The organism is Streptomyces sp. NPDC025806, from assembly GCF_055558275.1.
This window is the reverse complement of the sequence record NZ_JBVHMU010000017.1, coordinates 42,237-99,907: the sequence shown is the minus strand read 5'-3', so window position 1 is coordinate 99,907 and position 57,671 is coordinate 42,237. Positions and strand designations below refer to the sequence as shown.

Sequence of the window (57,671 nt, the reverse complement as noted above, 5' to 3'; positions counted from 1 at the left end):
AGCCGCAGGCGGTGCAGGAGCCGGCTGCGCGCCGCGTCGGTGTCGCCCCGCAGGTCGAGGTCGAGCTCCTTCTCCAGCGCGGCCGGCTTGAGGCGCAGGCTGCGCTGCTGCCGGGTGAGGTCGCGCTGAAGGGGCACGGCGGGCGCGCTCTCCGGCACCTCGCCGAGCACGTCTCCGACGACGAGCCGGTCGTGGATGAGGGACAGCGGCACGTCGGAGCCCTCGCACAGCACGGCGCGCGCGGCGTCGAGGGTCTCGGTGAGTCCGGCGAGCGGCCGGCCGCGCAGCACGGCGAGCGTCTCGGCGAGCCGCACCGCCTCGATGACGTGCGCGGAGGACACGACGCGGTCCTCCGCGCGCAGCAGTCCGGCGATCCTGGTCAGCCAGCGCTCGACCGGCCGGTCGGGGGCGCTGAACAGGTGCCCGTACCAGCCGGGCGACTCGATGCCCGCCCCGTAGCCGCTGGCGCGGGCGAGCCGGCGGTGCGTCCACGGGACCCAGGTCATGTCCACCTTGGCCTTCGGGAGGCCCTTGAGGAGGGCGCGGTCGGCGGTGACCGTCGTCCTCGTGCGCAGCGCGGGCACGTGCCAGGCCCCGCAGACCACGGCGACCTTGTCCGCCCCGAACTCCTTGACCGCCGCCCGCACTTGGAGTCGCATGTACGCCTCGCGCGCCGCGTCCCGGCGGTCCTCGCCCGCCTCGCCGCAGGCCGCGCGCAGCTCCTCCATCGCCTCGCCGAGCGCGGCGAAGGCGTCGCCCCGCCGGTGCTCGACTACGTCCTCCCACCAGCGCTCCGCGTCGTCGTACCCGGCGGCCTCGGCGAGCACCCCCAGCGGATCGATCCGGACCTGCTCCCCCCTCTCCGCGTCCTCCTCCTCCCCGGCTTCGCGCAGGGCCAGGCTGTGCGCGGCGGGCAGGTCGATGAAGCGGACGGGCACGTCATGGTCGAGGGCCCAGCGCAGGGCGGCCCACTCCGGCGAGAACGCGGCGAACGGCCAGAACGCCGACTTCCCCGGCTCGTCCACGATGTGCGCGAGCAGCGCGACCGGGGGCCGCATGTCAGGGTCGGCGGCGAGCGGCACCAGCGCGTCGGCCTCCGGCGGGCCTTCGATCAGGACGACGCCGGGTGCGGCGGCGTCCAGCGCGTGCGCGACGGCTCGGGCGGAGCCGGGCCCGTGATGGCGGATGCCCAGGAGCAGCGGCGCCGCGGATGCGCCGGAGGACGTCGTGCGCTCGCTTCCCGTCATGCGCTCACCTCGCGGCAGGCGCGGTAGAAGTCCTTCCAGCCGTCCCGCTCGCGCACCACGGCCTCCAGGTACTCCTGCCAGACCACGCGGTCCGCCGCCGGGTCGCGGACGACGGCGCCGAGGATGCCGGCGGCCACGTCCGAGGGGCGCAGCACGCCGTCGCCGAAGTGGGCGGACAGGGCGAGGCCGCTGGTCACGACGGAGATGGCCTCGGCCGTGGAGAGCGTGCCGCTGGGCGACTTGATCTTCGTACGGCCGTCGGCGGTCACCCCGTCGCGCAGCTCGCGGAAGACGGTGACGACCCGGCGGATCTCGTCGACGCCGTCCGGCGCCGTGGGCAGCTCCAGGGACCGGCCGACCTGTTCGACCCGGCGCGCGACGATGTCGACCTCGGCCTCGACGGTGGCGGGCAGCGGCAGCACCACCGTGTTGAACCGGCGGCGCAGGGCGCTCGACAGGTCGTTGACCCCCCGGTCTCTGTCGTTGGCCGTCGCGATGACGTTGAAGCCGCGGACGGCCTGCACCTCCTGGCCCAGCTCCGGGATCGGCAGCGTCTTCTCGGACAGGATCGTGATGAGCGTGTCCTGCACGTCGGCCGGGATGCGGGTCAGCTCCTCGATGCGGGCCGTCGTGCCGTCCGCCATCGCGCGCATGACGGGGCTCGGCACGAGGGCGTCCCGGCTGGGGCCGTGCGCGAGCAGTTGCGCGTAGTTCCACCCGTAGCGGATGGCCTCCTCCGGTGTGCCGGCCGTGCCCTGCACGAGCAGCGTCGAGTCGCCGCTGACCGCGGCCGCGAGGTGCTCGGACACCCAGGTCTTGGCGGTGCCGGGCACACCGAGCAGGAGCAGGGCGCGGTCGGTCGCCAGCGTCGTCACCGCGACCTCGACGATGCGCCGCGGGCCGACGTACTTCGGTGAGATGACGGTGCCGTCGGGCAGGGTGCCGCCGAGCAGGTAAGTCGCGACGGCCCAGGGCGACAGCCGCCAGCGGTCCGGCCGCTGCCGGTCGTCCTGCGCGGCGAGCGCCGCGAGTTCGTGCGCGAACGCGTTCTCGGCGTGGGGCCGCAGCACCTGCGTCCCGGCCTGTTCCCCGACGCGCCCCTCAGTGTGTCCCTCGGTGTGTCCCTCGACAGAAACGGACATGCCTCTCCCCCTCCAGATCAGCCCGGTCAAGCCATGTTTCGAAGGTAGGTCCCGCCACTGACAATCGACCTCGCACCGAACGTCGGCGCAGGTCAGGGCAGTTCCGGGGTGGATTGTCAGTGGCGGGACCTACCGTCGGAGACATGACTCAGCAGGGGGTGCGCTGGACGACGGACCAGGTGCTGGCACTGGCACCTGACGTCGCGTCACGCAAGGCGGGAAGCAAGCTCGGGACGGCGGGGCCGTGGTCGGGGACGGGGAGTACGGACGAGGAGGCGGTGTGGGGGCAGTGCAAGGGGAGCGGCAGCCGGCCGTACCTGACGGTCGTGGACATCGGCGGGGCGCAGGGCGCGGCGTACAAGTGCAGTTGCCCGAGTCGTAAGTTCCCGTGCAAGCACGCGTTGGGGCTGCTGCTGCTCTGGGCGGGCGGGGCGGCGCAGGTGCCGGGCGGGGCGGTCGCGCCGGACTGGGCGGAGGAGTGGCTGGCGGGGCGGCGCGAGCGGGCCGAGCGGCAGCGGGCGGAGCCGCGGGGCGCGTCGGCGGCCCCGGCCGATCCGGAGGCGGCGCGGCGCAGGGCGGAGCGGCGCGCGCAGCGGATCTCGGCGGGGGCCACGGAGCTGGAGCAGCGGCTGGCCGATCTGCTGCGCGGGGGCCTGGCGCAGGCGGAGCAGGCCGGGTACGGGCTGTGGGAGGAGACGGCGGCGCGCATGGTCGACGCGCAGGCGCCCGGACTGGCGGCGCGCGTCCGGGAGTTGGGGGCGATACCGGGGTCCGGGCCCGGCTGGCCGGCGCGGCTGCTGGAGGAGTGCGCGCTGCTCCACCTTCTGGACCGGGGGTGGCTGCGGCGGGCGGAGCTGCCGGAGGCGCTGGCGGCGACGGTGCGTACCCGTGTCGGCCTGCCCGCTTCGGCGAGCGATGAACCGCTGCGCGACCGGTGGCTGATCCTGTCTCAGTACGACACATCGGACGGCCATCTGACGACGCGCCGGATCTGGCTGTACGGCACGGAGTCGGACCGCACCGTACTGCTCCTCTCCTACGGTGCGGCGGGCCGGGCCCCGGCGCTGGTGCTGCCGCCCGGGCTGGTCCTGGACGCGTCGGTCGCCGGGCGTCCGGGTTCCCTGCGGGCGGAGCTGGTCGAGCAGTTCGGGGCGCCGGAGCCCGGGGGTGCGAGACCGGCCGGGGCCGATGTCGACGCGGCGCCGGCCCTCTACGGTGCGGCGTTGCGGGCCGATCCGTGGCTGGAGTCCTGGCCGGTGACGCTGACGGAGGTCGTCCCGGCCCGCGCCCCGGACGGCTCCGGCGGATGGCAACTGGCGGACGCCGACGGCAAGTCCGCTCTGCCGCTCACCCCGGCCGCGGCGGCGTCCCCCGGCCTGTGGCGCCTGGTCGCCCTGTCGGGAGGGTCCCCGGTGACGGTCTTCGGCACCTGCGGCCACGCGGGCTTCCGCCCCCTGTCCGCCTGGGTCCCCCGGACCCCGGACGCACCACTGATCCCCCTGACCGACTGACCCCCACGACGCACCTTCGTACGGACGCAACTGACGCACCGGGAGGCCCACTTCATGATCGCTTCGTCCGATGTCGGCTCGTCCTGGGACGAGCTGGTCAGCACCGCTCTGCTCGGGACCGCGCGGCGCTCGTCCACCACTCCGGAGGCGTTGCTCGACGCGGCCGCCCTGGAGACGGTGCGGCGGCGGGCGGGGCTGCGGCCGGTGGCCGCGGCGGCTGCGCCCGAGCCCGCGCTCGACGACCCCCGGCCGGCGCTGCCGGCCGCGGCGCGGCAGCGGCTCGCCGTGCTGCTGACGGACCGCGCCAGTTCAGGCGGGGCGCGCCGCGGCTCGGCGCCCGACCTGCTGGAACTGCTGCCGCAGTGGCTCGCCACGGCCAACGGATACGGGTACGCGCCGCCGCCCGAGCTCCTTCCGGCGCTGCTGGACGCGGCGCGCGGGCGCACGGATCTGCGCCCTCAGGCGCTGGCGTTCGCGGGGCCGCGCGCGTTGTGGCTGGCGCGGCTGAACGGGGACTGGAAGTTCGCGCTCCGGGCCACTCCGGGTGCGGGGGCCGCCCTGCCCGCGCCGGACGACGCGGAGGGGGTCGGACGGCTGTGGGGCGAGGGGCTGTTCGCGGAGCGGGTCGCGTTGCTCGCGGCGGTGCGTGCCCATGATCCGGCGGCGGCGCGGGAGCTGCTCGCGGGGACGTGGCGCACGGAGCGGGCCGAGGACCGGCTGATGTTCCTCGACTCGCTGCGCGCGGGGCTCGGTGACGCGGACGAGGAGTTCCTGGAGCGAGCGCTCGGCGACCGCAGCAGGAACGTGCGGGCGACGGCGGCCGAACTGCTGTCGGCGCTGCCGCGTTCGGCGCTGGCCGCGCGGATGGCGGACCGGGCGCTGTCGTGCGTGGCGCTCGACCGGGCGGCGGGGGTCGTCGTGGTGGAGGCGCCGCACGAGTGCGACGCCGGCATGGAGCGGGACGGGGTCGTGGCCGTGCCGCCGACGGGGCGGGGCGAACGGTCGTGGTGGTTCGGACAGTTGGTGGAGTCGGCGCCGCTGGACCGGTGGGCGGCGCGGTTCGGTGGGCGTACGCCCGAGGAGATCGTGGCACTGGAGGTCGCGGACGACTGGCAGGGCGAGTTGCACGGTGCGTGGTGCCGGGCGGCGGTGCGGCAGCGGGACACGGCGTGGTCGCGGGCGCTGCTCGGGCCGCCGACGGCGCCGGGGGCGGCGGGGCCCGGGGCGGTGTCGCTCGCCGAGCGGGCCAAGTTGCTGGCGGCGTTGCCGGGGGCGGAGCGGGCGGCCTGGGTGGCGGCGTTCATCGCGGCGCACGGGTTGTCGGAGGCGTTCCAGCTGCTCGGGGTGTGCGGGACGCCGTGGGCGCCGGAGCTCGGGCGGGCCGTGGTGGACGCGCTGAACATCGCGCGGGACGCGGGGAGTTATCCGTGGAGCTTCAGCGGGGTGATGGGGCTGGCCGAGCGGTGCCTGGACCCGGAGGAGGCGGTGCGGCTGGAAGGTCTGACCGCGGCGGTCGACGAGCCGGAGGGGGCGGCGCCCGGGGCCGGGGGGTACTGGGCGGAGGCGTTCCAGCGCCTGGTAGGAACGTTGCGCCTGCGGCGGGCCATGCGGGACGAATTGGCTCCGCCGGGTGCGGGGTAGCCCGGCTTCCCGCCGTGGGGGTTTGGCGTCATGGCCGGGTGCGGGTCCGGTGGGGGCTGGTCGCGCAGTTCCCCGCGCCCCTGAGATGCGCACTTCGTGCGCCCCAGGGGCCCGGTGGTCGCGACCCGCGGCGGAGCCGCTGATCGGGTACAGCCCCGCGCCCCTGGAGATGCGCACTTCGTGCGCCACCTCCATCGGGGCGGCGCCCCATCGGGGAAATGCGGCGCGAAGCGCCATGCATTTCAGGGGCGCGGGGAACTGCGCGACCAGCCCCCACCGGACCCGCACTCGGCGACGGCGCTCCAGCCCTACGGCGCCGGCGCCGCAGCCGAGGCCGACCGAAGAATGCCACCCGCCCCCGGCCGGCTAGGCCAGTTCGCGGACGTTGCCCCGGACCCACTCCACGATGGACGCCGTGGTCGCCCCGGGCGTGAAGATCTCCGCGACACCCTTCTCCTTGAGCGGAGCGATGTCCGCCTCGGGGATGATCCCGCCCCCGAAGACCTTGATGTCCGCCGCGTCCCGCTCGACAAGCAGTTCGATGACCCGGGCGAACAGCGTGTTGTGCGCGCCGGAGAGGATCGAGAGGCCGATCGCGTCGGCGTCCTCCTGGATCGCCGTGTCCACGATCTGCTCAGGCGTCTGGTGCAGGCCCGTGTAGATGACCTCCATACCGGCGTCACGCAGCGCCCGCGCGATCACCTTGGCCCCGCGATCGTGGCCGTCGAGTCCCGGCTTCGCGACGACCACGCGGATCGGACCGGCTGCCACACCCATCACTGCCTCCATGAAGTGACTGATCCCCGGGGCCCTGGACCGTCCCGGGTTCCGGGCGCCCGCTTCGGACACCCGCTTGCGGATACCCGATTCCGGACGCCCGAAGTGAACGAACGTTATCGACAGCATCCCGCAACCGGCCGTTTCGCGGTGCGGAGCGAGGGGGAAATCACACGGTGGGACACGTTCACTGCGCATCGCGACCGTTCCGGGCGGCCCGTCCGCCCGTTCCGGACCCGAAGCGCGAGGAGCCGGAACAGAGACACGGACCAGCGGGGAAAGACGTCGCCACAGGTGACCGCGCGTGTCCGCGGAGACGCGGGCAGCGACTGCGGTGGCGGACCTGATCACGGTGCAGCACCGTGAGAGGTGAGTCAGGGTGCCGACGCCACGACAGGGGCGACGCCGAGCAACGAGAAACAAGCAACGAGCAGCGCAGCGCATCCCTCCACCGACCGCACGACCACCACCCACACCACCGCACCACCCCTCATCACCAGCCAGCACCAGCACCACCGGCAGCACCACCGCCACCGCCTCGTCCTCGTCCGGCTCCCACGAGTGCACGCGGGGGACGCAGATGTCCTCCCTGTGCCGACGGGAGGTCGACCGATGAAGTCCACGGACACCGCCACCACGGACACCGCCACCGACACCGCCGTGACCGGCAAGGCCACCGGCGCCGCGAACCCGGCAACCACAGCGACATCCGCACCCCACGCCACACCCGCCGGCCCGGTGAGCACCGCCTCCAGAACTCTCTCCACGGCCCTCACCACGCTCGGCGCCCTCGCGGCCCTCGCCGACCTCCCGCCCTTTCGGGCCCTCCCCCGCCGCCTCCTGCCGGACCGGCTCGCCGGGCTGTCGACCGTCCTGGTGAAGGCGACCGCGCTGGAGCTCGCGATCCTCGCCGGGCATCTGGTGCTGTATCCCTCGGGCCTCACCCCGGAGCGCCGCGCCCCGCGCGTCCCCGCCCCCGCCGACGTCCCCTCGGCCGCCCCGGAGCGCCCGCCGGTCCTGCTCCTGCACGGGTTCATCGACAACCGCTCGGTCTTCGTGCTGCTGCGCCGCGCCCTGGCCCAGCACGACACCCGGCACCTGGAGTCCCTCAACTACTCGCCGCTGACCTGTGACATCAGGGCGGCCGCGACGCTGCTCGGCCGGCACATCGAGGATCTGTGCGAACGGACCGGCCAGGACCGGATCGACATCGTGGGCCACAGCCTGGGCGGCCTCATCGCCCGTTACTACGTGCAGCGGCTGGGCGGCGACCGCCGCGTCCGCACCGTGGTCACGCTCGGCACCCCGCACAGCGGCACCCGCGTCGCGCCGCTCGCGGACGCGCATCCGATCGTGCGGCAGATGCGGCCGGGCTCGTCGGTGATCGAGGAGTTGAAGGAACCGGCACCGGGCTGCGCCACCCGCTTCGTGAGTTTCTGGAGCGACCTCGATCCGCTGATGGTCCCGCTGGAGACGGCCTGCGTCGACCACCCGGATCTGATCGCGCAGAACGTGCGGGTCACCGGCATCGGGCACCTGGCCCTGCCGGTGCATCCGGCGGTCGCGGCGGCCATCCGCGAGGCACTCGCCGCCGACCCGGCGGCGGGGGCGGACAGCGCCGCCGACACGCGCGGCGGTCTCACCGTCGCCTGACGACCACCTTTCCCAGGGGCTGTGTTCGAACCCGCGGCCCCTGCGGACCCTCAACGCGCACAGAGCGGTACGTACCCGCACGTCCCGGGCTCCGGCCTTCTCGAACTCGTCTCGAACTCAGCGCCAAGCGCATGCCCGCAGTTCACCGAAACAACGCCGATTGCCCCTTTCCTGGAGCGGGGAAACCTGCCGAAGATTGTCGTGCGCTCGTACCGCCGGGTACAGTCGCCGCACTGCTCTGGCAGCCCCTGTCGTCGAGGCGAAAGAGAAGTTGGTGAACGACCGTCATCCGTCGGGGAGCGCGCACGACGCGACCTACGACGGTTACTCCACGACCAGCTTCGCCACTGACCCGCTCTTCGGCGACCTGGCGGACTCAGACCCCTACGGCACCGGCTCCTACGGCCATGTCCAGGACTCCGGGCAGTGGTACGGGTCGGACGGGCAGCACCAGCACCAGCAGTACGCGGCGGCAGCGGACCCGTACGCCACGTCCTCGTACGAGACGCACGGGACCGGCGGCTACGACACCTCGGGCCTGTGGACCGACCCCGGGTACGGGCAGCAGCACACCGGGCAGTGGGACACGCAGTCCGCCACCGGGCACGCGGGTTTTGACGGCACGTCAGAGTTCGGGACGCAGGCCTTCGACGCCACCGGGTTCCAGCACCCGGGCTACGACTCCACCTCGGCCGGCTTCCCGGCCGCGTCGGCGGACTACACGGGCTACACGGATCACACGGCGACGACGTCCCCGTTCGAGGCCTCCGCCTTCGAGACGTCCACGTTCGAGACGCCCTCGTTCGAGACGTCGGCCTTCGATGCGCCGGCCTTCGAGACCGGGAGCTTCCAGGGCGTCGGCTACGAGACCCCGGCGCACGGGACCGCCACGTTCGACACCACGGGCTTCGAGACCGCCGGCTTCGACCACTCGGCCCTCCTCGGCTCCACGTCCTACGACACCGGCGCCTACGACGCCACTGCCTGGAACTCGGCCGGCACCGAAACCCAGACTGCCCAGCCGGCCCAGACCGCGCAGGACACGCTCCACGCCCACGTACCGGACCAGTACGTGCCCGAGGATGCCTACGACGAAGCGGATGCCCCCACTCCGGCCGACGCGGAGCAGGACGACGCGGCGGATGCCCTGGACGCCGAGGAGCAACCGAACCCCTGGGAGCCGGAGTTGGCCCGGGCCGCGGCGCCGCGGAGCGCCCCGCGCGGTCGCGCGGCGGCCCGTCGCCGGACGCCCGCCAAGCGTTCCGCCCTGCTGACCGTCGCCGTGCCCTCGGTCTGCGCGATCGGTGTCGCCGGTGTCGCCGCCGCGTCCGTCGGCGGTCTCGGCGGCGAGGAGCCCAAGGAGACGAAGGCCGCCGCGGCGCCCGACGTCGCGACCGTGAAGCCCTCCGTCGCGAACAACAAGCTGGACACCCAGCTGCGCGGACTCTCCGCGGACGCGGGCGACTTCGCCGACCGGGCGAGCCGCACGCAGGAGCGCATCGACCTGAAGGCGAAGCAGGAGGCGGACCGCAAGAAGGCCGCCGAGGAGGCCGCCCGCAAGGAGGCGGCCCGTCCCAAGTTCGCCCTGCCGGTCGCGGCCCACGGCCTGTCCGCCTACTTCGGCCAGGCCGGTATCAACTGGATGTCCTCGCACACCGGCATCGACTTCCCCGTCTCGTACGTCCCCGTGATGGCGGCGACCGACGGCACCGTCCGCACGCAGTTCAACAGCGCGTACGGGAACATGGCGATCGTCACCGCCAAGGACGGCACGGAGACCTGGTACTGCCACCTGTCCCGGCACACGGTGCTGAGCGGGCCGGTGAAGGCGGGTGACGTCATCGCGACGTCCGGCGACTCCGGCAACTCGACCGGCCCGCACCTGCACTTCGAGGTACACCCCGGCGGCGGCGCCGCGGTCGACCCGCTGCCGTGGCTGCGCAGCCACGGCCTCGACCCGACCTGACGCCCCGGCCCGACGCCCCCGGCCGGGGCCGGGCTACAGCTTCTCGACCGGCGCGTACCGCAGCAGCAGCCGCTTCGGCTTCGGGTCGCCGAAGTCGATCGTCGCCTCCGCCTTGTCGCCCTGCCCGTTGACCCCGACGACCGTGCCGAGGCCGAACTGGTCGTGCGTGACACGGTCGCCGACCGCGAGGGCCACGACCGGCTTGTCGCCCGCCCGCCCCCGGCTCGTGGCGAACGCGGGCGTCGTACGCGAGCGCGACGACGACAGGGTCGAGGACAGCGAGGCCGCGACACCGCTCTTCCCGAAGCCGCCGCCGGAGCCGCCGAAGCCACCGCGCCCGGCCGTCGCCGACGGTGTCGCCGGACCCGTGCGCTTCCAGTCCAGGTGCGCGGCCGGGATTTCCTCCAGGAACCGCGACGGCGGATTGTACGAGGGCTGGCCCCAGGCGCTGCGCATCGAGGAGCGGGTCAGATAGAGCCGCTCGCGGGCGCGCGTGATGCCGACGTAGGCGAGCCGGCGCTCCTCCTCCAGCTCCTTGGCCTGGCCGAGGGAGCGCATGTGCGGGAAGACGCCGTCCTCCAGGCCGGTCAGGAAGACCGTGGGGAACTCCAGACCCTTCGCGGTGTGCAGGGTCATCAGCGTGATGACGCCGCTGCCGTCGTCGTCCTCGTCGGGGATCTGGTCGGAGTCGGCGACGAGCGCGACCCGCTCCAGGAAGTCCGAGAGCGTACCGCCGGAGGCCTCGGCCTGCGCGCCCTCCTCGGCAGCGCCCTCCCCCGCCGCGTTCTCCTGCTCGAACTCCAGGGCCACGGCCGCGAGTTCCTGAAGGTTCTCGATGCGGGTCTCGTCCTGCGGGTCGGTGGAGGCCTGGAGCTCGGCGAGGTATCCGGTGCGCTCCAGGACGGCTTCGAGGACCGTCGCCGGGCCCGCGCCGGACTCGACGATCGTGCGGAGGTCCTCCATCAGCGTGTTGAACCGCTTCACCGCGTTCGTCGAGCGGGACGCCATCCCGTACGCCTCGTCGACCCGGCGCAGGGCCTGCGGGAAGGAGATCTTCTCGCGCTGGGAGAGGGCGTCGATCATGGCTTCGGCGCGGTCGCCGATGCCGCGCTTCGGCACGTTCAGAATCCGGCGCAGCGGGACGGAGTCCTCCGGGTTGGCGAGGACCCGCAGGTAGGCGAGGACGTCCCGGACCTCCTTGCGCTCGTAGAAGCGGACGCCGCCGACGACCTTGTAGGGGAGGCCGACGCGGATGAAGACCTCTTCGAAGACACGGGACTGCGCGTTGGTCCGGTAGAAGACGGCGACGTCGCCGGCCTTCGCGTCGCCCGCGTCGGTCAGCCGGTCGATCTCGTCGGCGACGAACTGGGCCTCGTCGTGCTCAGTGTCCGCGACGTAGCCGGTGATCTGGGCGCCCGCGCCCGCGTTCGTCCACAGGTTCTTCGGCCTGCGCGACTCGTTGCGCTCGATGACCGCGTTGGCCGCGGAGAGGATCGTCTGGGTCGAGCGGTAGTTCTGTTCGAGGAGGATCGTCGTCGCGTCCGGGTAGTCCTCCTCGAACTGGAGGATGTTGCGGATCGTGGCGCCGCGGAAGGCGTAGATCGACTGGTCGGCGTCACCCACGACGCACAGCTCGGCCGGGCCGGGGTCGTCCGTGGCCGGCGGCGCGTCCACGCCCGCCTCCACCTCCGCGTCGTGGGCGGCGGGGGTGCCGACCAGCTCGCGGACCAGGGCGTACTGCGCGTGGTTCGTGTCCTGGTACTCGTCGACCAGGACGTGCCGGAAGCGGCGGTGGTAGTGCTCGGCGACGTCCGGGAAGGCGCGCAGCAGGTTGACCGTCGTCATGATCAGGTCGTCGAAGTCCAGCGCGTTCGCCTCGCGCAGGCGGGACTGGTACATCGCGTAGGCCTGGGCGAGGGTCTTCTCGAAGCCGTCGGCGGCCTGGGCGGCGAAGTCCTCCTCGTCGATCAGCTCGTTCTTCAGGTTGCTGATCTTGGCGCTGAAGGACTTCGGCGGGAACTTCTTCGGGTCCAGGTCCAGGTCGCGGCAGACCAGGGCCATGAGGCGCTTGGAGTCGGCGGCGTCGTAGATCGAGAACGACGACGTGAAGCCGAGCCGCTTGGACTCGCGGCGCAGGATGCGGACGCAGGCGCTGTGGAAGGTGGAGACCCACATCGCGTTCGCCCGCGGGCCCACGAGGGCCTCGACGCGCTCCTTCATCTCGCCCGCGGCCTTGTTCGTGAACGTGATCGCGAGGATCTGGCCGGGGTGCACGCCGCGCTGACCCAACAGGTACGCGATGCGGTGCGTGAGGACGCGGGTCTTGCCGGAGCCGGCGCCCGCGACGATGAGCAGGGGGGAGCCGCCGTGGACCACGGCCGCCCGCTGGTTCTCGTTCAGCCCCTCCAGGAGGGCCTCCGGGTCCAGGACCGGGCGGGGCGCCCCGTCGCGGTAGTGCGTGTCCCGGTCCGCGGGCGCGTCGAACTTCCCCCCGAACAGGTCGTCCGGGAGCGGCTCGGGGGCCCCGTCGTGCTCGGGGTCCTCGGGCGGCGGCGGGGGCTCCTCCGCGGGGGACTGGAGGCCGGCCAGGAAGCTGTCGTCAAAGAGGCTGCTCATCGCTCTCCGAGTCTAGGCCGCCCCACCGACAGCCCGCCGTCACCTTCACGGAGACGCTCCTCGCATTCACGGAGACGCTCGTCCCGCTCACGGTGACACACGTCGCACCACCCTTCGCGATGCCCTGGTCACCCAGCGCGACAGCAAAGGCCGTTCGGGGCCCGCGGCGTAGAGATCATGGAAATGGTCACGAAAACGTATCGGGCATATCGAACATCAACCTTCACAGCAGCAACACGAGTTGGCTACGGTGCTGCGCGGGCAGTCCGTCCCCCCGCCCGCGAACAACGCGGCGAGCGGACAGCCCCCGCCGAGTCCCGTACGCCGAGAGGCAGGGAACCGGGGACCCACCGACCTTGGGGTGAATCGGTCAACAGTCCGGCGGCGCCGGATGGTTGGCCGTAGGGCAGCCTTCCGTACGACGTGCACCACCGCGCACCGAAGCGATGGGGCACGAGCCCGAACCCGACAGCTAACCCGGTAGGCGGATTACGGAAGGAGTCGCCTGCCTTGGCGTCGCACCGCAAGCCGCGTACCCGCTCCCGGATGACCGGCGGCACCCGTACGACCCCCGCGGTCGGCATCACGACCGCCGCCCTCACCTCCGTCGCCCTGCTCTCGCAGACGGCCCAGGCCGCTCCGGCCCAGCCCGCGAAGCCGAGCCTCGAAGAGGTGCAGAAGAAGGTCGACACGCTCTACCGCCAGGCCGAGGTGGCCACGCAGAAGTACAACGCGGCGCAGGAGCGGACCACCGGCAAGAAGAAGCAGGTCGATCACCTCCTCGACGACATCGCGCAGCGCACCGAGAAGATGAACACGGCCCGCGAGGAGCTCGGCCGGTTCGCCGCCGCGCAGTACCGCACGGGCGGGGTGAGCGACACGGCGACGATGTTCCTCGCGGAGAACCCCGAGGACTACTTCGCCCAGGACCAGCTGATGAGCCGGCTGACGTCCCGCCAGAAGAAGGCGGTCGACGACTACCAGGTGCAGCAGCGCGAGACGGCGAAGAAGCGCACCGAGGCGCAGGAGAGCCTCAAGCAGCTGACCACGTCGCAGACCGAGCTGAAGACGTCCAAGCAGACCGTCCAGACCAAGCTCGCCGACGCGCGGAAGCTGCTGTCGGAGCTGACGGCCGAGGAGAAGGCGCGGCTCGCCGCGATCGAGCGGCAGAAGCAGGAGGCGGCCCGCAAGAAGGCCGCCGAGCTCGCCGCCAAGCAGAAGGCCGAGGAGGAGGCCAAGCGGAAGGCCGCGGAGGAGGCGCAGCAGCAGGAGGACGCCTCCGGGTCCGGTTCCTCGACGGGTTCCGGCTCGGACACCGGCTCGGGTACCGGCTCGGGCTCCACCGACACCTCGTACGCCACGAAGGCCGCGAAGGCCCTCGCCTTCGCCAAGGCCCAAGAGGGCAAGCCGTACGTGTGGGGTGCCACGGGCCCGGACTCCTACGACTGCTCGGGGCTCACGCAGGCGGCCTGGAAGGCGGCCGGGATCTCGCTGCCGCGCACCACCTGGGACCAGGTGGAGATCGGCACGACGGTCCCGCTGTCCGACATCCAGCCCGGTGACCTGGTCTTCTTCTACGACGACATCAGTCACGTCGGCATCTACAAGGGCGACGGCATCATGATCCACGCCCCGAAGCCGGGCGCGTACGTGCGCGAGGAGTCCATCTACTACGACGGCACGGCGTCGATCCACAGCGTGGTGCGCCCCGCCTGACGCCGCTCGCGGTTACGTTCGGGCGGTGGACCGCGACCGCCCGGACGTGCCCGGGACCCCCGACCCCGCAGCGCCCTCCCCTTCCTCCCCCTGGGCGATGATCCCGCCGGCCGCCGGCGCCGCCGTCATGGCCACCGGCATCGTCTCGGTCGGCCTCCATCTGCTCGGGCAGGACGTGCTCTCGGCCGTGTTCCTCGTGCTGGCCTCGGCGCTGTGGGGGCTGCTCGCGGTCGTCTTCTGCGCCCGCCTGTTCGGGGACCGGGGCCGCTGGGAGCGGGAGGCGGACACGCCCGCGGCACTCACGGCGGTGGCCGCGACGTGTGTGCTCGGCACCCGGTACGCGCTGGCCGGCCGTCTCGGGTTCGCCGAGGTGCTGCTGGGGATCTCGGTGGTGGTGTGGCCGGTGCTGTTCGTGGCCGTGGTGCGGCACTGGCGGCCGAAGATGCCCGGTGCCGTCTTCATCACCTGCGTCGCGACCCAGGCCCTGGCGGTGCTGGGGGCGACGCTGAGCGCGTCGGCGCACGTGGCGTGGCTGGGCTACGCGGCGGTGGGGTTCTTCTGGTTCGGGCTCGTGGTGTACGCGGCGGCGTTCGTCCGCTTCGATCTGCGGCAGGTGCTGACCGGGGCCGGGGACCACTGGGTGGCGGGCGGCGCGCTCGCGATCTCGGCGCTCGCGGCGGCCCGGCTCGTGCTCGCGGATCGGGCCGGTGACCTGTGGAACAACCAGGACACCGAGGTGCTGCGGTTCATGGCCGGGCTGCTGCTCACGCTCGATCTGGGCTGGTACGCCGTGCTGTGCGTGGCCGAGGTGGTGCGTCCGCGCCCGCACTACGACGTGCGGCGCTGGTCGACGGTGTTCCCGATGGGGATGACGGCGGTGGCGACGCTGATGGTCGCCACCGCGGTGGAGACTCAGTGGCTGGAGACGCCGGGGCGGGTGCTCGTGTGGATCGCGGTCGCGGTGTGGCTCGCGACGGCGACGGGAGCGGTCCTGTCCCTCTCCTCCGCCTACTCCGCCTACTCCTCGCTCAGGTCCACAGGACGGCGATGAAGATGTTCGCCACGGTCAGCGCGCCGACCGTGAGGAACAGCGGCTTCTCCGCCTTCTCCTCGTCCCGCTTCACGTAGACGATGCCGAGGACGACGATCAGGATCGCGAGCTTCACGCCGATCTTGATGTTGTCGACGCTGTAGTCCTGGGCCTGGTTGAGGCCGACGAGGGCGACGCCGGTCACCAGCATCGTCAGGGCGCCGTGCAGCATCGCCTTGGTGAAGCGGGCGGTGCCCTGCTTCAGCGCCGACATCTGCGTGAGGAACCCGCCGAGCAGCGAGGCGATGCCGATGATGTGCAGGCCGACGAAGAGGTGCAGGAGTACGTCCATGAGGCGGAGCCTAGCCAAGCGCCGATCGGCCCCTTTCACCCCTCCCCCACCCCTCCTCACCGGTCACGCACGAACACCGGACGCTCACACTCCGCCACAGCCCACAACAAAGGGGCCAGTTGAGGACAGTCCGGTACCAACCCGTTACGCCGAGGTTTAGCGTCCTTCCTCAGGTGACCGGCTCCCCACCGCCGCCCGGCCAGGGGCGGCAGTCGGCCACCACCGCCGAGAAAGGTCCGGCGGCGGTCCGCTCCCCCTGTGCGGGCCGCCGCCGGACGCGTCACAGCCCCTCTCGGCGGGCGTACGAAAGCAGTGCGTGCAGTACGACCCGGAAGGACGTGGCTGAACGTGCCGGCAGCGCATCGCAAGCCGAAACAGCGCTCCATCAGTGGCCATACGGCCGCCCGTACCGCGGCCACCCTCGCGCTCGCCTCCGCGGCGACCGCCGCCACCGCCTTCGAGGGCGGCGCGGCGCACGCGGAGCCGGACCTCACCCCCGCTCAGGTGAGGGCGAAGGTCGACCGGCTCTACCAGGAGGCGGAGGCCGCCACCGACCACTACAACGGCGCGAAGGAGAAGGCGGGCGAGGCCCGCAAGAAGGTCGCCGCGCTCCAGGACGAGGCCGCCCGCCGGGAGGCCGCGCTCGGCACCCAGCGCCGGGCCCTCGGCGAGACGGCGGCGGCGCAGTACCGCACCGGCGGCATCGACCCGTCCGTGCAGCTGCTCCTCTCCTCCACCCCCGACCGCTATCTCGACCGGGCCGCGCTCGCCGAGCGGGCGGGCACCCGGCAGGCCGCCGCGATCACCCGGGTCCGCAAGGAGCTGCGCGAGATCGACCAGCTCCGGGAGCGCGCGGACGGCGAACTCGGCCGCCTCAAGGCCCGCAGGGCCGAGCTGGAACGCCAGAAGAAGACCGTCACCCGGAAGCTGGCCGAGGCCCGTCGCCTCCTCGACCGTCTCACCCCGGCCGAGCGCGAGCCCGCCGCGGACCGCGCCTCCCGCTCCACCCCGCGCGACACCACCGCGAGCGCTCCCGCGAAGGCGGCCAACTCCCGTACGGCGGCGGCGATCTCCTACGCGTACGGCGCGCTCGGCAAGCCCTACGTGTGGGGCGCGACCGGCCCCTCCGCGTACGACTGCTCGGGCCTGACGCAGGCCGCGTACCGCGCCGCGGGCGTCTCCCTGCCCCGCACGACGTACTCCCAGATCAACGCGGGCCGCCGCATCGCCCGCTCCCAACTCCAGCCCGGCGACCTGGTGTTCTTCTACTCCGGGATCTCGCACGTCGGCCTGTACATCGGCGGCGGCAAGATGATCCACGCCCCGAACCCGAGCGCGCCGATCCGGATCGCCCCGATCGACGAGATGCCGTTCGCGGGCGCGACCCGGGTGGCGTGATCCACCGCCCGTGATCTCCTGCCCGCGATCTACCGCCCATGATCTACTGCCCCCTGTGACGAGGGAACAAGGCAGCGGGGCCCAGGAGTTGGCGGACCGTTTCGAGGCGGAGCGGCCCCGGCTGCGCTCGGTCGCGTACCGCATGCTCGGTTCCCTCAGTGAGGCCGAGGACGCGGTGCAGGAGGCGTGGCTGCGGGCCGACCGCGCCGGCACGGACGACGTGGAGAACCTGTCGGCGTGGCTGACGACGGTCGTGGCCCGCGTCTGCCTGAACCTCCTGCGCTCCCGTACGACCCGCCGCGAGGACCCGCTCGACACGCTGGACGCGGGTGTGGCGGGTCCGGAGGAGGAGGTGGTGCTCGCCGACGAGGTGGGCGTCGCGCTCCTCGTCGTCCTGGACACGCTGTCCCCGGCCGAGCGGGTCGCGTTCGTCCTGCACGACACGTTCTCCGTGCCGTTCGACGAGATCGCCCCGCTCCTGGACCGCTCCCCCGCGGCCGTACGCCAACTGGCGAGCCGCGCCCGCCGCCGCGTGAAGGGCGCCACTCCTCTCCCCTCGCCCGACCTGACCCGCCGCCACCGCATGGTCGAGGCGTTCCTCACGGCGACCCGAGGCGGCGACTTCCAGGCCCTGCTCACCCTCCTGGCCCCCGACGTGCTCCTGCACGCCGACGCGGCGGTCATCCCGACCCCGCACCCGGTCACCCTTACCGGCGCCCGCCAGGTCGCCGAGAGCGCGATGGCGGCCATGCCCCGCGCCCTGCTCACGGGCCCGGCCCTCATCGACGGCACCCCCGCCCTGGTCATGTCCGTCCACGGCCGCCTCTCCCTGGTCCTCACGTTCACGTTCACGGAGGACGCGTCCGCGATCACGGGGATCCAGGTGGTGGCGGAGCGGGAGGAGCTGGCAGGGATGGAGATCTCGGTGCTGCCGGAGTAGCCGTCCGCGTCACGTCAGCCGGTGGACACCTCGCCACGTCCACCCCGAGCCGAGCACGACCTTCTGCATCGGGTCCCGCATGTAGTTGGAGTCGAAGTCGACCGAGTAGACGCGCTGACGGCGCCCCTCCGCGTCCTTCTCCCAGTGGAACTTCTTCGACCACACCCGGGTGCGCGGCCCCCGCCCGACCTTCTTCTCGGCGACCCACCGGAGGTTCTTCCCCCGCCGTGTGACCTCGTGGACGTGGGCACAGACGCGCGCCTCACGGGCCGACTCGTCGAGCCGCAGCACGAACTTGAACCGCCGCTCCGTCTGCTCACGGTTCCGGCCGCTGCCCCAGGCGGGCTCGATCATGTGCCACTCGGCCACGACGTCGGCACCGCTCTGCCCGGCCCGGATCCGCCACGGCTTGTCCGGATCGTCGAGGGCCAGCAGCGCCGACTGCACGTGCGCACGGGCCCTCGGCGCGACCCCCGCCTCCGGGTACCGCGTCCCCGTCCACCAGTCCCGAAAACGCCCCATGCCCCGCGAACCTCCCCCGTCGTGTCCGCTCCAGCGTACGAGGGCCTGGCCAGGGGTGAGGGCGCCGGTCGGCGTAGGTTGACCGGATGGTGGTTGAGGGGGCGGACTCGGCGGCGGTGCAGGACAGGTCGCGCGAGCAGGACGAGAGCAAGGGCAAGGGGCGACTCGGGGGCGCCGGGCGGTCTTCGGTGGTGATGGCTGTCGGGACCGTCGTGAGTCGGGGGACCGGGCTCGTGCGGCAGGTGTTGCAGGCCGCCGCGCTGGGGACGGGACTGCTGGCCAGTACGTACAACACGGCGAACACCGTGCCGACGAGCCTGTACACGCTGCTGATCGGCGGAGCGCTGAACGCCGTGCTCGTGCCGCAGCTCGTGCGGGCGCGGGCGACGCAGGCGGACGGCGGGCGGGCGTACGAGCAGCGCCTTGTCACGCTCGTGGTGTGTGTGCTCGGGGTCGGGACGGCGCTGGCGGTGTGGGCCGCGCCGCAGATCGTGGGCCTGTACATGCGGGACACCCCGGAGGGGCACGAGGCGTTCGAGCTGACGGTGACGTTCGCCCGGTTCCTCCTGCCGCAGATCTTCTTCTACGGGCTGTTCGGGATGTACGGCCAAGTCCTCAACGCCCGCGAGAAGTTCGGCGCGATGATGTGGACGCCGGTGCTCAACAACGTCGTGCTCGTCGCGATGTTCGGCGTGTATCTGGGGCTCATGTCGGCTCCGGAGCGGATCGAGGACATCGGTGCCGGGCAGGTGCGGCTGCTGGGGATCGGGACGACCGTCGGGATCGCCGTGCAGGCCCTGGCGCTGGTCCCGTTCGCGCGGGCCGCCGGGTTCAGGTTCCGGCCGCGGTTCGACTGGCGCGGTTCCGGGCTGGGGGCCGGGGTGCACGCGGCGAAGTGGACGCTGCTGTTCGTCCTCGCCAACCAGGTCGCGCTGACCGTCGTCACGAACTACGCCAACGCCGCCGACCAGGCCCTCCCGCATGCCGGCGCGGGCTACTCCGCGTACACGTACGCGCAGACCATCTGGATACTGCCGCAGTCGATCGTGACGGTCTCGCTCGTGACGGCACTGCTGCCGCGCATGAGCCGGGCCGTCACCGAGGGGCGCCTCGCGGATCTGCGCGGGGATCTGGCGCGGGCGCTGCGGATGACCGGGGTCGTCATCGTCCCGGCCGCGTTCCTGTTCCTGGCACTGGGGCCGGACATCGCAGCGCTGCTGTTCGCGCACGGGACCTCGGACGCCGCCGCGGTGCGCCCGCTCGGGTACATGCTGCAGGCGTTCGGGCTTGGGCTCGTGCCGTTCTCCGCCCAGTACCTGCTGCTGCGCGGCTTCTACGCCTTCGGGGACACCCGCACCCCGTTCTTCATGGCGGCCTGGGTCGCCGTCGTCGACATCGTGCTCGCCACCGCCTGCCATCTGCTGCTGCCCGTGCGATGGGCCGTGGTCGGGATGGCCGGGGCCTACACGCTGTCCTACGCCGCCGGGCTCGGCCTCACCGCGTACCTGCTGCGCCGCAGGCTGGGGCGTCGGATCGACGACGGTGACCTGCGGCGCACGTACCTGAAGCTGTTCGGCGCATCCGCCCCGGCCGCCGCGCTGGGCTGGGCGGCGGCCCGCGCGTGCGACCGGCTCGGAACGGGTCCGGGCATCGCCGGTTCGGCAGTCGCCCTGGTCGCGGGCGTCCTCGTGCTGACGCTGGTGTTCCTCGGCCTGGCCCGGCTGCTGCGGATTCCCGTCGCCGTCAGCCGGTCAGCAGGGCGTCGAGCTGGTTGAGGACTGTCGGGTTCGACAGGAAGTCGTTGTGCTTGAGGCCGTCGGTCTTGATGTTGGTGGCGCCGGTCAGCTGGGTGCTGGTCTGCGGGAGGATCTGTTCGTCGTTCGGGGACCAGAAGGTCGTGTAGCGGGTGGTGCCCGGGGTGGGGTCGCCCTCGTTGAGGTGGCTGACGACCCAGGAATTGGGGGTCATGTCCTTGCAGCCCTGGTCCCACAGGGCGCACGCGTAGGCGAGCGAGGTGCCGTGGTTGGGGCCGGCCAGGGAGATCCACTGGTCGACCTTCTGGCCGCCCCCGCCGAACTTGATGTACCAGCGGCTCGGCAGGCTGCCCAGGCTGTGGGCCACGATGTTCACCCGGGGTGCCCCCAGGGAGTTCACGTAGGCGGCCAGCTGCCCGGCCAGGACCTCGTTGGTCGACTTCGAGGTGTCGTACTCCCAGGTGTGGATTCTGTCCTCGGGGAATCCGCCGCTGACGAGACGGTCCTTCAGGCTGCCCCACACCCCGGCGTTCGCGTTGCGGCCGTGGATGAGGACTACGGGGATGTCCGCGTCGTCCGCCTGGGCAGGGACGGCGACTCCGGGGGCGGCCAGGAGGGCCGCGGCGAGGGCGGTGGTCGTGGCGGCGATGGCGAGGCGACGCATGGCTGCTCCGATGTCCGTCGGGCGAAGGGGGTGGCATGTTCGCGGGACATGCACGCGCATCATGCGTGACGGATCGTCAGATCAACAGGGTGCGTACGGGATCGGGTCGCCTGGCAGGGGCGGCAGAGGCCGTCGGGGATCGCGTCTGGGCGGCCAGGTACGCCGCATTCTGTGCATTCGACCAGGTTGCGGTGGCGGTGGAGGGGTTCCGTGGGTGGGGCGGGTGGACGGAACTGCAGCCGCTCTGGCGGGAGTTTGTCGCGCAGACGGCGGGCGACGAAGGCACGGGGTGCGTGGACGGTGGGCGGCAGGCCCGTCGTCAGGGCTTCGGTGAGGTTGTACGGGGCCGGGTCGCGGGCCAGCCAGGTCGCGGCGAGGTCTTCGAGGGCGGTGCAGTCCGCTGCGGAGAGGGTCAGGCGGGGGTCGCGGAGCCCTAATTGGGCGAGCACGCGGTACGCCTCGCTGCGGGGTGCGCGCTGCTGGGGTGCGGAATCCTGGGCGGGCGCCTGGTCCGGTTCCGGTACGTCACCTTCGAGGAAGCGGGTCCACCATGCGCTCCTGCGTGCGGTGCGGGACCAGTACGTTTCCGACACCCAGCGGACGGTGCCGTCTTCCTGCTCGGCGACCCGGCGCACCCTGCGCAGATGTCCGGCGACGGTCAGCTCGTTCAGCGCGGAGCGCACCGCCATCTGCCCGTAGAACTCCTGGCTCTTGGCCAGCGTCTTGGCGTCTATGGCGGCGCCCTCGGGGAGCGCATCGATGAACCCGGCGAGGTAGCGGGCACGGAGGGGGAGGTGCGCGAAGCTGTCGTCCCGGAGGGGTTCTCGGTCCGGGGTGCCGCGTTTTCCGTAGCCCGGGTTGGCCAAGGGATGCGCCGGGGACGGCAGGGCAGAGCTAAGGTCTTGGGTAGCCACGAGATCGCCTCTGGATCTTGTCGGTCAGACCCCGGCGGGTGTTGGTAGCACCCGACCGGGGTTGTTTTCTGTCGCGAACTTAGAGCGTCGCGACACTCCGCCGCAAGCCGATCACGGAAAGTCATCGCGGCCGGCTTCTGGGGAGGGTGGGTGGTGGGTTGAGACCCATCCACCCATTCCGCTAAAGGCAGGGCTCGCGTCTCGAAGCTCGGGGTTCAGGCGGTGCGAGTGGCGCAGGCGTGCGCCAGAAATGCCGTCCAGGCGGAGGCGGTTGAGACGAACGTCGGGCTTTGGGGCCCGAGCTTCGAGTCTCGGATGTGGATGTGGGTGGGGAGGGTGGCGATCTCCACGCAGTTGCTGCCCTGACTGTCGCTGTAGCTCGACTTGCGCCAGTCCAGCGCGACTTCGACGCAGTTGCCGCCCTGGTCGTCGCTGTAGCTCGACTTGAACCACGTCAGACGGGCGTCGCCGTTCACAGTCCTTCCGCCACCTTCCTGATAAAATCGGCCGAGTCTCCGGGGCCGAGAGCGTGCATCCGGATGATGTCATGGGCGCGGGACAGGGCACTGACCTTGTCCGCATCGGCGTACAGCGGACTCGTCTCCGGCCCCTCCACATACGCGAAGCGCTCATGATCTGCCGTCTCCAGCAGAACAACAGCACCCCGCAGGGCAACCCCATAAGCCCGCCCGAACGGCAGCACCTGGATCAGGACGTTCCGCAACTGTCCGACCTCCAGGAGCCGTTCGAGCTGCACCCGCATGACGTCCCGGCCACCCACCTCGCTCCGCAACGCCGCCTCGAACACCACGAACGAGAACATCACCCCCGTCCGCGTTCTCAGCGCCTCCTGGCGCTTGAGGCGACCGGCGACGCGCTGCTCGACCGTCTCGTCGTCAAGAGGCGGAGAACTCGCCCCGATCAGGGCCTTGGCGTACTCCGGAGCCTGCAACAGGCCCGGAATGAGTAGGGGCTCGTACGAGGAGATGGCGATCGCGTCTCGCTCCAGAGACATGAACTCCTGGGAGCGCTGGGGGTGCGGCTCCGGCTTGAGGTACTGCTGCGCGGCGACGATCTTGCCGCCCGCCTTGCACAGCAGGTCCGCGACCTGGAGCAGGTGGGTCGTGGGGCGGCGCCGGCCGTTCTCCATCGACTTCACGTACTCGTATCCGTAACCGGCCTCGTCGGCCAGGGTCTCGCGCGCCACGCCCGCCTCCGTGCGCCAGAGCTTGATCTGGCTGCCGCAGTAGCGCCAGGCGGGATTCGTCACCGGGTCCACGAGGGGTACAAGTACCCGTTGTACCCACGTGGTTACTCCCCCGGGGTCCGGCCGGGGCGGGACCTTGGTGCGCATGCACAGCGAACGGCCCACGAGGCTTCCGCAGGACATCGAATGGCGCATGGCACGGCGTGCGCGGAGTGTGGGGCGGGCGCGGTCGCTGTTCCGGGAGCAGGCCGGGTCGTGGGGGCTCGACCCGGCGGTGATCGAGACGGCGGAGCTGCTGCTCAGCGAGCTGATGACGAACGCGTACCAGCACGCCGCCGTCCCGCCGGGCCGGGAGATCTGGGCGCGGGCGATCCTGGCCGGCGGACGGCTGCGGGTGCAGGTGACGGATGCGAGCGCGGTGTTTCCGGTGGTCCGGACGGCGTCCGCCGAGGACGAGTCGGGGCGCGGCCTCGCGCTCGTGGCGGTGCTGGCGGACGGCTGGGGCGTGGAAGGGCGTGCGCCCGGGGTGGGCAAGGTCGTGTGGTTCGAGCTGAAACTCACGCCGCCCGCGTAGCACCCGCCCCGGGCCGGGCCCGGGTCACACCAGGCGCCGCGCCGTCGCCCAGCGGGTCAGCTCGTGGCGGTTGGAGAGTTGGAGTTTGCGGAGGACCGCTGAGACGTGGGACTCGACCGTCTTCACGGAGATGAAGAGCTGCTTCGCGATCTCCTTGTAGGCGTAGCCGCGGGCGATCAGGCGCAGGACCTCGCGTTCGCGCTGGGTGAGGCGGTCGAGGTCCTCGTCGACCGGCGGGGCGTCGGTCGAGGCGAAGGCGTCGAGGACGAAGCCGGCGAGGCGCGGGGAGAAGACGGCGTCGCCCTCCTGGACGCGGAAGATCGAGTCGACGAGGTCGGCGCCGGTGATGGTCTTCGTGACGTAGCCGCGGGCGCCGCCGCGGATCACACCGATGACGTCCTCGGCCGCGTCGGAGACCGAAAGGGCCAGGAAGCGGACGGGGTTGTCCGCGTCGGCCATCAACGAGGCGCTGCGGCGCAGGACTTCGACGCCGCCGCCGCCCGGCAGGTGGACGTCGAGGAGGACGACCTCGGGGCGGGTCGCCGTGATGACGGTGACCGCCTGGTCGACGTCGGCGGCCTCGCCGACGACCTCGACGCCGGTCTCCTCGGTGCGGCCGATCTCGGCCTGCACGCCGGTGCGGAACATGCGGTGGTCGTCCACCAGGACCACCCGCACGTGCCGTCCCGGACCAGATTCCTCAGTCGGTTCCGTCATGCCGTCTTCTCCGCCCTCTTCATGGTCAGTTCGACCTCGGTGCCCCCGTCGGGGACCGCCCGCAGCCGGGCCGTCCCGCCGTTGCGCTCCATCCGGCCGATGATCGATTCTCTTACGCCCATGCGGTCCGCGGGGATGGCGTCGGGATCGAAGCCGGGGCCCCGGTCCCGTACGGAGACGAAGACCTCGTCCCCTTCGACCTCCGCGTAGACCTGCACCGGCCCGCCCTCGCCACCGTACTTGGCGGCGTTCACCATCGCTTCCCGCGCGGCCTGCATCTGTGCGGCCAGTTTCTCGTCCAGGGGACAGTCGCCGACGACCACGACCTCCAGGGGGACGCCGTGCTTGTCCTCGACCTCCGCCGCGTTGCGCCGGACGGCCTCGGCGACCGTCTCGGGCTCCTGCGGGTTCTCCGCGGCGGCCGGCTTGTAGAGCCAGGCCCGCAGATCGCGTTCCTGCGCGCGGGCCAGGCGGCGCACCTCGGCGGGGCTGTCCGCGTTGCGCTGGATCAGGGTCAGGGTGTGCAGGACGGAGTCGTGGACGTGCGCGGCGACCTCGGCGCGCTCCTGGGCGCGGATGCGCATCAGGCGTTCCTCGGACAGGTCCTGGGTCATGCGGATCAGGTAGGGGCCGGCGAGCAGGGCCACGCCGACGAGGACCGCGAGGGCCGCCTGGAGGATCGAGCCGAGGTGCTCGGTGGCGCCCTGGGTGACGAAGATGCCGGTGACGCCCGCGCCGACGAGCAGGACACCGGCCGCGGCCCGCGCCAGGTTCAGGGTGCGCCGGCGGCGGCCGACCTCCATCCAGCGGGCCCGGCGCGCGTTGTCCGCCTGCCGCCAGACGAGGGCGACGCCCGCGCCGACGAGGATCGTGGGGACGACGTACGCCTTGGTGTTGCCGGTGAGGTTCACGTTCTGCACGAAGATCATCGACATGACGACCATCAGCAGCAGCGCGAGCACCTGGCCCCGGTCGGGGCGGCGCGTGACCAGCCGGCGCCGGCCGTCCGCCGACACCTCCGACGTGAGCACCGGCGGCCGGTCGGCGCCGACGCCGCCCACGCCGAGCGGCACGAAGAACCAGAACGACGCGTAGAGCAGCGCGCCGAGCCCGTCGGCCATGAACAGGCCGACGAAGACCAGGCGCACCCAGATCACCGGCAGGCCGAGGTGCCCGGCGAGCCCCCGCGCGACCCCGCCGAGCCAGCGTCCGTCGCTGCTGCGGTAGAGCTTGCGCGGCGGCCGCGGGTCGCGCGGGTCTTCGGTGAGAGGGGCGGTCGCTGCTTCCGGCATGGCACCGATCGTCACACGGCGCGGTGTCATCGGGCATCAGGGTCGACCCCTGGGACTCCCCTGATCTCGGGTGCGGGCCGGCAGTGCGTCGGGGCGATCTCAGGGTTCCGCCAGGGTTGTCCCTGCTGCCCCTGGCGGCACGGGGCCGTCACCATGGACGTATGACGCAGGCCCCCCAGAACCCGACGGACCCGACGGTCCCCGACGGCACCCACGCCCCGCCCCGCTTCCGCCGCGACCGGCGGTACAAGACGCTGGGCGGGGTCTGCGCGGGGCTCGGCCGGCAGTGCGACGTGGACCCGGTGATCTTCCGGATCGGACTCGCCGTGCTCTCCGTGACCGGCGGCGTCGGCCTCATCTTCTACGGCTTCGCGTGGCTCTTCGTCCCCTACGACGACGAGGACGAGAACGAGTTCCGCAAGCTGCTCACGGGACGCGTCGACGGGCCGGGGCTCGCCGCGATCGTCACGGCGCTGCTCGGGTGCGGACTGTTCCTGTCGATGCTGAACAACGGCGGCGTGCTCACGTTCGCCGCCGTGCTGGCCCTGCTGCTCGCGGGCACCGGCTACTGGTCGCAGCAGCGGCGCGGCGCCGACCCCGACCCGGTGGCCGCGCAGGCCGTCGCCGACGCGCCGCCCGAGGCACAGGCGCCGCCGGTCTCCGGGGCGCCCTCCTGGTGGCGGGACCCGATCGTGAAGGACGGCACGCACGTCGGCGGCACCGGGTACTTCTGGGGGCCCGACGGCAGCGAGGACCTCGGTTCCGCGTACGGGGCCGGGGGCGGGCCCGCGACGAAGCGTCCCGCTCCGCCCGCACCGCCGCGCGGGCCGCGGGGCATCGGCGGGCGGGTGTTCCTGGGCGCGCTGGTCGCCGCGGGCGTCGGTACGGGGGTCACGTGGGACGAGCGGACCTTGTCGGCGAGTCTGCAGACCGGGCTCGCCTGCGCGCTCGGGGTCTTCGGACTCGGCATCGCGGTGAGCGCGTTCCGGGGGCGGACCGGGGCCGGGACGATCGTGCTCGCGGTGCTCACGGCGGGGCTGCTCACGGCGTCCGCCGCGCTGCCCGCGGACCTCAGCAAGGACTGGAAGCGGGAGACCTGGACGCCGGCGAGCGCGGCGCGGGTCGCGCCGCGCTACGAGCTGGGGGCCGGCACCGGCACGCTCGATCTGTCCCGGGTGGACGTGGCGCGGGGCGCGTCGGTGTCCACGCGGATCGAGGTCGGGGCGGGGCGGGTGAAACTCGTGCTGCCGAAGGACGAGCGGGTGGAGCTGCGGCTCCAGGTCGGGGTCGGTGCCGTGCGGTTGCCCGACGATCCGTCGAAGGACGTCGACGTGCGGCCGGACGTCGACGAGAAGGTGACGCTGCCCGCGGCGCGGGGCGGTGCGGACGTGGGCCTGATCAGGGTCCAGGTCGAGGTCGGGCTCGGACAGGTGGAGGTGTCCCGTGCGGCATGACTTCTTTCCGGGGCGGCTGGTGGCGGGGGTGGTGCTGCTCGTCGCGGCGGTCGTCTATCTCGGTGACGCGGGTGAGGCTTGGACGGCTCCCTGGTGGGTCGCCTTCCCTCTGGTGGGTGGCGGGTTGTGCGTGGCTCTTTTGGTGGGGGTGGTGACGCAGCTCGTGCGGGTGCGGGGGCGGGGGCGGCGCCGTAGCTCCGACTGAGCGTTTTCGGGTGCGGGTGGGTGAGGGCTGGTCGCGCAGTTCCCCGCGCCCCTGAAATGCGGACCCTTCGGGTCGCATTTCCCCGATACAGGTGCGGGGCGCCTTTCATCTGGGGAAGGCGCGGCGAAGCCGCATGCCTTCCAGGGGCGCGGGGAACTGCGCGAGAAGCCCCACCGGCCCGCACCCAGCGACGAGACCCGGACCCGCTACGGCCGCGCCCGGTGTTCGCGCCACCACGCGTCGACGGACCAGACCGCCGCCCCCGCCAGGATCAGGGGGAGCCATGCCATCAGGTAGGCCAGGTCATTGCCCAGGTAATACGGCTCCGTGGCCCAGCTGACCGTGAGCCACAGGCTGAGGGAGATGAGCGCGCCGCCGAGCGCCGCGACCCGCGCGAGAATGCCGAGCAGCGTCCCGATCCCGACCGCCAGCTCGCCGAGGGCGATCGCGTAGCCGAAGGCGGACGGCGACTTGAGCGCCAGGTCGACCAGTTCGGGGAACGCGGAGATGTCGCGCACCCCGTGCATCTGGTCCCCGATCGACCCGGGCCCGCTCGCCTTGAAGAACGCGCTGTCGGTGAGTTTGTCGAAGGACGCGTAGATGAAGGTGACGCCGAGGAATATCCGGAGCGGGAGCAGGGCGAACCGCTGCGCGGAGTCCCGCCAGTCCGTGCTCCCCTCGACGTAGCTCGTGTGCACGTCCGTCCGCATGCCGTGTGCCATCGCCGGTCCGCCGCCTCTCCGCGCCTGATGCCTGCAACCCGTCATCTGACGATACGTACGGGAGCGCGATCCGGCTCAGTCGTGCGGCCGTTCGGACGTGCGGAATCTGCCCGGCGGTCAGTCCAGTACGTCGACGGTGACCCGGTTCGTCTCGACGCCGGTCGCGGTGATCACCTGCACCTCGACCCGGCCGGCCTCGACGTCGACCGGTACGGGCACGGTGAGCAGGGTGTCGGTGGGGTTGGTGAAGCCGCCGGGGACCGGGACCAGCGGGACGTGGACATGGACGGGGCCGATGCGGACGGCGACCCGGGCCAGCTGTTCGGCACCGCCCGCGCCGGGCGGCACGAACCCGGTGCCGCGGATCTCGATGTCGTCGCCGGTGCGGATCGGCGCGTCCAGGTCACCGGCCTCGCGGGCCCGCACCACGGAGAGGATCACCGGCCGGCCGCCCTCCGCGTACTTGCCGCACAGATACGTGGCGGCGGAGACCACGACGAGGACGGCGAGCCCCCAGGGCAGGTCGGGCAGCTGGTCGGGGCGGCGGGCGAGGCGGGCCGCCGCCCACACGACCGCCGCCGCGCTGACGGCGACGTACTGCGTGTCGGTGAAGCTGCCGCGTCCGGCGTCGTCGGTGAGCAGGTCGGCGGCGCGCGGCCGGGCGGCCCGCACCTTCTGGAGGCGCTGCCCGGCGACGCGCAGGGCGACGACCCGGCGGACGAGGACGGCGACCGCGCAGACGACGGCGAGGACGGTCAGCAGGCCGGCGGCCCGGGCGAGTTCGAGCCCGTCGATGAGGGCGTCGCGGCGGGCCGGTCCGGCGGCGACGGCGAGTTCACCGGCGAGGACGAGCACGGCGTGGACGGTGAGGAGGAGGACGGCGGCGGCGACGGCGCGCGAGGTGGACAGCCGGTTGTCCTCGCCGATGAGCGGGGCGAGGGCGCCGCCACGCGCCCGGTGCAGAGACGCGGCGCAGGTCAGCAGCCCGGCCAGGACGACGGCGGCGGCGAGTCCGGCGGAGCGGGCGGTGGTCCAGCCGGCGCCGAACGCGGTGAGGAGCTGGACGAGCAGCAGCACGCCGACGCCGCCCCAGACCACCCACAGGGTGCGCGGCCACAGCGCGGCGAGCCAGCCGGCGCTCTCCGCCCGGCCGCGCTCGGTGACGTCCCGCGCCGACTGGGTCAGCTCGTCGGAGATCCACTGGCGGGAGGCGCCGGCCGAGTGCTCGACGGCGGGCGGCAGTCCCTGCCCGGCCGCGAACTCGTCGCGTTTGGCGGCGAACGCGGCGACGGCCCGGCGGTGCCCCTCGCGCGCACCGTGCGGGCAGTCGCCGCACGCGCAGCCGCCCTCGTGCGTCCCCTGGCCCTGCCGGGCTTCCTGCACCGCCACCGCGACGCCCCACCTTCAAGATCGTTCGACAGCGGTCACGCGGCTCGTGTCGCCTGTCATCAACTTCCTTGTGATGAGAGGGAATTGTGCCTTACGCGGCGCACGCTCCGGCGCACGTGCCCGCCTCGCCCGGGTGAACGATCGGGACGCGTGTTGACCTGCCCGGTCAGGGGCCGATCGGGGGCCGGTCAGGCCAGGAACTCCGGCTCACTGCGCGTGATGTCCTGCCACATGCTCTGGTAGTTGATCCACGCGACGAGGTCGCTGCCCGTCTTCTCGCGGGTCTCGACGGCCTGGCGCCGGTCGATCAGGACGGGGCGCCCCGCGGCCCGCGCCGCGAGCTGCACCTGCGCGCAGCGTTCGAGCGCGATGAACCACCAGGCGGCGGCGTCCACCGAGTCGCCCACGGTGAGCAGCCCGTGATTGCGCAGGATCAGCGCCTTGAACGCGCCGAGCGCGACCGCGATCCGCTTGCCCTCCCCCGCGTCGACGGACACGCCCGTGTACTCGTCGAGCAGCGCGTGGTCCTCGTAGAAGGCGCAGGCCTCCTGGGTGATCGGCTCGACGAGCTCGCCGATCGCGGACAGCGCCCGCCCGTGGACGGAGTGGCAGTGCGCGACGGCGACGAGGTCGGGGCGGGCCCGGTGCACCTCGGCGTGCACGGTGAAGGCCGCCTGGTTGACGTGGTACCGGCCCTCCAGGACCTGGCCGTCCCCGTTGGCCAGGACGAGGTCGCCGACGGTGACGTGCCGCAGCGGCATGCCGAACGGGTTGACCCAGTAGCAGTCCTCGAACTCGGGGTCGCGGGCCGTGATGTGGCCCGACACCCCGTCCTCGTACCCGAGCCGGCCGAAGTTGCGCAGCGCCCCCGCGAGCCGCTCCTTGCGGTACCGCCGCTCGTCGGCGGGGTCGGTGTGCACGGGCGGCATCGCGAAATGCAGCTGGTCGGTGGGTATCGGGGCGGGGATCTGCGTCGACATGCTGCGGAAGGTACCTCCGGCGACGCGAGGACGACAGAGCCGGGCTGTGAAAAGAATGCGGCGAAACGCCCCGGGAAACCCGGGGAAAGGGGACAGAGGGTGGCGGGTATGCGCGGCAGACTCGACGCATGAAGTCGAACTGGGCTGCCTTCGCCACCGTCGAACCGGACCTCGCCAAGACGATCGAGGAACGCTTCGGCGCCTACAAGCACCACATCCTCGCCACACTCCGCAAGGACGGGTCACCGCGCACGTCGGGGCTCGAAGTCACCTTCCTGGACGGCGAGCTGCTGCTCGGCATGATGCCGGACTCCCTCAAGGTGCGGGATCTGCTGCGCGACGCGCGGTGCGCCCTCCAGGCCAATCCGGGGGACGGCGCCTCGATGGGCGGAGGCGATGTACGCATCAGCGGGCGGGCCCGGCCGGCCGAGGACGAGCCCGGGATCCTCGACGGATACCTGGACCACGTCCATGTCCCGGACCCGGAGAACTTCCACCTCTTCCGCGTCGAAATCACCGAGGTCTCCCGCACCTACGTGGAGCGCGACCTCCTGGTCATCCAGGTGTGGACCCCGGGCGCCGAGCTGCGCACGCTGCTGCGGAAATGAGAGTGCCGCCCACCGGTGCGGTGGGCGGCACTCTCACTGGACGACCGTGGGGACTACTCCCACTCGATGGTGCCCGGCGGCTTGCTCGTGACGTCGAGCACGACGCGGTTGACGTCCGCGACCTCGTTCGTGATGCGGGTCGAGATCCGGGCGAGGACCTCGTACGGCATCCGGGTCCAGTCCGCCGTCATGGCGTCCTCGGAGGAGACGGGGCGCAGCACGATCGGGTGGCCGTAGGTGCGGCCGTCGCCCTGGACGCCGACCGAGCGGACATCGGCGAGCAGCACGACGGGGCACTGCCAGATCTCGCGGTCCAGGCCGGCCGCGGTGAGCTCCTCGCGGGCGATGGCGTCGGCCTCGCGCAGCAGGTCGAGACGGTCCTTGGTGACCTCGCCGACGATACGGATGCCCAGGCCGGGGCCGGGGAACGGCTGGCGCTGGACGATCTCGTCCGGCAGACCCAGCTCGGCGCCGACCATCCGGACCTCGTCCTTGAACAGCTGGCGCAGCGGCTCGACGAGCTCGAACTCGATGTCGTCGGGCAGACCGCCGACGTTGTGGTGCGACTTGATGTTCGCCGTGCCGGTGCCGCCGCCGGACTCGACGATGTCCGGGTAGAGCGTGCCCTGGACGAGGAACGCGACCTCGGGGCCGTCCTCCTGGAGGATCTCCAGCTGGGCCTGCTCGAAGACGCGGATGAACTCGCGGCCGATGATCTTGCGCTTGGTCTCCGGGTCGGAGACGCCGGCCAGCGCGTTCAGGAAGCGCTCGCTCGCGTCGACGACCTTCAGGTTCGCGCCGGTCGCGGCGACGAAGTCCTTCTCGACCTGCTCGGTCTCGCCCTTGCGCATCAGGCCGTGGTCGACGTAGACGCAGGTGAGCTGCGAGCCGATGGCCTTCTGCACGAGGGCCGCGGCCACGGCGGAGTCGACGCCGCCGGACAGGCCGCAGATCGCGCGCTTGTCGCCGACCTGGGCGCGGATCGCCTCGACCTGCTCCTCGATCACATTGCCCGTGGTCCAGCTCGGCTCGATGCCGGCGCCGCGGTACAGGAAGTGCTCGAGCACCTGCTGGCCGTGGGTCGAGTGCATGACCTCGGGGTGGTACTGGACCCCGTACAGCTTCTTCTCGTCGTTCTCGAAGGCGGCGACCGGGACGACGTCCGTGGACGCGGTCACGGTGAAGCCCTCGGGGGCGGCGGAGCAGGCGTCGCCGTGCGACATCCACACCGACTGCTCGGCCGGGGTGCCCTCGAAGAGCGTGGAGCTCGCCTTGGAGACGGTGAGGGGGGTGCGGCCGTACTCGCGGGCGCCGTTGTCGTCGACGGTGCCGCCGAGGGCGGTGGCCATCAGCTGGAAGCCGTAGCACATGCCGAAGACGGGGACGCCGGCGTCGAAGATCGCGCGGTCCAGGCGCGGGGCGCCCTCCGCGTAGACCGACGAGGGGCCGCCGGAGAGGATGATCGCCGCCGGGTTCTTGGCGAGCATCTCCGCGACCGGCATGGTGCTCGGCACGATCTCGCTGTAGACCCGGGCCTCACGGACGCGGCGGGCGATGAGCTGGGCGTACTGCGCACCGAAGTCGACGACCAGGACGGTGTCGGGGGTGGTGGCAGCGGGGGTCGCTGATGACACGGGTTGCCTTCCGGCGGCTGAGCGGGGAGTCGTGACCCCGATTCTACCGGCTCGGGTCTGTCGGGCTTCCGGGCGTTCGCGGCCGCCGCCGTAGCTCCGACCGTGTGTCGCCGGGCGCGGGCCGGTGGGGGCTGGTCGCGCAGTTCCCCGCGCCCCTGAGATGCGCACTTCGTGCGCTATCTCATCGGGCGCTCGACCGTCGGGGAAATGCCACGCGAAGCGTCTGCATTTCAGGGGCGCGGGGAACTGCGCGGCCCGCCCCCACCGGAGCCGCACCCGAGTTCGATTCCCGGCTCACCCGTACGGCGCGTGACCCGGAGGGCAAGGGGTTCGTTGGTTCGGTTAGTCCGCGCCAGCCAGGGGCGGGCCGATCGAACCACGCGTGGCTCCGTTGGAGCGATGAGACGTCACGGTGAAGCCGTACGTCGTGGGACCTCGCTTCAGCTCGGTGACCGGACGGCAGGGGACAGCAGCCCGGTCACACCAAGAGAACGGCCGGTCCCGGGGACGCCCGGGGCCGGTCGGCCTCCGTCCCTCCCCCACACCAGCACTTAAGACCCCATCGGTGAGCACGATGCGTAGACCGACCCCACGCCTTCGCTTCGGGTCCCCTGCTCCACGAGCCGGCGGTTACGCCTGCTTCTCCAGCTTGTCCATCTGCGTCTCGACGACCTCGTCCGGCACCTCGGCCTCGGCGCCGCCCAGCGCGTTCAGCGCCTGGAAGACGACGAGGGTCGAGCCGCTGCGCACGACCGTGTACCCGAACGTCATCTTCGTGCCGTCGACGTTCCCGCGCACCGAGAACGCGACCGCCTCGTCGCCCAGCTTCGGAGCCTCGCCGGGCTTCACGTCGCTGTACTGGTAGTCGGTGTGCTCGTACGAGTGGCAGTTCTCGCTCTGCTCGCGCACGTCGGCGAGGATCTTCTTGGCGTTCGCCTCCTCGTGACCGAACAGGCCCACCTTCAGGAGCGTCGCGTCCGTCGCCTGAGTCGAGATCACCGAGCGCGCCACCCGCGCCTCGGCGTCCGGCTCCGTGCCGAGCAGGAACAGGTCGGCGATCGCCTGGCACGACGCCGGCTTCGCCGGGACGCTGACGTCCGGGATCTCGTCCTCGGCGGCCGGGGTGATCCGGTAGCCCTTCACATCGCCCTGGGCGAGCGCCGCCTTCTTCAGCTGCGCCATGCCGAGCGGCGCCTGACCGGGCTTCGCCGTGGCCGAGGCCTTCGCGGCCGGCTTGTCGCCAGTCTTGCCGCCGTCGTCCGCGCCGCCACCGCCGCATCCCGCGGTCGCCGTGAGCGCGACCAGCGCACCGATCCCTGCCAGCGTGCGCCCGAGACCTGACTTCACTTCGTTCCCCACCTCATGCACTCGACAGCGCGCCGCCCTTGCGGTCGCGCCGAGCCGCCATCAAAGCCGGGACCTGGGGTGCCGGACCACTCCTGACCGCCCGTTCCCGATAACGATCGGGGATCGGCGAAATGGTTGTACTGCTCGAACATGACGCTCAACACAGCGTAATAAGTGGAACATTGGTGTCATATCGTGACTCCCCCTGCTTCTTCCCTCCCCACTTCCTCCCTCCCCGCTTCCTCCCTCCCCGCTTCTTCCCTCCCCGCTTCTTCCCTCCCGCGGCAGAAGATCGTCTTCCTGCTCAACAACGCGTACGGCATCGGCGGCACCATCCGTGCCACGGCCAACATGTCGGCGGCGCTCGCCGAGCGGCACAGCGTCGAGGTCGTGAGCGTGCACCGGGTGCTCGACCGCACCGGGCTGCCCTTCGACCCGCGCGTGCGGATGACCACCCTGCTCGACCTGCGCGAGGACAGCCCCGACCGCGCCGACCGTGAGCCGCTCGCGCGGCAGCCGTGCGCGATGTACCACGAGCGCGGCACCCGGACAGGGCGACTGGCCTACACCGCTCTGCACGACGAGCGGATCGCCGCGTTCCTCGACCGGACCGACGCCGACATCGTCATCGCGACCCGGCCGATCCTCAACGGCTACCTCGCCCGGTACGGCGCCGACCGCTATCTGCGCGTCGGCCAGGAGCATCTCTCGTTCGACGGGCACGCCGACGAGGTGCGCCACGCGCAGAACGTGGCGCTGGCCGGGCTCGACGCGTTCGTCACCGTGTCCGAGGCCGACGCCGCGCGCTACCGCGCCGAGCTGCCCCAGGTCCGTACGCGGATCACCTGCGTGCCGAACGGGGTGCCCGCGCCCGGTGTGGAGCGGGCGCCGCTGGACTCCAAGGTGATCGTGGCGGCCGGGCGGCTCATCCCGGTCAAGCGCTACGACCGGCTCGTCGACGCGTTCGCGGAGGTCGCCGCCGAGCATCCGGACTGGGCGCTGCGGCTGTACGGGCGCGGGCCCGAGAAGGCGGCGCTGCGGGAGCGGATCGACCGGCTCGGGCTGTACGGGCAGGTGCGCCTCATGGGGCCGGTCTCCCCCATCGAGACCGAGTGGGCGAAGGGGGCGATCGCCGCGGTCACCTCCGACATGGAGTCCTTCGGGATGACCGTCGTCGAGGCCATGCACTGCGGGGTCCCGGTGGTCGCGACGGACTGCCCGCACGGACCGGCCGAGATCATCGACCACGAGCGGAACGGGCTGCTCGTGCCGCTGGAGGCGGGGGTCGCCGGGTACGCCGACGCGTTGCGACGGCTGATGTCGGACGACGCGCTGCGCGCGCGGCTCGGGGCGGCGGCCCTGGAGCGGGCCCGGGACTTCGAGCCGGCGGCGGTGGCGCTCCGGTACGAGGAGCTGTTCCGGGAGCTGGGTGCGGGGCAGGAGCGGGGTGTCGCCGCTCCGGCTCAGGCTCCGGCGCAGAGACCGATGCCGGTCGCCACCGCGGCCGCGCCCTCGTTCGGGGCGCGGATGTGGCGGCGGCTGCGGTCCGCCGGGCCCGCGCCGCGGGCCGCCGCGGCGCCCGGGTCCGCGCCCGAGCCGACGACGGCGCCCGTGGCGTTCGCCCGGTCGACCGGCGACGGCGGGTTCACCGTGCGGTTCGACGCGGCGACGCTGCCGGCCGGGCCGCTGGACTTCGTCGCGCGGCTGCGCCGGGACCCCAAAGGGCGGGAGCTGCGGCTCGCGGTGCCGCAGGACGGGGAGGTCGTGGTCGCGGCGGACGCGCACCGCCTCGCCGAGGGCCGCTGGGACTGCTACGTCGCGCCGCGCGGCACCGACCGGCGGCGGCGCCTGGAATGCGGGCTCGCCGAACGGGCGCGGCGGGTAGGGGCGAGTCCCCGGACGGTTCCCGACGGGGTGGCGGCCTGGCTGCCGTACGCCACGTCCGACGGGTTCCTCGCGCTGCGGACCTGGCTGCGGCCCGCGCACGCCGAGGTGCTGCACGTGGACGCGGAGCCGGAGCGGGCCGTGGTCGGGGCGGCCCTGTACGGGGTGCGCGGCGGGCTCGACGGGGCGCGGGTGGTGGCCGTCGCGCGGGCCGGCGCGGAGCGGGACTTCTCGGTGCCCGTGGTCCGGGTGACCGACGAGCACTTCGAGTTCACGCTGCCGTACGCGGAGGCGACCGCGCGGCGCGACGGCGAACGGGCGGACTGGACGCTGTGGCTGCACCGGTCGGCGGCCGCGGCGGTGCCGGTGCCGATCGGCCGGATCGGCAGCGATGTCATGGACCGCAACAAGACGGACCTGTTCCCGGAAGGACCCGACGGGGTCGGGCTGCACTTCACCGGGGCGCATGACCTGGGCGTACGAGCCCGCACACCGAAGGTTGTGACCCAGGTCACATAAAGACCCTGTCAGTAACAGGACAACCATGCGCGCCGATCAAGGGTCCTCTTTGCGACACCACGGCCACGTCCGCGTCCGCCATCGCGGGGCCGCCCTTCGTACCCACGAGGTCCTGAATGAAGCTTCGCCGCGCACTCGTGACGGCGGCCGCGACGGCCGCCCTCGCCCCGATCGCGCTCCTGTCCGCGCCGGCCGCGTTCGCGGACGGCGAGCCGGCGACCGTCGAGTCGTCCCCGGCCGCGTCGGAGTCGGCTCCGGCCGAGTCCGAGGCGCCGGCCTCCTCCCCGGCCGCGCCCGAGGAGACCGCCGCCCCGTCCACCTCCGCGCCCGAGACGGCGCCGGAGGAGCCGTCCGCTCCGTCCACCTCCGCCTCCGAGTCCGCCTCGGCTTCGGCCTCCGCCTCGGCCTCGACGAGCCCGTCCGGCACGCCGAGCGAGTCCGCCGAGCCCACCGATGAGCCCGGCGACGAGTGCACGGACTCGAAGGCCGACGTCAGCATCACCGGCCTGCCCGGCAAGATCGCCCGCGGCAGCGGCTGGCACAAGTTCTCCCTGAACGTCGCCAACAACTCCGACTCCGTCCTCACGGACCTGGGCTACTTCGCGGGCGCCTCCGCGGACCAGGCCGGCGAGAACCTGTTCGCCAGCAAGCAGGTCCAGCTGCAGGCGTACGACCCGGACGCCAAGATCTGGTTCGACCTCAACGAGGGCGGCGACGCCGTCGGCTTCGTCGGTTACTCGGACAAGCTCGAGCCCGGCTACGAGGTCAACATCCCGATGCGGATCAACGTGACCTCCGCCGCTCCGATCGGCGCGGCCTTCTCGCTCGGCGCCTCTCTCTACGCCGACTCCGACGGTGACTGCGTCGGCGCCGGCGATGTCGCGTACCGCTTCCAGATCGTGGGCGCCGGCACCGACACCTCGGGCACCAAGCCGCAGACCGGCGGCAAGGTCCCGGTCTCGGACCAGCCGGCCGACAAGTCGAAGGCTCCCAAGGCCACCGGCAGCCTCGCCGAGACCGGTTCCAGCTCCATGCTGCCGACCGTCGGCATGATCGGCGGCATCGCCGTCGTCGCCGGTGCCGGTGTCGTCTACTCCGTGCGTCGCCGCAAGGTGGGCGCCGAGGGCTGAGTGCGCACCATGCCGCGCCAGTGAGGAAGGACCCGCACTCGGAGGGGGGTGCGGGTCCTTTCTTGTCTGCCTGCTTCTCTCGTCTGTCTACTTCTTCGGCGGGACCTCGGGCATGCCGAGGAACGGCAGCTTCAGGGCGCCGAACGCGTCCGCCGGGACCGCCGGGTTCTTCGGCTCGACCGGTGCGAGCCGCACGTACGCGGCGCCGATCTCCGGGCGCGGGTCCTCCTCGCCCTTGTTCGGCCAGTACGACATGGCCCGTTCGGCCTGCGCCGTGATGGTCAGGGACGGATTGACGCCGAGGTTCGCGGAGACGGCGGCGCCGTCCACCACCGAGATCCCCGGGTGCCCGTAGAGCCGGTGGTACGGGTCGATGACGCCGGTCTCCGCGCTGTCGCCGATGGGGCAGCCGCCGAGGAAGTGGGCGGTGAGCGGGGTGCCCATGAGCTCGCCGACGTTCGACCCGGCGAAGCCGTTGATCTCGGCGGCGATCGCGGACGCGCCGTCCGTGGCGGCCTTGATCTGCTTCGGGTTGGGCGCGCCGTGGCCCTGCTCGGCGGTGAGCAGGCCCTTGCCGACGCCGCCCGGCTTCAGGTACGTCGTCAGCGAGTTGTCCAGGGACTGCATGACGAGGCCGATGATGGTCTTCTCCGACCAGCGGTGGTTGGAGAGCGAACGGGCCAGCAGGGTCGGGTGCTTGACCACGTTCGCCAGCCAGCCGGCGACGCGGGACGAGCCCTCCGCGTACGGCACCTGGAGGATGGTCAGGCCGCCCATCGCGTTGGATCCCTTGCCGTAGCGGACCGGTTCGATGTGGGTGTTCTCGTCCGGGTGGATCGAGGACGTGATGGCGACGCCCTTGGTGAAGTCGGCCTTCGCCGCGCCGTGCTTCTTGCGGTAGCGCCGGTCGGTGGTCTGGGCGCCGACCAGGGCCTCCGAGTTGGTGCGGGTCAGGTGGCCCAGCTTCTGCGAGAGGTACGGGAGTTGGCCGCCGGCCTTCATGCGGTGCAGCAGGGTCTGGGTGCCGTAGGTGCCGGCCGCGACGACGACCTTGGGGGCGCGGAAGACGCGGCCCGCCGACTTCTTCTTGTCGTCGGTCGGCAGGGTGGCGACCGCGTAGCCGCCCCGCGAGTCGTCCGTGACGGAGACGACGGTCGTCATCGGGTGCACGGAGGCGCCGGACTTCTCGGCCAGGTACAGGTAGTTCTCGTTCAGGGTGTTCTTCGCACCGTGCCGGCAGCCGGTCATGCACTCGCCGCACTCGGTGCACGCCTTGCGGGCCGGGCCCGCGCCGCCGAAGTACGGGTCGGGCACCTGCGCGCCGGGCTTCGCCTTGCTGGTGCCGTCCGCGTCCTCGCCGTCGCCGAAGAAGACGCCGACCGGGGCCATGTGGAAGGAGTCGCCGATGCCCATGGACTGGGCCGCCGCCTTCAGGTGCACGTCGGCCGGGGTCATCGTCGGGTTGAGGCGGACGCCCAGCATGCGCTTGGCCTGGTCGTAGTACGGGCCGAGCTCGTCCTGCCAGTCGGTGATGTGCTTCCACTGCGGGTCGTCGAAGAAGGGCTTCGGCGGCACGTAGAGGGTGTTGGCGTAGTTGAGGGAGCCGCCGCCGACGCCGGCGCCGGCCAGCACCATCACGTTGCCGAGCAGGTGGATGCGCTGGAGGCCGTACATGCCGAGCTTCGGCGCCCAGAGGAAGTTCTTGAGGTCCCAGGAGTTCTTGGGGAGGGTGCCGGGGGCGAAGCGGCGGCCCGCCTCCAGGACGCCGACCTTGTAGCCCTTCTCGGTGAGGCGCAGGGCGGTGACGGCTCCGCCGAAGCCGGATCCGATGACCAGGACGTCGTAGTCGTACCCGGGGTCTTGCGCGGCCTGGGCCATGGGGGCGTCTCCTTGTGCGGGTCGGATCTGGTGCGGGCTTCGGAATCTCGCCGTGGGGGGGGTGGGGGTCGTTGCCGGGTGCGGGTGCGTCGTGGCTGGTCGCGCAGTTCCCCGCGCCCCTGAAATGCAGGCGCTTCGCGCCGCATTTCCCCGATGGGGCGCGCCCCTATGGAGGTAGCGGACGAAGTCCGCACCTCCAGGGGCGCGGGGAACTGCGCGAGAAGCCCCACCGGGCCGCAGACGAAATCGGCTACTTGAGGCGGAGCTTCTTCATCAGGCTCAGGCTGGTGGTCATGAACTTGGCGTAGGCCGCGTCGTCCATGCCGAAGGACGGGGCCATCGGCATCACCCGCTGGTGGGCGACCGTCTGGGCCTCGGTGTACTTGAGGATGCCCTCGGAGCCGTGGCGGCGGCCGAGGCCCGACTGCTTCATGCCGCCCATGGGCGACTGGACGCTGCCGTACGCGGGGGCGTAGCCCTCGTTGATGTTCACGGTGCCGGTGCGCAGCCGGGCGGCGACCTCGTGGCCGCGCCGGGCGTCCTTCGTCCAGACCGAGGAATTGAGGCCGTACGGCGTGCCGTTGGCCTGGGCGATGACCTCGTCCTCGTCCGTGAAGCGGTAGATCGAGACGACCGGGCCGAAGGTCTCCTCGGTGCAGACGGACATCGGGGCCTCGACCCCGTCGAGGATGGTCGGCTCGAAGAAGTAGGGGCCGATGTCGGGGCGGGCGACGCCGCCGGCGACGAGCGTGGCGCCCTTGGCGACGGCCTCCTCGACGTGCCGGGTCACCGTGGTGAGCTGGCGCTCGCCCACGAGGGAGCCCATGTCGGCCCCGTACGCGAGGGACGTGCCGAGCCGCATCGCCTTCGTCCGGGCGGCGAAGCGCTCCAGGAAGGCGTCGGCGATCGACTCGTGGACGTACAACCGCTCGATGGAGATGCAGAGTTGGCCCGCCGAGGAGAAGCAGGCGCGGACGGCGCCGGCGGCGGCCTTCTCCACGTCGGCGTCCTTGAGGACCAGCATCGCGTTCTTGCCGCCGAGTTCGAGCGAGACGCCGACGAGACGGGCGGCGGCGCCCTGGGCGACCTCGCGGCCGGTGCGGGTGGAGCCGGTGAAGGAGACGTAGTCGGCGTGCTTGACCAACTCGGGCCCCACGACCGGGCCTTCGCCGAGGACGACCTGGAAGACCTCGGCGGGCAGACCGGCCTCGATGAGCAGGTCGCGGGCCCACAGGGCGGTCAGGCAGGTCTCGGTGTCGGGCTTCATGACGACCGCGTTGCCCGAGACGAACGCGGGGAGCGCGTCGCCGACCGACAGTTCGAGGGGGTAGTTCCAGGGGGCGATCTGGCCGACGACGCCGCGCGGCTGGCGCAGCTCGGTCACCTTGGTCAGGGTCGGGACCGCGCCGGTGTGCCGCCGGGGCTTGAGGTAGGCCGGGGCCTTGCGGCCGTAGTGACGGGAGGCGACGGCGACGGCCTGCACCTCTTCGTGCGCGTGCAGGCGGGCCTTGCCGGTCTCCAGCTGGATGAGGTCGAGGACCTCGGCCTGGCGGGCGAGCACCAGGTCGTGGAAGCGCAGCAGCACGGCGGCGCGCTTGCGCACCGGCGTCTTCGCCCAGACCTCCTGCGCGGCGCGGGCCCGTTCGAAGGCGGTGGCCACGTCCTCGGGCGTCGACTCCGGCAGGTCGGCGAGCTTCTCACCGGTGAACGGCGTGTGGTTCGCGGTCCGCCCCGAGCCGACCACGCCTCGGGTGAGCTGGGCGATCAGCTCGGGCGTGACCACGTCGGCAGCGGTGCGCACGCCCTCCGGGGCGGCCGCTGTCGGGTTGGTTCCGGTCTTCTCGTGGGTGGCCTGCGACTCCGTCATGAGGGGGAGGGTATGCGGAAGCCGACGCTTTGTGTACCCACCGGTAATCGGCTTTCACGCCCTCCACACACCACGCCAGTGATCGCTGGCAGCAAAGCCGCTGATCAGTGGCTTTGCCGGTGCCGCCACCGGCCGCACCGGGCCGGTCAACTCTTTGCGAGTTCGAGCCTGTCCCGGGCCCCCTTGAAGGTGTCGGTGCCCTGCTTCTCGTACGTCTTCACGCCCTTCGGCATGCTCACCCCGAGGTCGTAGCGGCCCGTGTCGTCGACGACGTAGAGCCGCATCTCGCGCGTGAGACCGCTGTCGGCGGCGCTGCGGTACGTGATGTCGAGCTGGGCGGCGTCCTTGCCGTGGAAGCTCGTCCGCGTGATCGTCTTGCGGATGTCGGTGCTGCCGCTCGTGGCGTACCCGTCGGCGGCGCCGACCGCCCAGGCGTACGCCGTCGAGCCGCTGGTCTCGGGCGCCCAGCGCTTCAGGCTCAGCGTCACGTCGCTCCTGGGGTCGGTGTACTGGACGCCGTCCTCGGACGGGTCGTGGTAGACGTCGGTGAGCGCGTCCGGCACGGAGATCACGGCGCCGACACTGCTCTCCTTGTGCGCGGTCCAGCCCTTCACCTTGCCGGGCGTCGTGGCGTTCTGCGGCTCCTCCGGCATGAGGGACGCCTCGTGCAGCTCCCCGCCGGAGCCTTCGGAGAAGGGCGCGCCGTCGTCGCCCGAAGTGCCGAGCGAGGTGCCGAGCCAGACACCGCCGCCGACCAGGACGGCGCCCACGAGCGCGGCGACGATCAGCGCCACCGGGGAGCGGCGGCGACGCTTCGGCGCGGGCTTCTCCGGGGCGGGCGTCTCGGGGGCGGTCTTCGCCGGGGCGCTCTTCGCCGGGGCGGCCGGGGCCTTCAGGCGTACGGTGCCGACGTCGTCGCCCAACTCCCGCAGCCCCGCCGGGTCCTGGGCCACGGGCCCGGCGAAGGGCTCGGGCAGCGGGCGTCCGTCGGCGGCGGCCGCGAGCCCCGCCGCGACCGTCGCCGCGTCCGGCCGGTCCGCCGGTTCCTTGGCGAGCAGCCGGTCGATCAACGGGCCCAGCACACCGGCCCGTTCGGCCGGCGGCGGGGCGAAGGAGAGGATCGCGGCGAGCGTCGACTCCAGCGTCGTACGGCGGAACGGGGACCAGCCCTCCACCGCCGTGTACAGCAGCACGCCCAGCGCCCACAGGTCACTGGACGGGCCCGCGCCGTCGCCGGACATCCGCTCGGGCGCGATGAACTCCAGCGAGCCGACGAACTCGCCGCTCATCGTGAGCGACTCCTCGCCCTGCACGTGCGCGATGCCGAAGTCGGTGAGCACGACCCGGCCGTGCGGGCCGAGCAGCACGTTCGCCGGTTTCACGTCCCGGTGCACGATGCCCTCGGCGTGCGCGGCACGCAGCGCGCCCAGCACGTCCCGGCCGATCCGCGCCGCCTCCGCGGGCGGCAGCGGGCCGCGCTGGAGCACCTCGTGCAGGGACTCGCCGCGCACCAGCTCCATGACGATCCACGGCAGCCCGTCCTCGACGACGACGTCGTGCACGGCGACCGCCGACGGGTGCTCGACCCGGGCCGCGGCGCGGGCCTCGCGCTGGAGCCGGGCGTAGGCGCGCTCCGGATCGCCCGGCAGTCGCGGTTCCTTGACGGCGACGTCGCGGCCGACCCGTTCGTCGACCGCGCGCCACACGGTGCCCATGCCGCCGGAGCCGATGCGCTCGGCCAGCCGGTAGCGTCCTCCGATCAGCCGTTCCCCCTGCGCGGCCACCTCAGAGCTTGTGGAGGTCGAGGTTGGCGATGGCGGTCTTGGCGACCTCCCGGCCGCGCTCGGTGAAGTCGCCCTTGCCCGGATAGTCGATCCACAGCCGGTACATGTCCCCGGCCGAGGTCTTGTAGTAGAACGCCTGCGCCTCGCGCGGCACGTCCTTGTCCAGGTCGAGAGCGGTGCCGCTGACGCCGTACGTGATCGTGTTGAGCGCGGCGTCCTTCTCCTTGTACGCGAAGTTGGAGTCGGTCTCGCTCGTGGGCTTGGTGTCGCTCGACATCAGCGCGCCGGCGCCGCTGAACGAGTTGTTCTTGATGTCGTCGGAGTCCTTGAACGCCTCGGCGTCGGCCGTCCCCGCGATGTCGGTCTTGTCCTTGACGTGGTCCCAGCGCGCCAGCTGGAGGGTGATCGCGCCGCTGGGGTCCTTGTACGTGACCTCGACCGTGTCCTCGTCGGGGATCCGGATGTAGTCGGCGGGCACCGCGACGGTCGCGTCCAGCGGCTTCGCCTCGTCGTGCGTCTTCCAGTCGTCCGGCAGCGGGCCCGCGAACGGCTTCGCGAGGACCAGGTACGCGGCGACCGCGGCCACGACGACGCCCGCGCCGATCCCGAGCAGCGCCTTGCGGCCGAGGCGCAGGCCGCCCTGCGACGAGCCGATCTGGACGACCTGCGTGGGCTGCGGGGCGGGCGGCTGCACGGCGCGCTCCAGGAGGGCGCGGACCTGCGCCGCGTTCGGCCGACGGGCCGGGTCCTTCTGGAGCAGGCCGTTGATCGCCTCGGCCAGCGGGCCCTGCGCCGAGGCGGGCGCGGCCGGGGTCGCGTTCAGGACGGACTGCAGGGTGGCCGGGGTGTTGTTGCGGCGGAACGGGGAGACGCCCTCGGTCGCCGCGTAGAGGACGACGCCGAGCGACCACAGGTCCGAGGCCGGGCCGGGGCGCTGGCCGAGGACGCGCTCGGGCGCGATGAACTCGGGCGAGCCGACGAAGCCGCCGGTGTCCGTCAGGTTGGTCTCGCCCTCGATCTGGGCGATGCCGAAGTCGGTGAGGATCACGCGGTCGTGGCGGCCGAGCATCACGTTGTCCGGCTTCACGTCGCGGTGCAGGATGCCGGCGGCGTGCGCGGCCTCCAGGGCGCCGAGCACCTCCAGGCCGATCCGGGCGGCGTCGCGCGCGCCGAGCGTGCCCTCCTTGAGTGCCTCGCCGAGCGAACGGCCCTGCACGAACTCCATGACGATCCACGGCTGACCGTCCTCGACGGCGACGTCGTGCACGTTCACGACCGCGGGGTGGTCGAGGCGGGCCGCGGCCCGCGCCTCGCGCCGCATGCGCTCGAACGCGTTGGCCCGCTCCTGCGCCGGCAGGTGGTCCGGGATGCGCGGCTCCTTGACCGCGACCTCGCGGTCCACCGTCTCGTCCTTGGCCCGCCACACGGTGCCCATGCCGCCGTGGCCGAGCTTGCTCAGCAGCCGGTAGCGGCCCGCGACGAGGCGGCCCGCACCCGGGTCGGCCTGGTCCGGCACGACCTGCGTGGGCTGCGGGGCCTGCGGCGCCTGCTGGGGCTGGGGCTGGTGGGACTGCTGGGGCTGGGACTGCGGGTGCTGCTGAGCCTGGGGCTGGTGGGGCTGCGGGGGCTGGTGCGGGTACGGGGTGGCCTGGGTGGGCTGCGCGTACGGGTTCCCGTCACCCGCGCCGTAGGGGTTGCCCTGGTGCGCGGCGGCGTACGGCTGCTGCGGCGGCTGGAGGCCGAAGCTGGTGGGATCGTTCGGGCCGTATCCGGCTCCCCCGTTGTCACTCATGCGTCCATGAGTACCGTGCGGGGGCGCCCCGGTTCCACTCAGGTCATGGCATTGTGACCGCGCTGCAGCAGCGGACCAGGTCAATCCGTGACAGAAGGCACGAAGGTGTCGACGGCCACGTCGAAGTGCCCGCGCGCCTCCGCCCGCCGCCCGACCGGCCCCGACACCCACACGTCGTACAGCCGGCCCGCCTGCTGCCAGCACAGGTCGACGGTGTGCCGGGCGCCCTCGGCCGCGCTGAAGCCGTCCCAGGAGAACTCCCACCGCGCGGCGGCGGCGCCCCGGTGCGTGGTGTCGGTGACCGTGCCCTCGCGGTAGCCCGGATTGTTCTTCGGGCCCGCCGCGGCCGACCGCCGCTGCACAGCGCCGGGCCCGCCGGCCGGAACCGGCTCCGTCACCTTGATGCCGATGCGGAAGGTCCCGCCCGGCGACTTGTAGAACACCCGCGGCCCGTCGACGGAGCGCGTGAAACCCTTCGGCACCGCGAGCCGGAACCCCTTCTCGTCCGTCACGACCCGGTACCCGGCCGGGGCCGCCGGCCCCGGACCCTGCGTACGGGTCGGCCGCGCGGTCACCGTGACGGTCGGCGCCGCGCTCGGCGAGACGCCCGCCGAGGCCGTGCTGCCCGCGCCCGTCGCCGGGCCCGTGGAACCGCCGGGCGGCGCCGGCTCCTCCCGGTCCCCCGCCAGATACAGCCCCGTCACGATCCCGGCCCCGGCGAGCGCCGCGACGAGCGCCGCCGCCACCAGGACGAACCGCGGCGCCGGACCGCGCCGCCCCTCCTGCCGCCCGGTCACCGTCGGCACGTCGCGCCGGGTCGGCGAGTACGCGGCGCGGCCCTGGCCCACCGCGCGCGGGGTCGCGCCCGTGTCCACGTAGGCGCGCAGCAGCAGCTCCGCCTCGTCGAGGCCGATGCGCCGCGCGGGCTCGCGCTCCAGGAGGCCGCGGATCACCGGGAGCAGCGGCGCGGCCTGCGCGGGCGGGCGGATCTCCTCGTAGACGACCGCGTGCAGGATGCCGCCGAGGGAGTCGCGGCGGAACGGTGACTCGCCGCTGAGCGCCGTGCACAGCAGCGCGCCGAGCGACCACAGGTCGGCGCCGGCCCCGGCCCGCTCCCCCGCCATCCGCTCCGGCGCCGTGTACTCGGGCGAGCCGACGAAGCCGCCGGTCTCGGTGAGCGTCGTGGCGCCCTCGACCTGGGCGATGCCGAAGTCGGTGAGGACGACGCGGCCGGTCGCCGGTTCGAGCAGGACGTTGGCGGGCTTGAGGTCGCGGTGCAGGACGCCGGCGGCGTGCGCGACGCGCAGGGCCCCGAGCAGCGCGAGCCCGACGCGGGCCGCCTCGGGGGCGTCGAGCGGTCCGTCCCGGGCGATCCGGTCGGCCAGCGAGCAGCCCTCGATCAGCTCCATCACTATGTACGGGCGCCCCTCGTGCACCACGACGTCGTGCACGACGATCACGTGCGGGTGTCTCAGCTGGGCGACCGCCCGGGCCTCGCGCAGCATGCGCTCGCGCTGCTGCGCCGCCTCGGCCTCGGAGAGGGTCTCGTCGAGCGCGAGCTCCTTGACGGCCACCCGCCGTCCGAGCAGCGTGTCGTCGGCCTGCCAGACGACGCCCATGCCGCCGCGCCCGATCCTGGCCTCCAGCCGGTAACGTCCGCCCACGACACGGACGTTGTCCCCCTCGGTCCCCATGCGTCCCATCATGCCGCACCGTCACAGACGTGCACGGGTGCCGTTCCGGTCACGCGTGCGAAGACACGGCCTACGCGTCCGGTTGCCAGCCCCGCAGGATCGCGTCGAACTGGGTGCGCGCCTCGGCCCAGTTCTCCTCGGGCACCGACAGGTAGATGGCGTACTCGACGCCGTCCGCGGTCCGGTACGTCTGCTCGATCGCGTGCCGGGGGCCGGACGTCGTGTCCTTGTCCCCCGCGGTCCAGGTGAACTCCCAGAGGGATCCCGGCCGGTCCCGGTACATGTTCGACTGCAGCGTCACCCGCTGGTACTGCGGCAGTTTGGGGCGCACGCCCTTCTCCAGGTCCAGCTGGTGCTGGTACGAGTCCGGCCACTGGGAGTTCTTGTCGACGGCGATCCGGACGAAGCGCTGCCCGCCGTCCGGCGTGTAGTCGATCTGGGTGCCGTCCTGCTGGCGGGTCCAGCCGGGCGGCAGCATCAGGCTGAAACCCTCGACGTCATGGACCCGTTCCCAGTCCTCGGGTATCGCGCCGGACGCGGGCTCGGCCGACTTCGACGGGCTGCTCCCGCCGGTGCCGCCGGTCTTCCCGCCCGTGCTCCCGCCCTCGTTCTGCCGGGATGTGGAGCCGTCGTCACGGTGCTCCAGGTAGTACATCCCCCCATACGCGCCACCGCCGCCGATGAGCAGCGCGGCGACCACCACGGCCAGCACCCTCGGCAACCGGCGCCGACGGGGCGCGGGGGACGGAGCGGGCTGCGGGGCCGGCTGGGGGGCCAGGACGGCGGTGCCGCCCGGCGGCGCGGGCGGGGGCTGGTGCTGGACGCGGGTCTGGCCCGTGCGGTGCACCTGGGTCGGTACGTAGGCCTGCGCCGCGGTCGGCCTGCGGCCCTCGGCGGCCTCCGCGAGCATCGCCTCGGTCGTGTCGGCGTCCGGGCGCGCGGCCGGGTCCTTGCGGAGCAGCGCGCTGATCACCGGCCCGATCGCCCCGGCGTGCGCGGGGATCTCGGGCTCCTCCTCGATGACGGCCTGCATGGTGCTCAGCGGGGAGGTCCGGCGGAACGGGGAGCGGCCCTCGACGGCCGTGTAGAGCGTCGCGCCGAGCGCCCACAGGTCGGAGGCGGGGCCCGGCTCGGCGCCGCTGACCCGCTCGGGCGCCAGGTAGTCGACGGAGCCGACGATCTCGCCGGTCCGCGTGATGGTCGAGTCGCCCTCGACCTGGGCGATGCCGAAGTCGGTGAGCTTGACCCGGCCGTCGCGCGCGAGCAGCACGTTGCCCGGCTTCACGTCGCGGTGCAGGACGCCCGCGGTGTGCGCGGCGCGCAGCGCCCGCAGCGTCCACAGGCCGATCCGCGCCGCCTCGGCGGGGACGATACGGCCGTGCTCCTTGACGGCGTCGGCGAGCGAGGGACCCTCGACCAGCTCCATGACGATCCACGGCCGGTCGTCGTGCTCCAGGACGTCGTGGACGGTGACGACGGCCGGATGGTTGATCCGGGCCGCGGCCCGCGCCTCGGTCTGGGTCCGCGTCAGCAGCACGGCCCGGTCGGCCTCGGACACGTACGTGGCGGCGGTCAGCTCCTTGACGGCGACGACGCGATGCAGCACCTCGTCGTGCGCGCGCCACACGCGTCCCATGCCGCCGCGCCCGATCGATTCGCCGAGCCGGTAGCGCCCGGCGAGGAGCTCGCCCTGCATCTGATTCACGTTCCCCCGCAATGGTCTTGACAGGGTCACACTAGGGAGCGGGCGGCCCCCGAGGAACAGCCGGGGTGCCATGGATACGTCACTGTGACGCAGGAAAGGATCCGGCCACCTCGCGGCGAACCGGCCTCAACCGCCGTACCGGTAGGTGGCGGACGCCTGCTCGAACAGCCGGGACACCTCGTCGCGCTCGGCCTCCGGGCCGCGCACCTGCACGATGTGGAACCTGCCGCCGATCACCATCGCCACGTTGCGCACGAACACCTCGCCGCCGGACTCCTGCCAGGTGAACTGCCCCTCGGCCATGGTCCGTCCGCCGACCTCGATGGTCTTCATGCCGCTGGACGTGGCCCAGGTGGAGTCGCGGAACGGCTGGAGCTCCCGCTCGTCCTCGCGCTGGTACTTCATCGGGTCGCGGCCGTACGTGGCGGTGCTGTCGCGGCCGGGGACGACGAGCAGCGCGAAGTTCCCGTGCGTGTAGAGGATCTGGCCCCGGCCGTTCTTCGCCTGGCGCTGCCAGCCCTCGGCCACCGCGACCCGGAAGCCCTCGGGGTCCTTGCGCAGGCTGAATCCGGCCGCGACGTCCGACTGCGGCTCGGTGCTCGACGGGGCGGACGTCCCCTTCTTCGACGGCGACTTGTCCTTCGGCGACTTGCCCTTGGGCGTCTTGGCGGGCCCGGACGGATCGGCCTTCGGGTCGGTGTCCCCGTTCTTGTCGGGGGCGCCGCCGACCACACCCGCCTGCTCGCGCGGCGCGCCCGCGCTGGAGCCGGCCTCGGGCAGGAACACCATCGCGTACGCGACGGCGCCGACCAGGCCCAGCAGGATCAGCACGAGCAGCCAGCGCCCCAGCGAGGCGGGCCGCCGCTCGCCGCCGCCCTGCCGGGGCTGCGGGGCCCGGCGGGGCGGCTCGGGCTCGCGCTCGCGCGGGGCGCGCTTGTGCCGGGCGTGCGGGTGCCCGGCGGCGGCCTTGGACCGGCGCCGTCTGCGGACGAGTTCGCCCCTGCGGCGGACGACGGGGAGCCGGGCGGCGTCGAAGGCGGGCGCGGGCACGACGTTCGTCCCGGCCTCCGGCTCCGGCGCGGAGCGCACCAACGACCGCAGCCAGCCGCGCAGTTCCTCGATGTCGAGCCGCTCGGTGGGGTCCTGGCGCAGCAGCGACTCGACGACCGGTCGCAGCGGCCCGCACTCCTCGGCGAACGCGGGCGGCTCGGCGCACACCATCTGCACCAGCTCGGGCGTCGACTCCTCCGGATACGGGGCATGCCCCTGCACGGCGCGGAACAGGAGGGCGCCGAGCGCCCACAGGTCGGTGGCGGGCCCGACGGGGGCGGCCAACTGCCAGCTCTCCTGCACGGGATGGGCCTGCTCGGGGGCCCAGCGCTCGGTGACGGGACCGACGACGGTCATCCGGACCTGGCGGGCGCGCTCGGCATTGACAGCCCCTCCGGCGTTTGAGGAGCGGGGTCCGGGGCGGGGCCCCGAGTCGGTGCCACCGTCGCGGGGTATCAGCTCGTCCCACCGAGCAGGCTGCACAGGGACCGGCGCCGACTTCCGCACCCCGTACGGATCGTCCACCCGCCCACCGGAGGCACCGGCGGCCCTCGCCCCGGCCCGGTACGCCGCGATCGCCCCGGCCCGCGCAGCCCGGTAGTCCCCCGCCTCAGGCTGAGCCGACGGCACAACAGGCTCCGGCTCCTCAGGCTCCGACTCCTCAGGCTCCGCCTCGACTTCGGGCCGCGGATCGTACCCGCACAAGGCCTCCTCCGCCGCCCCGGCGGCCAGCCCGGTGAGCAGCACGCGTCCGTCGTCGCAGATCATCACGGTCCGCGCCGTCACGTTCCGGTGGACCCAGCCGTGCGCGTGCAGCGCCCGCAGCGCGGTGAGCACGTCGGAGGCGACCTCGGCGGCCCGGTACGGGCTCAGCGGCCCCGCGTCGAGCAGCGCCGCGAGCGGCCGGGCGGCGACGGCCTCGCTGACGATCCACAGCGAACCGCCCTCGGCGAACACGTCGAAGACCTGGTCGAGCCGCGGGTGGTCGGGGATCTGCGCGGCGGCCTGCGCCGCCTCGATGGCCCGGGCCACGGACGGCTCGGCGGACACCCGGACCGGCGCCCCGGGCCGGAACCCGTCCGGCAGCCCGTCCGCGTCGAGCACCTCCGCCTCGACGACCTCCGGCAGCGGCACCTGCCGGACGAGCACCTCCTGCCCGCTGTACGTGTCGAAGGCGCGGGTCGCGTCGTGCGGCGCGTACGCCGCGGCGTCGCCGTACCCGTCGTCGTCGAAGGCGCGCAGGGGCAGGCGGTAACGGTCGGCGAGCACTCGCCCCGCGTACTCCTCCACAACGCCCCCTGCCTCGCCCGGTGGTCACCGGGCGTCACATCCGTTCGCACACGGTCCGCAAGCACTCACGATACGTGCAGAACGGGTCCCCGGCTCAGGACTTGGGCTTGAACGTCTGTGTGAACGTCCGCCACGTGGACTTGCGCAGCGCGCTGTCCCAGTCGGCGTCCTTCGCGGTGTACATCAGCGCGTAGCCCTGCGAGCCGTTCACCACGAAACCGCGGTCGATCGTGCGGTACTTGGTGCCGCCGTCGACGTAGGTGAACTCCCAGTCCGCCGTGTTCCAGCCGCGGTACTCGACGGCCCCTATCTTTATCCGGTCGTACTGGGAACGGCGCATGTAGTTCTCCTGGTTGCGCCAGTCGCTGACCGGGTCGTCCTTGGGGGTGCTGGTCCAGCCGACGAGCAGCTTCTGCCCCTTCGGGCCGTTGAAGCGGGCGCCGGCCGCGCTCGTCGACGCGTACGACCAGCCCTTGGGCAGGCCGATGGAGAAGCCCTGCGGGTGCCGGTAGATCTGTTCGGCGGTGCTGCCGTTGGAGCCGTCGGTGTCGCTGCCGGGCGAGGCGCCCTGGCCGGAGCCGCTGTCACCGGAGGCGTCGTCGTCGGGCTTTCCGCTCGGCTCTGCGGTGCTGTCGCCGGAGCCCTGGGCGTGGTCGTCGGCGCCCTTGCCCTTGTCGCCCGTGCCCTTGCCCGAGTCCTGTCCCTTGGCGTCGTCGCCGCCGGTGGCACCGGCGGAGGCGGCCGTGCCGCCGCCCTTGGTGCCGGGGTCGTCGCCGCCTCTGAGGGACAGGGCCAGGATGCTGCCGAGCACGAGGACGGCCGCGACGACCGCCGCGATCACCAGGGTGCGGCGCGGCACGACGTCGGTGATCGACGCCTTCGCGGGGGTCCGCGGCGGCGTCACGGGCTGCTCCGGGCCACCCGTGACGGTCGTGGTCGCCGCGCCGTCCTTGGCACGGGACGCGGCGGCGGCGTTACGGACCGACTTCAGCGCGCCGCGCAGCCGTTCGGCGGCCTCCTCGCCCTTGGCGGCGACCCCGGCCGCCGCGGCGGCGGCTGCGGCCGAACCCGCCTTGGCGGGACGCTTCTTCAGCGACGGGGGCACGGGCGGCAGCGGTACGACCTTGGTGGCGTCGGCCGGCTCCGGCTCCGGGGCGGGCTTCGGCTCCGGGGCGTGCAGCACCTCGTTGAGCAGCGCGCGGGCGCCGGCGTCGTCGAGTCGCTGGTCCGGGTCCTTGGCGAGCAGCCCGTAGATGACCGGCTCCAGCGGTCCCGCGTTCTGCGGCGGGTCGACCGGCTCGGTCATCACGGCGGTCAGCGTCGCGATCGCCGACCCCTTGTCGTACGGGGGGATGCCCTCGACGGACGCGTAGAGCAGGCCGCCGAGGGACCACAGGTCGGCGGCGGGGCCGGGCTTGTGGCCGCGGGCGCGCTCGGGCGAGATGTAGGAGGGGGCGCCGACGAGCATGCCGGTGGAGGTGATGGACGGGTCGCCCTCCACCTGGGCGATGCCGAAGTCGGTGAGGACGACGCGGCCGTCCTCGGCGATCAGCACGTTGGACGGCTTCACGTCGCGGTGCAGGATGCCCTCGCGGTGCGCGGCGCGCAGCACGTCGAGGATGGCGAGGCCGACCTCCGCGGCGCGGCGCGGTTCGAGCAGGCCGTCCTCGCGGACGGCCTCGGCGAGGGACTTGCCCTCGATGAGCTCCATGACGATCCAGGGGCGGTCGTCCTCGTCGACGACGTCGAAGACCGTCACCGCGCCGTTGTTCCGGATCCGGGCGATGGCCTTGGCCTCGCGCAGGGTCCGGGTGATCAGGCGGCGCTTCTCCTCCTCGTCGATCGCGGACGGGAAGCGCAGTTCCTTGACGGCGACGGTACGGCCGAGGGTCTCGTCCTTCGCGCGCCACACGGTGCCCATGCCGCCCCGGCCGAGCACCTCGCCGAGCCGGTACCTCCCGGAGAGCAGCCGCCCTTCGACCTTGGACGGCGTGTCGTCCACCCGCCGGGGATCCTTGGCCTTGCCGGCCTGACCGCCCTTGGAGTCGCGGCCGGGCTTGGAGTCCTGGGCAGCCTTGGAGTCCTGACCGGCCTTGGAGTCCTGACCGGCCTTGGGGTCCTGGACCGCCTCTGAGTCCTGCGCCGCGTCCATGTCCTGGCCGGCCTTGGCGTCCTCAGCCGCCTTGGCGTCCTGGCCGGGATCGGCGTCCTGGGGCGCCTTGGCGTCCTCGGGGGCCGGGGCATCCTTGGGGGGCCGGGCGTCCTGAGAGTCCCGACGCGTGCTGTTGTCCTGACGGGCCTCGCCCGCCCGCTCCGCCTCCGACACTGCGTCCCCTCTGCAACCCGCCCTGACAGAGCCTTCATTGTCCCTCACCCGGGGACCGTCCGGCGCCCAGGGTGGCCCCCGGCACGCGGCTGTCAGGAACGTCCGGTTGCGCCCGATGAAGAGCGGTCCGCCACGTTCCGCCTCCGCACCGGGCCCCACTCTTCCGCTCCGCGCAACGGGTGGCAAGACCCGTCTTGAGGCGCGGGCACGCTTGAACTCGGCTATTACGCTGGCGAGTTCCCGCCCCCCTGATCCGGCCGCCCCAGCCTTTGGGCGTCCCGCGCCACGGACTCTCGCCGTGGCGCCAAGCATCTCGGCCGGCTGCCGCGCCGTCGTGGTTGCTCGCGCAGTTCCCCGCGCCCCTGACGGGGCGCCACCCACCCGGCGCCCCAGAAGACCCGTCGGCCGGTCTGCGCCACGGGCCCTCGCCGTAGGCGCCGAGCATCTCCGCCGGCCATCCCGCCATCGTGGTTGCTCGCGCAGTTCCCCGCGCCCCTGGAAGGCTGCGGCTTCGCCGCGCCTTCCCCCGAGAAAAGGTGCCCCGCGCCTTGATCGGGGAAATGCGGCGCGAAGCGGCTGCATTTCAGGGGCGCGGGGAACTGCGCGACCAGCCCCCACGCACCCGCAGGCGAAAGACTCAGCGCACCGCCCCAGGCCACCCCGCCATCGTGGCCGAGCGCGCCGAGAGGGACTAAGGCGCCGCGATGTCCGGTGCCCCCAGGCGGGCCGCGTCCGCCGTCAGGTCGTCCGGCTGGAGCTGGGACTCCCGCTCGGCCTCGACCCGCTTCTCGTAGTGCTCGACCTCCCGCTCGACCTGGCCCTTGTCCCAGCCGAGCACCGGCGCCATGAGCTCCGCCGCCTCCCGCGCACACCGGGTCCCCCGGTCGAACGTCTCGATGGAGATGCGCGTACGCCGGGTCAGGACGTCGTCGAGGTGCCGCGCCCCCTCGTGCGAGGCCGCGTACACGACCTCGGCCCGCAGATAGTCCTCGGCACCACCGAGCGGCGCCCCGAGCCCGGGGTCCTCGCCGATGAGCGCGAGCACCTCCTCGGCCAGCGCCCCGTACCGGTTGAGCAGATGCTCGACCCGCACGACGTGCAGCCCGGTCTGCGCGGCGATCCGCGCCCGCGCGTTCCACAACGCCCGGTACCCCTCCGCCCCGGCCAGCGGCACGTCCTCCGTCACGCACTCCGCGACGCGCTGGTCGAGCGCGTGCACCGCCTCGTCGACGGCGTCCTTCGCCATGACCCGGTACGTCGTGTACTTGCCGCCCGCCACGACGACGAGCCCGGGCACCGGGTGCGCGACGGTGTGCTCGCGCGACAGCTTGCTCGTGGCATCGGACTCCCCCGCGAGCAGGGGTCGCAGGCCCGCGTAGACCCCTTCGACGTCGTCCCGCGTGAGCGGCACCCCGAGCACCGAGTTCACGTGCTCCAGCAGATAGTCGATGTCGGCGCTCGAAGCCGCCGGGTGCGCCTTGTCGAGGTCCCAGTCCGTGTCGGTCGTGCCGATGATCCAGTGCCGCCCCCACGGAATGACGAACAGCACGCTTTTCTCCGTACGGAGAATGAGTCCCGTCGTCGAGTTGATGCGGTCCTTGGGGACGACGAGGTGGATGCCCTTGGAGGCGCGCACGTGGAACTGGCCGCGCTCGCCGACCATCGCCTGCGTGTCGTCGGTCCACACGCCCGTCGCGTTGACCACCTGCCGGGCCCGGATCTCGTACTCGCCGCCGCCCTCCCCGTCCCGCACCCGCGCCCCGACGACCCGCTCGCCCTCCCGCAGGAACCCGGTGACCCGGGCCCGGTTGGCGACCTTGGCGCCGTACATGGCGGCGGTGCGCACCAGCGTGGCGACGTAGCGGGCGTCGTCCATCTGGGCGTCGTAGTACTGGAGCGCGCCCACGAGCGCGTCCTTCTTGAGGCAGGGCGCCACCCGCAGCGCGTGCTTGCGGCTGAGGTGCCGGTGCATGGGCAGGCCGCGCCCGTGCCCGCGGGCCATGGACATGGCGTCGTAGAGCGCGACGCCGGAGCCCGCGTAGAGCCGCTCCCAACCCTTGTGCTGGAGCGGGTACAGGAACGGCACGGGCTTGACGAGGTGCGGCGCGAGCCGTTCGAGCAGGAGTCCGCGCTCCTTCAGCGCCTCCCGCACGAGCGCGAAGTCCAGCATCTCCAGATACCTGAGTCCGCCGTGGATCAGCTTGCTGGAGCGGCTGGACGTGCCGGACGCCCAGTCGCGCGCCTCGACGAGCCCGGTGGACAGTCCGCGGGTGACCGCGTCGAGCGCGGTGCCCGCGCCGACCACCCCGGCGCCCACGACGAGAATGTCCAGCTCGCGCTCGGCCATGCCCGCGAGGGCCTCCGCGCGCTGCTCGGGTCCCAGTGCCGCTGCCTTCATGCTGCTGCCTCCCGCTGTCGTCGGCCGCCGCCTTCACCGCCAGATGTACCCGGGCCGGCCGGTGTCACCCCCGGTGCGGCATGCTCCCGATTCTGTCCCGGCTGCCCGATTCCGGCCACCACTGTCCCGCCGCCTGTGGACAACCCCGACCGCTTCAGGCCGCGCCTCACCCACACGCGCCCCGTGCGGCGACATGCGACAGGCCATGATCGCGCAATGCCACATAACGGTCATATTTACTCCTAGTCTGACTGTGCGCTCGCCCGTCCTGTCCACAGGGCTTGCGCCCTCGTCCCGCTCCGGCTAAAGGCCGGTCCGTCTCCCGGGAAGGACGCACCAGCCATGCCCGCAGACCTCGCCGTCATCGGCCTCGGCCACCTCGGACTGCCCCTCGCCCAGGCCGCCGTCACCGCCGGCATCGCGACCGTCGGCCACGACCAGGTCCGCGCCCGCGACCTGGCCGCCGGCCGGCTCCCCTGCGACAGCGACGGCACGGCCCTGACCGCCGCCGACATCCGCCGCATGCTCGCCACCGGCTTCCGCCCCACCGCCAACCCGGCCGAACTGGCCCGAGTCCGCACCGCCGTGATCTGCGCCCCGACCCCACCGGGCCCCGACGGCACCCCGAGCCTGACCCAGGTCCTCGACGCGACCCGCACCCTCGCCGCGCACCTGCGCCCGCACACCACCGTCGTCGTCGAGTCGCCGGTCCCGCCCGGCACCACGGAGACCCTGCTCCGACCCGTCCTCGAAGAGGGCTCCGGGCTGCGCGCCGGCCGCGACTTCCACCTCGCGCACGCCCCCGGCCGCGTCGACCCGGGCAGCCGCTCGCACCCGTACACCGCGACGCCCAAGGTGATCGGCGGCCTCACCCCCGCCTGCACCGAGTCGGCCGCCGCCTTCTACAGCCGCCTCACCGACAAGGTCGTGCGCGCCCGCGGCCCCCGCGAGGCCGAGACCGTCCACCTCCTGGAGACCAACTACCGGCACGTCAACATCGCGCTGGTCAACGAGATGGCTGTGCTCTGCCACGACCTCGGCGTCGACCTGTGGGACGTCATCCGCTGCGCCGAGACCAAGCCCTTCGGCTTCCAGGCCTTCCGCCCCGGCCCCGGCGTCGGCGGCCACGCCCTCCCCCAGGACCTGACCTCCCCTCACCTGCCCACCCGCCCGCTGCGCATGGTCGAACTGGCCCGCCAGGTCAACGACCACATGCCGACCTACGTCGTCCAGCGCGCCGCCACCCTCCTCAACGAGCACGGCAAGTCGGCCCGCGGCGCCCGCGTCCTGCTCCTCGGCGTCACCTACAAGCCCGACCTCGCCGACCAGCAGGCCACCCCGGCCGAGGAGATCGCCACCCGGCTCATGCAGTTCGGCGCGTCCGTCAGCTACCACGACCCGTACGTCCCGTCCTGGAACGTGCTGGCCCGACCGGTCCCCCGCGCCGACTCCCTCTACGAGGCCGCCGCCGACGCCGACCTGACGATCCTGCTCCAGCCGCACCGCACGTACGACCTCCAGGGCCTCGCGGTGAAGGCCCAGCTCCTCCTGGACACCAGGGGCGTCACTCCGGCGGGGGCGGCCCACCGTCTCTGACTGCTACTGTGCGGCCCCGCTGCGCACACCCGTGCCAGCCTTCACTCTCATGGGGGAACCGCATGACCCAGCCGCCACCGCCACAGGACAACAACCCGTACGCCCAGCAGCAGCCGCAGCAGCCTGGCTACGGCTACCCGCAGCAGCAGCCGCCCGCCCCCGGCCAGCCCTACGCCCCGTTCCCCCAGCAGCAGGGCCAGGCCCCGATGGGCTTCCCGCCCCCGCCGGCCGCCCGCAGCGGCAACGCCGGCCTGGCGATCCTCGCCGCCGTGGTCGTCGCCCTCGTGCTCGCCGGGATCTACGGCGCGATCATGAAGGCCACCGAGCACGAGATCGGCTACGCGGCGGTGGCCGTCGGCGCCGTCGTCGGATTCACCGCGGGCAAGATCGGCGGCCGCAATCAGGCACTGCCCTTCATCTGCGCCGTGATCTCCCTGGTCGCCGTGTACCTCGGCCAGATCTCCGGGTACGCGATGTCGTTCGCGGACTACGCGAACATCGGCTTCTTCGAGGCCCTCTTCGACCACTTCGACATCATCAACGAGGCGTGGAAGCACGAGTCCGACGTCCTGACCTACGTCTTCATGGCGGTCGGCGCGATCGCGGCGTTCGGCAGCTCGAAGAAGGCCGCGCTGTAAGCAGCGCTCACGACATATGAGTGGGGGCCCCCCCCCTAGGGGGGGGCCCCCCCCGCCCCCCCCCCCCCCCCCCCCCCCCCCCCGGGGGGGGGGGGGCCCCCCCGGCCCCCCCCCCCCCGCCCCGCCCGGAGGGACCCCTTCGCCGCGG

At 72.8% G+C, this 57,671-nt stretch carries 42 protein-coding genes and 1 riboswitch (1 of these 43 only partly in view); of the genes, 16 read left to right on the top strand and 26 right to left on the bottom strand.

All coding sequences use genetic code 11. The annotated features are described in order from the left end of the window. Together ACZ4E1_RS31605 and ACZ4E1_RS31600 are read right to left on the bottom strand one after the other, a co-directional pair. A protein-coding gene (locus ACZ4E1_RS31605; RefSeq protein WP_467545946.1) for a DUF5682 family protein crosses the window boundary here: on the bottom strand, positions 1-1,247 show its 5' portion. It extends 1,027 nt beyond the left edge of the window; only the first 1,247 of its 2,274 coding nucleotides appear in the window; its start codon is at positions 1,245-1,247; its stop codon lies off the left edge, out of view. After that, positions 1,244-2,389, bottom strand: coding sequence for an ATP-binding protein (locus tag ACZ4E1_RS31600; RefSeq protein WP_467545945.1), 1,146 nt, complete (start codon positions 2,387-2,389; stop codon positions 1,244-1,246). Before ACZ4E1_RS31600 ends, ACZ4E1_RS31605 begins: the two co-directional genes overlap by 4 nt. Before the next feature lie 143 nt (positions 2,390-2,532). On the opposite strand from ACZ4E1_RS31600, the gene ACZ4E1_RS31595 reads away from it, so the two are divergent. Then, the gene (locus tag ACZ4E1_RS31595; protein WP_467545943.1) at positions 2,533-3,900 is read left to right on the top strand and encodes an SWIM zinc finger family protein; all 1,368 of its coding nucleotides are present in this window, start codon (positions 2,533-2,535) and stop codon (positions 3,898-3,900) included. Between the two features lie 54 nt (positions 3,901-3,954). Beyond that, positions 3,955-5,541: a DUF5691 domain-containing protein gene (locus ACZ4E1_RS31590; RefSeq protein WP_467545941.1), complete on the top strand. Its 1,587-nt coding sequence runs from the start codon at positions 3,955-3,957 to the stop codon at positions 5,539-5,541. A gap of 366 nt (positions 5,542-5,907) precedes the next feature. Here ACZ4E1_RS31590 and ACZ4E1_RS31585 read toward each other — a convergent pair whose 3' ends face one another. Beyond that, positions 5,908-6,318: a cobalamin B12-binding domain-containing protein gene (locus ACZ4E1_RS31585; RefSeq protein WP_467545939.1), complete on the bottom strand. Its 411-nt coding sequence runs from the start codon at positions 6,316-6,318 to the stop codon at positions 5,908-5,910. Between the two features lie 612 nt (positions 6,319-6,930). Between ACZ4E1_RS31585 and ACZ4E1_RS31580 the strand changes: the two genes are divergently transcribed. After that, positions 6,931-7,971, top strand: a complete 1,041-nt coding sequence (locus tag ACZ4E1_RS31580; RefSeq protein WP_467545937.1) for an esterase/lipase family protein — start codon at positions 6,931-6,933, stop codon at positions 7,969-7,971. A gap of 274 nt (positions 7,972-8,245) precedes the next feature. Beyond that, the gene (locus ACZ4E1_RS31575) at positions 8,246-9,937 is read left to right on the top strand and encodes a M23 family metallopeptidase (protein WP_467545935.1); all 1,692 of its coding nucleotides are present in this window, start codon (positions 8,246-8,248) and stop codon (positions 9,935-9,937) included. Between the two features lie 33 nt (positions 9,938-9,970). Here the strand turns inward: ACZ4E1_RS31575 and pcrA are convergent, their stop codons facing one another. Next, positions 9,971-12,553 carry a DNA helicase PcrA gene (gene pcrA / locus ACZ4E1_RS31570; protein ID WP_467545934.1) on the bottom strand — a complete coding sequence of 861 codons (2,583 nt, stop codon included), beginning with the start codon at positions 12,551-12,553 and terminating at the stop codon, positions 9,971-9,973. Positions 12,554-12,851: 298 nt separating this feature from the next. Next, positions 12,852-13,055, top strand: a riboswitch (cyclic di-AMP (ydaO/yuaA leader). Positions 13,056-13,063: 8 nt separating this feature from the next. Here pcrA and ACZ4E1_RS31565 point away from each other — a divergent pair. Next, positions 13,064-14,269, top strand: a complete 1,206-nt coding sequence (locus ACZ4E1_RS31565) for a C40 family peptidase (RefSeq protein WP_467545932.1) — start codon at positions 13,064-13,066, stop codon at positions 14,267-14,269. Positions 14,270-14,366: 97 nt separating this feature from the next. Beyond that, positions 14,367-15,320 (top strand): tellurite resistance/C4-dicarboxylate transporter family protein, encoded by a 954-nt coding sequence (locus ACZ4E1_RS31560; protein WP_467546068.1) that lies wholly within the window; start codon positions 14,367-14,369, stop codon positions 15,318-15,320. On the opposite strand, the gene ACZ4E1_RS31555 is transcribed toward ACZ4E1_RS31560, so the two are convergent. Beyond that, positions 15,298-15,651, bottom strand: coding sequence for a hypothetical protein (locus ACZ4E1_RS31555; RefSeq protein WP_467545930.1), 354 nt, complete (start codon positions 15,649-15,651; stop codon positions 15,298-15,300). The genes ACZ4E1_RS31560 and ACZ4E1_RS31555 overlap by 23 nt on opposite strands. Positions 15,652-15,999: 348 nt before the next feature. Here ACZ4E1_RS31555 and ACZ4E1_RS31550 point away from each other — a divergent pair, with 348 nt between their 5' ends. Together ACZ4E1_RS31550 and ACZ4E1_RS31545 are read left to right on the top strand one after the other, a co-directional pair. Then, positions 16,000-17,049 (top strand): C40 family peptidase, encoded by a 1,050-nt coding sequence (locus tag ACZ4E1_RS31550; RefSeq protein WP_467545928.1) that lies wholly within the window; start codon positions 16,000-16,002, stop codon positions 17,047-17,049. 55 nt (positions 17,050-17,104) lie between these two features. Then, positions 17,105-17,989 (top strand): sigma-70 family RNA polymerase sigma factor, encoded by an 885-nt coding sequence (locus ACZ4E1_RS31545; RefSeq protein WP_467545926.1) that lies wholly within the window; start codon positions 17,105-17,107, stop codon positions 17,987-17,989. A 9-nt stretch (positions 17,990-17,998) separates the two neighbouring features. Here ACZ4E1_RS31545 and ACZ4E1_RS31540 read toward each other — a convergent pair whose 3' ends face one another. Continuing rightward, entirely contained in the window at positions 17,999-18,511 is a 513-nt protein-coding gene (locus ACZ4E1_RS31540; protein WP_467545924.1) for a hypothetical protein, read from the bottom strand. A gap of 89 nt (positions 18,512-18,600) precedes the next feature. Here ACZ4E1_RS31540 and murJ point away from each other — a divergent pair, with 89 nt between their 5' ends. Next, positions 18,601-20,286: a murein biosynthesis integral membrane protein MurJ gene (gene murJ, locus ACZ4E1_RS31535; protein ID WP_467546067.1), complete on the top strand. Its 1,686-nt coding sequence runs from the start codon at positions 18,601-18,603 to the stop codon at positions 20,284-20,286. Here the strand turns inward: murJ and ACZ4E1_RS31530 are convergent. The 4 genes from ACZ4E1_RS31530 to ACZ4E1_RS31515 form a co-directional block, all read right to left on the bottom strand. Beyond that, positions 20,255-20,929 carry an esterase/lipase family protein gene (locus ACZ4E1_RS31530; protein WP_467545922.1) on the bottom strand — a complete coding sequence of 225 codons (675 nt, stop codon included), beginning with the start codon at positions 20,927-20,929 and terminating at the stop codon, positions 20,255-20,257. The genes murJ and ACZ4E1_RS31530 overlap by 32 nt on opposite strands. Positions 20,930-20,988: 59 nt before the next feature. Then, positions 20,989-21,795, bottom strand: a complete 807-nt coding sequence (locus ACZ4E1_RS31525; RefSeq protein ID WP_467545920.1) for a hypothetical protein — start codon at positions 21,793-21,795, stop codon at positions 20,989-20,991. Positions 21,796-22,058: 263 nt separating this feature from the next. Further along, positions 22,059-22,319, bottom strand: coding sequence for a DUF397 domain-containing protein (locus tag ACZ4E1_RS31520; protein WP_467545918.1), 261 nt, complete (start codon positions 22,317-22,319; stop codon positions 22,059-22,061). Further along, positions 22,316-23,113: a helix-turn-helix domain-containing protein gene (locus tag ACZ4E1_RS31515; RefSeq protein ID WP_467545916.1), complete on the bottom strand. Its 798-nt coding sequence runs from the start codon at positions 23,111-23,113 to the stop codon at positions 22,316-22,318. The genes ACZ4E1_RS31520 and ACZ4E1_RS31515 overlap by 4 nt, the downstream gene beginning before the upstream one ends. Before the next feature lie 82 nt (positions 23,114-23,195). On the opposite strand from ACZ4E1_RS31515, the gene ACZ4E1_RS31510 reads away from it, so the two are divergent. Next, entirely contained in the window at positions 23,196-23,624 is a 429-nt protein-coding gene (locus tag ACZ4E1_RS31510) for an ATP-binding protein (protein ID WP_467545914.1), read from the top strand. A 24-nt stretch (positions 23,625-23,648) separates the two neighbouring features. Here ACZ4E1_RS31510 and ACZ4E1_RS31505 read toward each other — a convergent pair whose 3' ends face one another. Continuing rightward, on the bottom strand, positions 23,649-24,341 hold the full coding sequence (locus ACZ4E1_RS31505) for a LuxR C-terminal-related transcriptional regulator (RefSeq protein ID WP_467545912.1): 693 nt from the start codon (positions 24,339-24,341) through the stop codon (positions 23,649-23,651). Next, positions 24,338-25,633 carry an ATP-binding protein gene (locus ACZ4E1_RS31500; protein ID WP_467545910.1) on the bottom strand — a complete coding sequence of 432 codons (1,296 nt, stop codon included), beginning with the start codon at positions 25,631-25,633 and terminating at the stop codon, positions 24,338-24,340. Before ACZ4E1_RS31500 ends, ACZ4E1_RS31505 begins: the two co-directional genes overlap by 4 nt. A gap of 161 nt (positions 25,634-25,794) precedes the next feature. Between ACZ4E1_RS31500 and ACZ4E1_RS31495 the strand changes: the two genes are divergently transcribed. Beyond that, positions 25,795-27,087: a PspC domain-containing protein gene (locus tag ACZ4E1_RS31495; RefSeq protein ID WP_467545908.1), complete on the top strand. Its 1,293-nt coding sequence runs from the start codon at positions 25,795-25,797 to the stop codon at positions 27,085-27,087. A 411-nt stretch (positions 27,088-27,498) separates the two neighbouring features. Here the strand turns inward: ACZ4E1_RS31495 and ACZ4E1_RS31490 are convergent, their stop codons facing one another. The 3 genes from ACZ4E1_RS31490 to ACZ4E1_RS31480 all read right to left on the bottom strand — a co-directional run bounded on the left by ACZ4E1_RS31490 (position 27,499) and on the right by ACZ4E1_RS31480 (position 30,383). Beyond that, positions 27,499-28,014, bottom strand: coding sequence for a DoxX family protein (locus ACZ4E1_RS31490; RefSeq protein ID WP_467545906.1), 516 nt, complete (start codon positions 28,012-28,014; stop codon positions 27,499-27,501). A gap of 117 nt (positions 28,015-28,131) precedes the next feature. Next, positions 28,132-29,403: a hypothetical protein gene (locus ACZ4E1_RS31485; RefSeq protein WP_467545904.1), complete on the bottom strand. Its 1,272-nt coding sequence runs from the start codon at positions 29,401-29,403 to the stop codon at positions 28,132-28,134. Positions 29,404-29,591: 188 nt separating this feature from the next. Beyond that, on the bottom strand, positions 29,592-30,383 hold the full coding sequence (locus ACZ4E1_RS31480) for a class II aldolase/adducin family protein (RefSeq protein ID WP_467545903.1): 792 nt from the start codon (positions 30,381-30,383) through the stop codon (positions 29,592-29,594). A 128-nt stretch (positions 30,384-30,511) separates the two neighbouring features. Between ACZ4E1_RS31480 and ACZ4E1_RS31475 the strand changes: the two genes are divergently transcribed. Further along, positions 30,512-30,991 (top strand): pyridoxamine 5'-phosphate oxidase family protein, encoded by a 480-nt coding sequence (locus ACZ4E1_RS31475; RefSeq protein ID WP_467545901.1) that lies wholly within the window; start codon positions 30,512-30,514, stop codon positions 30,989-30,991. A gap of 53 nt (positions 30,992-31,044) precedes the next feature. Here the strand turns inward: ACZ4E1_RS31475 and guaA are convergent, their stop codons facing one another. After that, positions 31,045-32,625 carry a glutamine-hydrolyzing GMP synthase gene (guaA, locus tag ACZ4E1_RS31470; RefSeq protein WP_467545899.1) on the bottom strand — a complete coding sequence of 527 codons (1,581 nt, stop codon included), beginning with the start codon at positions 32,623-32,625 and terminating at the stop codon, positions 31,045-31,047. A gap of 630 nt (positions 32,626-33,255) precedes the next feature. Beyond that, positions 33,256-33,972: a hypothetical protein gene (locus ACZ4E1_RS31465; protein ID WP_467545897.1), complete on the bottom strand. Its 717-nt coding sequence runs from the start codon at positions 33,970-33,972 to the stop codon at positions 33,256-33,258. Positions 33,973-34,167: 195 nt separating this feature from the next. Here ACZ4E1_RS31465 and ACZ4E1_RS31460 point away from each other — a divergent pair, with 195 nt between their 5' ends. Both ACZ4E1_RS31460 and ACZ4E1_RS31455 read left to right on the top strand, forming a co-directional pair. Then, positions 34,168-36,375 carry a glycosyltransferase gene (locus ACZ4E1_RS31460; protein WP_467545895.1) on the top strand — a complete coding sequence of 736 codons (2,208 nt, stop codon included), beginning with the start codon at positions 34,168-34,170 and terminating at the stop codon, positions 36,373-36,375. Between the two features lie 116 nt (positions 36,376-36,491). Continuing rightward, on the top strand, positions 36,492-37,505 hold the full coding sequence (locus ACZ4E1_RS31455) for a hypothetical protein (RefSeq protein ID WP_467545893.1): 1,014 nt from the start codon (positions 36,492-36,494) through the stop codon (positions 37,503-37,505). An 87-nt stretch (positions 37,506-37,592) separates the two neighbouring features. Here ACZ4E1_RS31455 and ACZ4E1_RS31450 read toward each other — a convergent pair whose 3' ends face one another. From ACZ4E1_RS31450 to ACZ4E1_RS31410, 9 genes are all read right to left on the bottom strand, one after another. Further along, on the bottom strand, positions 37,593-39,383 hold the full coding sequence (locus ACZ4E1_RS31450; protein ID WP_467545892.1) for a GMC family oxidoreductase N-terminal domain-containing protein: 1,791 nt from the start codon (positions 39,381-39,383) through the stop codon (positions 37,593-37,595). A 250-nt stretch (positions 39,384-39,633) separates the two neighbouring features. Next, on the bottom strand, positions 39,634-41,250 hold the full coding sequence (locus tag ACZ4E1_RS31445) for a succinic semialdehyde dehydrogenase (RefSeq protein WP_467545890.1): 1,617 nt from the start codon (positions 41,248-41,250) through the stop codon (positions 39,634-39,636). A 146-nt stretch (positions 41,251-41,396) separates the two neighbouring features. Then, positions 41,397-43,034 (bottom strand): serine/threonine-protein kinase, encoded by a 1,638-nt coding sequence (locus ACZ4E1_RS31440; RefSeq protein ID WP_467545888.1) that lies wholly within the window; start codon positions 43,032-43,034, stop codon positions 41,397-41,399. Position 43,035: 1 nt separating this feature from the next. Further along, positions 43,036-44,826, bottom strand: a complete 1,791-nt coding sequence (locus ACZ4E1_RS31435; RefSeq protein WP_467545886.1) for a serine/threonine-protein kinase — start codon at positions 44,824-44,826, stop codon at positions 43,036-43,038. 80 nt (positions 44,827-44,906) lie between these two features. Further along, positions 44,907-46,520 carry a serine/threonine-protein kinase gene (locus tag ACZ4E1_RS31430; protein ID WP_467545884.1) on the bottom strand — a complete coding sequence of 538 codons (1,614 nt, stop codon included), beginning with the start codon at positions 46,518-46,520 and terminating at the stop codon, positions 44,907-44,909. Between the two features lie 70 nt (positions 46,521-46,590). Further along, positions 46,591-48,216, bottom strand: a complete 1,626-nt coding sequence (locus ACZ4E1_RS31425) for a serine/threonine-protein kinase (RefSeq protein ID WP_467546065.1) — start codon at positions 48,214-48,216, stop codon at positions 46,591-46,593. Between the two features lie 135 nt (positions 48,217-48,351). Then, on the bottom strand, positions 48,352-50,565 hold the full coding sequence (locus ACZ4E1_RS31420) for a protein kinase (RefSeq protein WP_467545882.1): 2,214 nt from the start codon (positions 50,563-50,565) through the stop codon (positions 48,352-48,354). Positions 50,566-50,659: 94 nt separating this feature from the next. Then, complete coding sequence (locus tag ACZ4E1_RS31415) at positions 50,660-52,891, bottom strand: serine/threonine-protein kinase (RefSeq protein WP_467545881.1); 2,232 nt, start codon at positions 52,889-52,891, stop codon at positions 50,660-50,662. A 691-nt stretch (positions 52,892-53,582) separates the two neighbouring features. After that, on the bottom strand, positions 53,583-55,289 hold the full coding sequence (locus ACZ4E1_RS31410; protein WP_467545879.1) for a glycerol-3-phosphate dehydrogenase/oxidase: 1,707 nt from the start codon (positions 55,287-55,289) through the stop codon (positions 53,583-53,585). A gap of 342 nt (positions 55,290-55,631) precedes the next feature. Here ACZ4E1_RS31410 and ACZ4E1_RS31405 point away from each other — a divergent pair, with 342 nt between their 5' ends. Continuing rightward, positions 55,632-56,885, top strand: a complete 1,254-nt coding sequence (locus tag ACZ4E1_RS31405; protein WP_467545877.1) for a nucleotide sugar dehydrogenase — start codon at positions 55,632-55,634, stop codon at positions 56,883-56,885. A gap of 62 nt (positions 56,886-56,947) precedes the next feature. Further along, positions 56,948-57,523: a hypothetical protein gene (locus ACZ4E1_RS31400; protein WP_467545875.1), complete on the top strand. Its 576-nt coding sequence runs from the start codon at positions 56,948-56,950 to the stop codon at positions 57,521-57,523. Positions 57,524-57,671: the final 148 nt, after the last annotated feature.

Coding starts and splice junctions, on each gene's coding strand:
- ACZ4E1_RS31530 (WP_467545922.1), bottom strand. CDS start 20,929: ATGCGTCGCCTCGCCATCGCCGCCACGACCACCGCCCTCGCCGCGGCC.
- ACZ4E1_RS31555 (WP_467545930.1), bottom strand. CDS start 15,651: ATGGACGTACTCCTGCACCTCTTCGTCGGCCTGCACATCATCGGCATC.
- ACZ4E1_RS31480 (WP_467545903.1), bottom strand. CDS start 30,383: ATGTCGACGCAGATCCCCGCCCCGATACCCACCGACCAGCTGCATTTC.
- ACZ4E1_RS31410 (WP_467545879.1), bottom strand. CDS start 55,289: ATGAAGGCAGCGGCACTGGGACCCGAGCAGCGCGCGGAGGCCCTCGCG.
- ACZ4E1_RS31505 (WP_467545912.1), bottom strand. CDS start 24,341: ATGACGGAACCGACTGAGGAATCTGGTCCGGGACGGCACGTGCGGGTG.
- ACZ4E1_RS31590 (WP_467545941.1), top strand. CDS start 3,955: ATGATCGCTTCGTCCGATGTCGGCTCGTCCTGGGACGAGCTGGTCAGC.
- ACZ4E1_RS31540 (WP_467545924.1), bottom strand. CDS start 18,511: ATGGGGCGTTTTCGGGACTGGTGGACGGGGACGCGGTACCCGGAGGCG.
- ACZ4E1_RS31500 (WP_467545910.1), bottom strand. CDS start 25,633: ATGCCGGAAGCAGCGACCGCCCCTCTCACCGAAGACCCGCGCGACCCG.
- ACZ4E1_RS31445 (WP_467545890.1), bottom strand. CDS start 41,250: ATGACGGAGTCGCAGGCCACCCACGAGAAGACCGGAACCAACCCGACA.
- ACZ4E1_RS31455 (WP_467545893.1), top strand. CDS start 36,492: ATGAAGCTTCGCCGCGCACTCGTGACGGCGGCCGCGACGGCCGCCCTC.
- ACZ4E1_RS31585 (WP_467545939.1), bottom strand. CDS start 6,318: ATGGGTGTGGCAGCCGGTCCGATCCGCGTGGTCGTCGCGAAGCCGGGA.
- ACZ4E1_RS31435 (WP_467545886.1), bottom strand. CDS start 44,826: ATGAGTGACAACGGGGGAGCCGGATACGGCCCGAACGATCCCACCAGC.
- ACZ4E1_RS31450 (WP_467545892.1), bottom strand. CDS start 39,383: ATGGCCCAGGCCGCGCAAGACCCCGGGTACGACTACGACGTCCTGGTC.
- ACZ4E1_RS31580 (WP_467545937.1), top strand. CDS start 6,931: ATGAAGTCCACGGACACCGCCACCACGGACACCGCCACCGACACCGCC.
- ACZ4E1_RS31425 (WP_467546065.1), bottom strand. CDS start 48,216: ATGCAGGGCGAGCTCCTCGCCGGGCGCTACCGGCTCGGCGAATCGATC.
- ACZ4E1_RS31495 (WP_467545908.1), top strand. CDS start 25,795: ATGACGCAGGCCCCCCAGAACCCGACGGACCCGACGGTCCCCGACGGC.
- ACZ4E1_RS31600 (WP_467545945.1), bottom strand. CDS start 2,389: ATGTCCGTTTCTGTCGAGGGACACACCGAGGGACACACTGAGGGGCGC.
- ACZ4E1_RS31490 (WP_467545906.1), bottom strand. CDS start 28,014: ATGGCACACGGCATGCGGACGGACGTGCACACGAGCTACGTCGAGGGG.
- ACZ4E1_RS31560 (WP_467546068.1), top strand. CDS start 14,367: ATGATCCCGCCGGCCGCCGGCGCCGCCGTCATGGCCACCGGCATCGTC.
- ACZ4E1_RS31475 (WP_467545901.1), top strand. CDS start 30,512: ATGAAGTCGAACTGGGCTGCCTTCGCCACCGTCGAACCGGACCTCGCC.
- ACZ4E1_RS31430 (WP_467545884.1), bottom strand. CDS start 46,520: ATGGGGACCGAGGGGGACAACGTCCGTGTCGTGGGCGGACGTTACCGG.
- ACZ4E1_RS31400 (WP_467545875.1), top strand. CDS start 56,948: ATGACCCAGCCGCCACCGCCACAGGACAACAACCCGTACGCCCAGCAG.
- ACZ4E1_RS31595 (WP_467545943.1), top strand. CDS start 2,533: ATGACTCAGCAGGGGGTGCGCTGGACGACGGACCAGGTGCTGGCACTG.
- ACZ4E1_RS31405 (WP_467545877.1), top strand. CDS start 55,632: ATGCCCGCAGACCTCGCCGTCATCGGCCTCGGCCACCTCGGACTGCCC.
- ACZ4E1_RS31510 (WP_467545914.1), top strand. CDS start 23,196: ATGCACAGCGAACGGCCCACGAGGCTTCCGCAGGACATCGAATGGCGC.
- pcrA (WP_467545934.1), bottom strand. CDS start 12,553: ATGAGCAGCCTCTTTGACGACAGCTTCCTGGCCGGCCTCCAGTCCCCC.